Annotated in this window: 52 protein-coding genes (2 of these 52 only partly in view); 36 read left to right on the plus strand and 16 right to left on the minus strand. The window is 69.0% G+C overall.

What is annotated here, in order from left to right:
* Window positions 1–88 carry the final stretch of a TetR/AcrR family transcriptional regulator gene (locus LTV02_RS06790; RefSeq protein WP_233039067.1) on the plus strand. 497 nt of this gene lie to the left of the window's left edge, so only the last 88 of its 585 coding nucleotides appear in the window; its start codon lies off the left edge, out of view; the stop codon is at window positions 86–88.
* A gap of 3 nt (window positions 89–91) precedes the next feature.
* Here LTV02_RS06790 and LTV02_RS06795 read toward each other — a convergent pair whose 3' ends face one another.
* A complete protein-coding gene (locus LTV02_RS06795) occupies window positions 92–892 on the minus strand; it encodes an ABC transporter ATP-binding protein (protein ID WP_233039069.1) in 801 nt (266 codons plus the stop codon).
* A gap of 89 nt (window positions 893–981) precedes the next feature.
* On the opposite strand from LTV02_RS06795, the gene LTV02_RS06800 reads away from it, so the two are divergent.
* From LTV02_RS06800 to LTV02_RS06825, 6 genes are all read left to right on the plus strand, one after another.
* Window positions 982–1,668: an HAD family hydrolase gene (locus LTV02_RS06800; protein ID WP_233039071.1), complete on the plus strand. Its 687-nt coding sequence runs from the start codon at window positions 982–984 to the stop codon at window positions 1,666–1,668.
* A 119-nt stretch (window positions 1,669–1,787) separates the two neighbouring features.
* Window positions 1,788–2,474 carry a PadR family transcriptional regulator gene (locus tag LTV02_RS06805; RefSeq protein WP_067713662.1) on the plus strand — a complete coding sequence of 229 codons (687 nt, stop codon included), beginning with the start codon at window positions 1,788–1,790 and terminating at the stop codon, window positions 2,472–2,474.
* A 160-nt stretch (window positions 2,475–2,634) separates the two neighbouring features.
* Window positions 2,635–3,600 (plus strand): esterase/lipase family protein, encoded by a 966-nt coding sequence (locus tag LTV02_RS06810; RefSeq protein ID WP_332909561.1) that lies wholly within the window; start codon window positions 2,635–2,637, stop codon window positions 3,598–3,600.
* Window positions 3,601–3,664: 64 nt separating this feature from the next.
* Window positions 3,665–4,231, plus strand: coding sequence for a peptide deformylase (gene def, locus LTV02_RS06815; RefSeq protein ID WP_067713321.1), 567 nt, complete (start codon window positions 3,665–3,667; stop codon window positions 4,229–4,231).
* The gene (fmt, locus tag LTV02_RS06820) at window positions 4,231–5,154 is read left to right on the plus strand and encodes a methionyl-tRNA formyltransferase (protein ID WP_233039076.1); all 924 of its coding nucleotides are present in this window, start codon (window positions 4,231–4,233) and stop codon (window positions 5,152–5,154) included. Before def ends, fmt begins: the two co-directional genes overlap by 1 nt.
* A gap of 1,062 nt (window positions 5,155–6,216) precedes the next feature.
* The gene (locus tag LTV02_RS06825) at window positions 6,217–7,701 is read left to right on the plus strand and encodes an RsmB/NOP family class I SAM-dependent RNA methyltransferase (protein ID WP_408639340.1); all 1,485 of its coding nucleotides are present in this window, start codon (window positions 6,217–6,219) and stop codon (window positions 7,699–7,701) included.
* A gap of 65 nt (window positions 7,702–7,766) precedes the next feature.
* Here the strand turns inward: LTV02_RS06825 and LTV02_RS06830 are convergent, their stop codons facing one another.
* From LTV02_RS06830 to LTV02_RS06850, 5 genes are all read right to left on the minus strand, one after another.
* Window positions 7,767–8,243, minus strand: coding sequence for a GNAT family N-acetyltransferase (locus LTV02_RS06830; protein WP_233039078.1), 477 nt, complete (start codon window positions 8,241–8,243; stop codon window positions 7,767–7,769).
* Between the two features lie 35 nt (window positions 8,244–8,278).
* A complete protein-coding gene (locus tag LTV02_RS06835) occupies window positions 8,279–9,697 on the minus strand; it encodes a TROVE domain-containing protein (RefSeq protein ID WP_233039080.1) in 1,419 nt (472 codons plus the stop codon).
* Window positions 9,698–9,875: 178 nt separating this feature from the next.
* Complete coding sequence (locus LTV02_RS06840; RefSeq protein WP_233039082.1) at window positions 9,876–11,954, minus strand: NAD(+) synthase; 2,079 nt, start codon at window positions 11,952–11,954, stop codon at window positions 9,876–9,878.
* Window positions 11,955–12,058: 104 nt separating this feature from the next.
* Window positions 12,059–12,850: a SigB/SigF/SigG family RNA polymerase sigma factor gene (locus tag LTV02_RS06845; protein WP_269821644.1), complete on the minus strand. Its 792-nt coding sequence runs from the start codon at window positions 12,848–12,850 to the stop codon at window positions 12,059–12,061.
* A gap of 203 nt (window positions 12,851–13,053) precedes the next feature.
* The gene (locus LTV02_RS06850; protein ID WP_067713305.1) at window positions 13,054–13,476 is read right to left on the minus strand and encodes an ATP-binding protein; all 423 of its coding nucleotides are present in this window, start codon (window positions 13,474–13,476) and stop codon (window positions 13,054–13,056) included.
* Between the two features lie 136 nt (window positions 13,477–13,612).
* Here LTV02_RS06850 and rpe point away from each other — a divergent pair, with 136 nt between their 5' ends.
* A complete protein-coding gene (rpe, locus tag LTV02_RS06855) occupies window positions 13,613–14,278 on the plus strand; it encodes a ribulose-phosphate 3-epimerase (RefSeq protein WP_067713655.1) in 666 nt (221 codons plus the stop codon).
* A gap of 13 nt (window positions 14,279–14,291) precedes the next feature.
* On the opposite strand, the gene LTV02_RS06860 is transcribed toward rpe, so the two are convergent.
* Complete coding sequence (locus tag LTV02_RS06860; RefSeq protein ID WP_233039084.1) at window positions 14,292–14,738, minus strand: hypothetical protein; 447 nt, start codon at window positions 14,736–14,738, stop codon at window positions 14,292–14,294.
* 461 nt (window positions 14,739–15,199) lie between these two features.
* Here LTV02_RS06860 and LTV02_RS06865 point away from each other — a divergent pair, with 461 nt between their 5' ends.
* From LTV02_RS06865 to LTV02_RS06885, 5 genes are all read left to right on the plus strand, one after another.
* Window positions 15,200–15,826 carry a riboflavin synthase gene (locus tag LTV02_RS06865; RefSeq protein WP_233039085.1) on the plus strand — a complete coding sequence of 209 codons (627 nt, stop codon included), beginning with the start codon at window positions 15,200–15,202 and terminating at the stop codon, window positions 15,824–15,826.
* 89 nt (window positions 15,827–15,915) lie between these two features.
* Window positions 15,916–17,175: a bifunctional 3,4-dihydroxy-2-butanone-4-phosphate synthase/GTP cyclohydrolase II gene (locus LTV02_RS06870; protein WP_233039086.1), complete on the plus strand. Its 1,260-nt coding sequence runs from the start codon at window positions 15,916–15,918 to the stop codon at window positions 17,173–17,175.
* 37 nt (window positions 17,176–17,212) lie between these two features.
* On the plus strand, window positions 17,213–17,692 hold the full coding sequence (gene ribH / locus LTV02_RS06875) for a 6,7-dimethyl-8-ribityllumazine synthase (RefSeq protein ID WP_067713295.1): 480 nt from the start codon (window positions 17,213–17,215) through the stop codon (window positions 17,690–17,692).
* 92 nt (window positions 17,693–17,784) lie between these two features.
* Window positions 17,785–18,267 (plus strand): PH domain-containing protein, encoded by a 483-nt coding sequence (locus tag LTV02_RS06880; protein ID WP_233039087.1) that lies wholly within the window; start codon window positions 17,785–17,787, stop codon window positions 18,265–18,267.
* A gap of 89 nt (window positions 18,268–18,356) precedes the next feature.
* Window positions 18,357–19,100 carry a class I SAM-dependent methyltransferase gene (locus LTV02_RS06885; RefSeq protein ID WP_233039088.1) on the plus strand — a complete coding sequence of 248 codons (744 nt, stop codon included), beginning with the start codon at window positions 18,357–18,359 and terminating at the stop codon, window positions 19,098–19,100.
* Window positions 19,101–19,106: 6 nt separating this feature from the next.
* Here the strand turns inward: LTV02_RS06885 and LTV02_RS06890 are convergent, their stop codons facing one another.
* Window positions 19,107–21,074 carry a gamma-glutamyltransferase family protein gene (locus tag LTV02_RS06890; protein ID WP_233039089.1) on the minus strand — a complete coding sequence of 656 codons (1,968 nt, stop codon included), beginning with the start codon at window positions 21,072–21,074 and terminating at the stop codon, window positions 19,107–19,109.
* A gap of 260 nt (window positions 21,075–21,334) precedes the next feature.
* On the opposite strand from LTV02_RS06890, the gene LTV02_RS06895 reads away from it, so the two are divergent.
* Together LTV02_RS06895 and LTV02_RS06900 are read left to right on the plus strand one after the other, a co-directional pair.
* Window positions 21,335–22,804, plus strand: coding sequence for an amino acid permease (locus LTV02_RS06895; RefSeq protein ID WP_233039091.1), 1,470 nt, complete (start codon window positions 21,335–21,337; stop codon window positions 22,802–22,804).
* A 299-nt stretch (window positions 22,805–23,103) separates the two neighbouring features.
* Window positions 23,104–23,472, plus strand: coding sequence for a hypothetical protein (locus LTV02_RS06900; protein WP_233039092.1), 369 nt, complete (start codon window positions 23,104–23,106; stop codon window positions 23,470–23,472).
* Window positions 23,473–23,520: 48 nt separating this feature from the next.
* On the opposite strand, the gene LTV02_RS06905 is transcribed toward LTV02_RS06900, so the two are convergent.
* A complete protein-coding gene (locus tag LTV02_RS06905; RefSeq protein ID WP_233039094.1) occupies window positions 23,521–25,185 on the minus strand; it encodes an FAD-binding dehydrogenase in 1,665 nt (554 codons plus the stop codon).
* Between the two features lie 104 nt (window positions 25,186–25,289).
* Here LTV02_RS06905 and LTV02_RS06910 point away from each other — a divergent pair, with 104 nt between their 5' ends.
* The gene (locus LTV02_RS06910) at window positions 25,290–26,516 is read left to right on the plus strand and encodes a winged helix-turn-helix domain-containing protein (protein WP_233041515.1); all 1,227 of its coding nucleotides are present in this window, start codon (window positions 25,290–25,292) and stop codon (window positions 26,514–26,516) included.
* Window positions 26,517–26,521: 5 nt separating this feature from the next.
* On the opposite strand, the gene LTV02_RS06915 is transcribed toward LTV02_RS06910, so the two are convergent.
* Window positions 26,522–26,872 (minus strand): hypothetical protein, encoded by a 351-nt coding sequence (locus tag LTV02_RS06915; protein WP_157762268.1) that lies wholly within the window; start codon window positions 26,870–26,872, stop codon window positions 26,522–26,524.
* A 239-nt stretch (window positions 26,873–27,111) separates the two neighbouring features.
* A complete protein-coding gene (locus LTV02_RS06920) occupies window positions 27,112–27,324 on the minus strand; it encodes a hypothetical protein (protein WP_233039095.1) in 213 nt (70 codons plus the stop codon).
* A gap of 180 nt (window positions 27,325–27,504) precedes the next feature.
* On the opposite strand from LTV02_RS06920, the gene uvrC reads away from it, so the two are divergent.
* The 9 genes from uvrC (at window position 27,505) to LTV02_RS06965 (ending at window position 38,649) form a co-directional block, all read left to right on the plus strand.
* Complete coding sequence (uvrC, locus tag LTV02_RS06925) at window positions 27,505–29,577, plus strand: excinuclease ABC subunit UvrC (protein WP_233039097.1); 2,073 nt, start codon at window positions 27,505–27,507, stop codon at window positions 29,575–29,577.
* Window positions 29,578–29,776: 199 nt separating this feature from the next.
* The gene (gene rapZ, locus LTV02_RS06930; protein WP_084535014.1) at window positions 29,777–30,721 is read left to right on the plus strand and encodes an RNase adapter RapZ; all 945 of its coding nucleotides are present in this window, start codon (window positions 29,777–29,779) and stop codon (window positions 30,719–30,721) included.
* Window positions 30,718–31,764: a gluconeogenesis factor YvcK family protein gene (locus LTV02_RS06935; protein ID WP_067713268.1), complete on the plus strand. Its 1,047-nt coding sequence runs from the start codon at window positions 30,718–30,720 to the stop codon at window positions 31,762–31,764. The genes rapZ and LTV02_RS06935 overlap by 4 nt, the downstream gene beginning before the upstream one ends.
* Window positions 31,755–32,738 (plus strand): DNA-binding protein WhiA, encoded by a 984-nt coding sequence (gene whiA, locus LTV02_RS06940; protein WP_067713266.1) that lies wholly within the window; start codon window positions 31,755–31,757, stop codon window positions 32,736–32,738. The genes LTV02_RS06935 and whiA overlap by 10 nt, the downstream gene beginning before the upstream one ends.
* Before the next feature lie 242 nt (window positions 32,739–32,980).
* Window positions 32,981–34,000: a type I glyceraldehyde-3-phosphate dehydrogenase gene (gene gap, locus LTV02_RS06945; RefSeq protein WP_067713264.1), complete on the plus strand. Its 1,020-nt coding sequence runs from the start codon at window positions 32,981–32,983 to the stop codon at window positions 33,998–34,000.
* Between the two features lie 4 nt (window positions 34,001–34,004).
* A complete protein-coding gene (locus LTV02_RS06950; protein ID WP_067713262.1) occupies window positions 34,005–35,216 on the plus strand; it encodes a phosphoglycerate kinase in 1,212 nt (403 codons plus the stop codon).
* Window positions 35,217–35,219: 3 nt separating this feature from the next.
* Window positions 35,220–36,005, plus strand: a complete 786-nt coding sequence (gene tpiA, locus LTV02_RS06955) for a triose-phosphate isomerase (RefSeq protein ID WP_067713261.1) — start codon at window positions 35,220–35,222, stop codon at window positions 36,003–36,005.
* Window positions 36,006–36,163: 158 nt separating this feature from the next.
* Window positions 36,164–37,408: an MFS transporter gene (locus tag LTV02_RS06960; RefSeq protein ID WP_233039099.1), complete on the plus strand. Its 1,245-nt coding sequence runs from the start codon at window positions 36,164–36,166 to the stop codon at window positions 37,406–37,408.
* 179 nt (window positions 37,409–37,587) lie between these two features.
* On the plus strand, window positions 37,588–38,649 hold the full coding sequence (locus LTV02_RS06965) for an LLM class flavin-dependent oxidoreductase (RefSeq protein WP_233039100.1): 1,062 nt from the start codon (window positions 37,588–37,590) through the stop codon (window positions 38,647–38,649).
* A gap of 9 nt (window positions 38,650–38,658) precedes the next feature.
* Here the strand turns inward: LTV02_RS06965 and LTV02_RS06970 are convergent, their stop codons facing one another.
* Complete coding sequence (locus LTV02_RS06970; protein ID WP_233039102.1) at window positions 38,659–39,690, minus strand: aldo/keto reductase; 1,032 nt, start codon at window positions 39,688–39,690, stop codon at window positions 38,659–38,661.
* 189 nt (window positions 39,691–39,879) lie between these two features.
* Between LTV02_RS06970 and LTV02_RS06975 the strand changes: the two genes are divergently transcribed.
* The 8 genes from LTV02_RS06975 (at window position 39,880) to LTV02_RS07010 (ending at window position 50,444) form a co-directional block, all read left to right on the plus strand.
* Window positions 39,880–40,389, plus strand: a complete 510-nt coding sequence (locus LTV02_RS06975; protein ID WP_233039105.1) for an NADPH-dependent FMN reductase — start codon at window positions 39,880–39,882, stop codon at window positions 40,387–40,389.
* 186 nt (window positions 40,390–40,575) lie between these two features.
* On the plus strand, window positions 40,576–41,736 hold the full coding sequence (locus LTV02_RS06980) for an ROK family transcriptional regulator (RefSeq protein ID WP_233039106.1): 1,161 nt from the start codon (window positions 40,576–40,578) through the stop codon (window positions 41,734–41,736).
* 165 nt (window positions 41,737–41,901) lie between these two features.
* On the plus strand, window positions 41,902–42,942 hold the full coding sequence (locus tag LTV02_RS06985) for an ABC transporter substrate-binding protein (RefSeq protein ID WP_233039112.1): 1,041 nt from the start codon (window positions 41,902–41,904) through the stop codon (window positions 42,940–42,942).
* Entirely contained in the window at window positions 42,939–43,793 is an 855-nt protein-coding gene (locus tag LTV02_RS06990) for an ABC transporter permease (RefSeq protein WP_233039116.1), read from the plus strand. The genes LTV02_RS06985 and LTV02_RS06990 overlap by 4 nt, the downstream gene beginning before the upstream one ends.
* The gene (locus LTV02_RS06995) at window positions 43,769–44,494 is read left to right on the plus strand and encodes an ABC transporter ATP-binding protein (protein WP_233039117.1); all 726 of its coding nucleotides are present in this window, start codon (window positions 43,769–43,771) and stop codon (window positions 44,492–44,494) included. Before LTV02_RS06990 ends, LTV02_RS06995 begins: the two co-directional genes overlap by 25 nt.
* Window positions 44,495–44,505: 11 nt before the next feature.
* Complete coding sequence (locus LTV02_RS07000; protein ID WP_233039118.1) at window positions 44,506–45,852, plus strand: LLM class flavin-dependent oxidoreductase; 1,347 nt, start codon at window positions 44,506–44,508, stop codon at window positions 45,850–45,852.
* Window positions 45,849–49,631, plus strand: coding sequence for an ABC transporter ATP-binding protein (locus LTV02_RS07005; RefSeq protein ID WP_233039119.1), 3,783 nt, complete (start codon window positions 45,849–45,851; stop codon window positions 49,629–49,631). Before LTV02_RS07000 ends, LTV02_RS07005 begins: the two co-directional genes overlap by 4 nt.
* 90 nt (window positions 49,632–49,721) lie before the next feature.
* Window positions 49,722–50,444, plus strand: a complete 723-nt coding sequence (locus LTV02_RS07010; RefSeq protein WP_233039120.1) for a peptidylprolyl isomerase — start codon at window positions 49,722–49,724, stop codon at window positions 50,442–50,444.
* A gap of 24 nt (window positions 50,445–50,468) precedes the next feature.
* Here LTV02_RS07010 and LTV02_RS07015 read toward each other — a convergent pair whose 3' ends face one another.
* The 4 genes from LTV02_RS07015 to LTV02_RS07030 all read right to left on the minus strand — a co-directional run bounded on the left by LTV02_RS07015 (window position 50,469) and on the right by LTV02_RS07030 (window position 54,602).
* Window positions 50,469–51,341, minus strand: coding sequence for an LLM class flavin-dependent oxidoreductase (locus LTV02_RS07015; protein WP_233039121.1), 873 nt, complete (start codon window positions 51,339–51,341; stop codon window positions 50,469–50,471).
* Window positions 51,338–51,763 (minus strand): nuclear transport factor 2 family protein, encoded by a 426-nt coding sequence (locus LTV02_RS07020; RefSeq protein WP_233039124.1) that lies wholly within the window; start codon window positions 51,761–51,763, stop codon window positions 51,338–51,340. Before LTV02_RS07020 ends, LTV02_RS07015 begins: the two co-directional genes overlap by 4 nt.
* A gap of 65 nt (window positions 51,764–51,828) precedes the next feature.
* Entirely contained in the window at window positions 51,829–53,067 is a 1,239-nt protein-coding gene (locus LTV02_RS07025; protein WP_233039126.1) for a serine hydrolase domain-containing protein, read from the minus strand.
* A 137-nt stretch (window positions 53,068–53,204) separates the two neighbouring features.
* A complete protein-coding gene (locus LTV02_RS07030; RefSeq protein ID WP_233039128.1) occupies window positions 53,205–54,602 on the minus strand; it encodes a right-handed parallel beta-helix repeat-containing protein in 1,398 nt (465 codons plus the stop codon).
* Window positions 54,603–54,778: 176 nt separating this feature from the next.
* Between LTV02_RS07030 and LTV02_RS07040 the strand changes: the two genes are divergently transcribed.
* From LTV02_RS07040 to LTV02_RS07050, 3 genes are all read left to right on the plus strand, one after another.
* Window positions 54,779–55,624 carry a helix-turn-helix transcriptional regulator gene (locus LTV02_RS07040; protein ID WP_269821611.1) on the plus strand — a complete coding sequence of 282 codons (846 nt, stop codon included), beginning with the start codon at window positions 54,779–54,781 and terminating at the stop codon, window positions 55,622–55,624.
* Window positions 55,625–55,702: 78 nt separating this feature from the next.
* On the plus strand, window positions 55,703–56,467 hold the full coding sequence (locus tag LTV02_RS07045; RefSeq protein WP_233039129.1) for a glucose 1-dehydrogenase: 765 nt from the start codon (window positions 55,703–55,705) through the stop codon (window positions 56,465–56,467).
* Window positions 56,468–56,503: 36 nt separating this feature from the next.
* Window positions 56,504–57,138, plus strand: the 5' portion of a protein-coding gene (locus LTV02_RS07050; protein WP_233039131.1) for a hypothetical protein. Its footprint extends 127 nt past the window's final position; only the first 635 of its 762 coding nucleotides appear in the window; its start codon is at window positions 56,504–56,506; its stop codon lies off the right edge, out of view.

Here is a 57,138-nt window from a genome sequence, read left to right on the forward strand (position 1 = left end):
CTCCCTGCTCACCAACACCTTTCGCGATCCGGACATGATGGCCGCCGAAGGCCGCCGCCTCGAAGCCTGGATCGATACCCTGTCCTGAACCTCAGAGCTGCACGGCCCGTGCGGCATTCGCGCTCCAGCGCCCATCCGTCCGGGTGATCCGCACCGGATGATCGAAGGTGGCGCTGATGTGCTCGGTGGTCACCACCTCCTGCACCGGCCCGGAAACCACCGCCTGCCCATCACGCAGCAGCAGTGCGTGCGTGGTCCCCGGCGGCAGCTCCTCCAGATGATGCGTCACCAGCACCGACGCCAATTCCGGATGCGCGTGCTGCAACCGGTCCACCCGCTCCAGCAGCTGTTCGCGCCCGGCCAGATCCAGCCCCGTCGCGGGCTCGTCGAGCAGCAGCAACCGCGGGCTCGGCATGAGCGCCCGCGCGATCAGCGCCCGCCCGCGCTGCCCCTGGGAAAGGATGGGCCACTGCGCGTTTCGCCGATGCGCCAGCCCCATCAGCTCGATGAGCCGATCCGCCTCGGCCAATTGCGCGGCGCTCGGCTCCCAGCGCGGCACCAGCTCGGCCGTATTCGTCAGCCCGGTCAGCACCACCTCGTGCACGGTGAGCGGACTGCGCGGCGCGTGCCGCGGATCCACATGCCCGATGGCCGTGCGCAACTCCCGCATATCGACCCGCCCCAGTCGCTTGCCGAGCACCTCGACACTGCCGCTGGTCGGATGCTCGAACGCGCCCAGCATGCGCAGCAGCGTGGTCTTGCCCGCCCCGTTCGGGCCCAGCAGCGCCCAGTGCTCGCCCGGGTGCACCCGCAGCGAAACATCCTGCAGGATGGGCTTTCCGTCGCGCACGACGGTGACCGAGCCGACCTGGAGCACGGGGGAGTTCGTCATCGCTCCACCGTAGCAAACTCCTCAGACAAGTTGAGGAGTGCAGGTATTTTCACCGGATCGCCGGACGACCGCTGTGTAGGGTGGCCGGTATGGCGATCGAGGCGGTGCTCTTCGACTACTCCGGCACGTTGTTCCGCTTGGAGGAAGCGGAATTCCACAATGCCGCGCTCACCGACAACGACGGCCGGCCCCTGGACACCCACGAGGTCACCGAGATCATGCAGGCCATGACCGCTCCGGTCGGGCAGCTGGTCCAGCTCGACGCGGACGGCCAATACGCCTGGGAGCGCAGGGATCTCAGCCCCGAACTGCATCGCACCGCGTACCTGCAGGTGCTCGAGCGCTCCGGCGTCCCCGCCACCGCGGCGCGGCAACTCTACGAGCGCCTGCTCGACCCGCTGGCCTGGACCCCCTACCCCGACACCGGCGATGTGCTGCGCGCCCTGCACGAGGGCGGCCGCGCGGTCGCGGTGGTCAGCAATATCGCCTTCGATCTGCGCCCGGCCTTCGCCAGCCGCGGCTGGGACCGCTATGTCGACTACTTCGCACTGTCCTTCGAAGTCGGTGCGATGAAGCCGGACCCGCGCATCTTCCAGGCCGCGCTCGACAAGCTCGGCATCGCGCCCGCAAAAGCGCTCATGGTCGGCGACAGCATGGAGGCCGATGGCGGCGCGACCGCGCTCGGCTGCGAGTTCGCCCTGGTCGAGCCGCTCGAAACGGCCGACCGCCCCAATGCCCTGCGTGACCTGCTGTTCGCGCGCGGCCTGCCCAACTAACAGTCCCGACTGATCGGTTCGTGTCCCAGTTCACTCTTGTCATGGATAGATTGCCGATATATCGTCGATAGCAGCAAATGCAACGACGAGCCTTCGAAGGAGGCATCACCATGGAACACATGGACAACATCGAACGGGGCCGCGGCCCCTGGCGGCGACCGCGTGCCGAAGAGTCGCAGGGCCCCGAACATCCGCGCTTCCGCCGTGGCCGTGGACCGCAGGGTCCGCGCGAACACGGCCGTCACGGTCACGGCCGTGGCTTCGGTCCGGACTTCGGACCCGGTTTCGGTCCCGGCGGATTCGGCGGCCCCGGCCAGCCGTTCGGCCGGGGACGCGGTCGCGGTGGCCGCGGCCGGCGTGGCGATGTGCGCGCGGCGATTCTGCTGCTCCTGCAGGAACGCCCCATGCACGGCTACGAACTGATCCAGCAGATTCGCGAGCGCAGCCAGGACGTCTGGCGGCCCAGCCCGGGGTCCATCTACCCCGCGCTGTCCCAGCTCGAGGACGAGGGCCTGGTCATCATCGAGAAGGTGGCCGGTCGCAAGACCGCCAAGCTCACCGAGGCGGGCACCACCTACCTCGAGGAGAACCGCACCGAACTCGGCGATCCCTGGCAGGACGTCAAGGACGGCGTCGGCGATCAGGCGCTCGACCTGCGCGGTCTGATCGGCCAGCTGATGGGCGCGGCCGCTCAGGTCGCCGCCGTCGGCAACAAGGAACAGGCCGAGAAGGCCGCCGAGGTACTCACCGAGGCGCGCCGGGCGCTCTACCGGATCCTGGCCGAAGACGACACACCCGAAAAGTAGTGGGACGCGAATACGCCACCCCGCCGGGCGATTCGGCAAACTTCCAGGGATGATTCATGACATGGGACAACAGGGCCCCGTGGCGAATTGTGACATGGGACAAGGGAGTCGGGCGAAACGGACGCGAGTGCGTCGGTTCGCACCGGCGGGGGTTATGGCAATGGCGGCCGTCATCGGGGCCGCCGCACTACCGAGCAGTTCGGGCCCGGCGGGCGCCGAACCGGGCGCGATCGCCGCAGCGTCGGTGGTCACCGTGCCACTGCATCAGGGCCCGGTGCAAACCGATCACCTGGGCGCCTCGAAATATCTGAAGGACCATCCGGACGCGGCGCCCCAGGGCGCCAACGACTTCGGCTGCAAGCCCAGCGCCGAACATCCGCGCCCGGTCGTGCTGGCGCACGGCACCGACTCCTCGGCCTATTCCGACTGGGCGGCACTCAGCCCGCAACTGAAGGACGCCGGCTTCTGCGTCTTCGCCCTGAACTACGGCGGCAAGGCCGGCAAGACCAGTTACGGCACCGAGGACATCTGGGCCAGTTCGGCTCAGGTCGGCGGGTTCGTCGACCAGGTGCTCGCCGCCACCGGCGCGGCGCAGGTCGATATCGTCGGTTTCTCCCAGGGCGCCAGCGTGACTCGCTACTGGATCAACAAACTGGGCGGCGCGCCCAAGGTCGGCCAATGGGTCGGCGTGGCCTCGCCCAGTTACGGCGGCGTCATGTACGGCCTGGTGCCGGTGGCCTATGCCGCGCCGTTCATCTTCACCGTCGTGGAGATCGCGACCTCGACCGCCGCCATCCAGCAGGCCGCCGATTCGCCCTACATCAAGGCGCTGAACGCCGGCGGCGACACCGTGCCGGGTGTGCGTTACACCACGCTCGGCAGCCGGGTGGACGAGATGATCCAGCCGTTCGACAACATCGCGCTCAAGGGCGCGGGGGCGACCAATCTGGTGCTGCAGAATCTCTGCCCGGACGATCTGACCGGTCATTTCCACATGGTCTACGACCCGTTCGTGCTGCGGACCGTCGTCAATACCCTCGATCCCGAGCACACGGTGGCCCCGGTCTGCACGCCCGTGCAGCTCGGCACCGGCATCAAAGAAGTGGTGGAAGCCGCGCACTCCTGATCGGCGCGGCCCGCGATGTCCGTAAAATGAGACGACCGTATTCGTTCATGACCGGGAGTCGCCCGTGACCATCCAGCCTGTCCGCCTGTTCGGCGATCCGATCCTGCGCGCTCGCGCGGCGGAGGTCGAGACCTTCGACAAGGAGGTGCGCCAGCTGGTAGCCGACCTCACCGACACCATGTACGAGACCGGTGGGGTCGGGATGGCGGCGCCGCAGATCGGGGTCGGGCTGCGGGTGTTCGTGTACGACACCGGGGACGCGGCCGGGCATCTGGTGAATCCGGTGTTCGAGGTGCTGGGCGAGGAGACCCAGACCGGGCCGGAGGGCTGCCTGTCGATTCCCGGTGTGCGCGAGGACGTTACGCGGCCGAACGCGGTGCTCGCGCGCGGCGTGGACGTGGACGGCAAGCCGGTCGAGTTCCGGGCCGAGGGACTGCTGGCGCGCTGCGTGCAGCACGAGACCGATCACCTGGACGGGATCCTGTTCCTGCAGCGGCTCGATCCGGCCACCCGCAAGGAGGCGATGCGGACGCTGCGTGAATCCTCCTGGTTCACTGCGGGAGTCACCACGCTGCCCGCCTCCGAGATCAGTGGCCGGCGCAAGGCCGCGGCGCAGGAACGGGGTCGCTGATGCGTCTGGTTTTCGCGGGCACGCCCGAACCGGCGGTGCCCTCGCTGCGGCGGCTCATCGAGTCCGCCAATCACGATGTGGTCGCCGTGGTGACCCGGCCGGATGCGGTCTCCGGGCGGGGGCGCAAGGTGACCCGGTCGCCGATCGGCCTGCTGGCGGACGAACACGGTATCCCCGTGCTCACCCCGCGCCGGCCGTCGGAGCCCGAATTCATCGCCCAGCTCACCGAATTGGCGCCCGACTGCTGTCCGGTCGTCGCCTACGGCGCGTTGCTGCCCGAATCGGTGCTGGCGATTCCGAAGCACGGCTGGATCAACCTGCATTTCTCGCTGCTGCCCGCCTGGCGCGGCGCGGCGCCGGTGCAGTCGGCCATCCTGGCCGGTGACGAGATCACCGGCGCGGCGACCTTCCTGATCGAGAAGGGCCTCGACACCGGCCCCGTCTACGGCACCATGACCGAGACCATCAAGGTCACCGACACCGCGGGCGTCCTGTTGGACCGCCTCGCCCACAGCGGCGCGGTCCTGCTCGAATCCACCCTCGACGGTATCGAAGCCGGTGCGCTGCAAGCGGTCCCGCAATCCACCGAAGGCATCTCCTACGCCCCCAAGGTGGAGGTCGAAGCCGCCCGCATCCGCTGGGACGAGCCCGCCCTCGCCATCTCCCGCCGCATCCGTGCTGTCACCCCCGCCCCCGGCGCCTGGACCGAATTCGACGGCAAACGCCTCAAACTCGCCCCCGTCGAAATGCTCGAGGAAACCCTCCCCACCGGCACCGTCGACGTCCGCAAAACCGGCGTCTACCTCGGCACCGCCACCACCGCGGTCCGCCTCACCGAAGTCCAGCCCCCCGGCAAACGCATGATGCCCGCCCTCGACTGGGCCCGCGGCGCCCGCCTGCAACCGGGCGCGGTGTTCGAGTGACCCGCCCCGACCGGGGGCATGGCGACGATTCGCGACGGATCGGCGGCCACCCCGCGCTCGGTGATGCCCGTGGCAGCGCGGGCGGAACCGCGCCGCACCACCTCCGGCGGACGCCGGAACTCGGAACCCACCGACGTTCAGTCGTGGTGTTCGAGTGAGCCGCCCCGACCGGGGGCAACCAATCGACCAGCGACGTATCGGCGGCCGCGCCGCGCTCGGTGATCTCACCGGGCGTACCCGCGGAGAACCGCGCCGCACCCCCTCCGGCGGTTCCCGCCGCGAGGACGAATCCCGTGATCGAGCGAGCCGCCCGGCGGCCGCCCCGAGTGGAAAGGCGCTGCGGTGACCCAAGATCGACGTGAGCCCACGGATCCGGCCGACCACCGGAACAACACCGGCGACACCCCGAACCCCCGCCCCCGCAAGGGCTTCGGCGGCGTCCGCCCCGCCGCCGCGACCAGCAAGGGCGACCCCATCGCCCGCGATACCGACCGCCGCGGCTCCGCAGCGCGTGGTGACGACCGCCGGGGTTTCGCGCCGCGTGGTGATGATCGGCGTGAGTCTGGTGCACGCAGCGACGATCGCCGTGGCTTCGCGGCAGGCGGTGATGATCGCCGAGGTTCCGCACCGCGTGGTGATGATCGCCGCGACTTCGGATCTCGTGGCGGCCGTGACTTCGCCGGCTCTGGTTCCGGTGAGCGAAACTCCGGGAATCGTGGAGGCTTCGGCGGCTCGGCCGACGATCGGCGCGGTGGTGGGGATCGCGGGGGATATGCGCCCCGCGAGGGCAATCGGTCCGGCGGCGGTTTCGGGCGGCCCGAAGCTCGGCGCGGTGGCGACCGGCCGGGTGCCGGTGGCGGCTCGGACCGTCGTGGGGACGGGAACTGGGGTCGTCGTGACCGGGACGAACAGGCCGGTGGGCGTGGGGGTTTCGACCGCGGCGATTCCGGTGTCGACCAGCGTGGCAGCCGCGGTGGCGACCGTGGAGCGAGCGGTAATGACCGCAATCCTGATGCCCGCAAGGGGTTCGGGGCGCGTGGCGGGGATCGGAAGGCCGGCGCCGTGGGTGCCGGACGGGGCGGCCGCGATCGTGATGACCGGCAGGGCTTCGTGTCGCGTGGGGATCGGCGGCGCGGCGATGAGCCTCGCGGCGCCGGAGGAAAGCAGGGCGGCCGCGGGACCGGCGGGGCTCGGCAGCAGGAACAGGGCGGCGATCCGGTGCGGACCGTCGCGCGGGATGTGCTGCGGGCGGTGCGGGAGCGGGACGCGTATGCGAATCTCGTGTTGCCGGGGTTGTTGCGGGAGCGGCGGATCAGTGGGCGGGATGCGGCGCTGGCCACCGAGTTGACGTATGGGGCTTGCCGGTCGCAGGGCCTGCTGGATGCGGTGATCGAGGCGGGGGCGGGACGGCCGGTCGCGGAGATCGACGGGAACCTCCTGGATGTGTTGCGGCTGGGCACGTACCAGCTGTTGCGGACGCGGATCGGAGCGCACGCGGCGGTCGACACCTCGGTGGCGTTGGTCCGGGCCGAAGCGGGCGTGGGCAAGGCCGGGTTCGTGAACGCGGTACTGCGGCGCGTCTCGGAGAAGACCGAGGCGGAATGGGTCGAACAGCTCGCGCCGCGGGATCCATTGGGGCACTTGGCGTTCGAGTACGCGCATCCGGAGTGGATCGCGCAGGCGTTCGCGGATGCGCTGGGGGAGCGGGCCGCGGAGTTGAAGGATGTGCTCGAGGCCGATGACGCGCGGCCCGCGGTGCATCTGGTGGCGCGGCCCGGTGAGATCAGCGCCGAGGAACTCGCTCTGGTGACCGGTGGCGAGGAAGGCCGCTGGTCGCCGTACGCGGTGTATCTCGACGGCGGCGATCCGGGCAAGCTGGAACCGGTGCGGGAAGGCATGGCGGCCGTGCAGGACGAGGGCAGTCAGCTTGTCGCACTGGCGGTTACGCGCGCACCCCTGCAAGGCGCGGACGGCGGCCGCTGGCTCGACCTGTGCGCCGGCCCCGGCGGCAAGACGGCCCTGCTGGGTTCGCTGGCCGATATCGACGGCTTCCACGTGGACGCCGTCGAACCGGCCGAGCACCGCGCGGACCTGGTGCGCCAGGCCACCAAGGGCATGCCGGTCGATGTGCACGTCACCGACGGCCGCGACAGCGGCCTGCCCCCCGGCTTCGACCGCATCCTGGTCGACGCCCCCTGCACCGGCCTGGGCGCCCTGCGCCGCCGCCCGGAAGCCCGCTGGCGCCGCCGCCCCTCCGACGTCCGCGACCTGGTCACCCTGCAGCGCGAATTGCTCGATGCCGCATGGGATCTGGTCCGCCCCGGCGGCGTGGTCGTCTACTCGACCTGCTCCCCGCACCTCCCGGAAACCGTCTCGGTGGTAGCCGACATGGTCCGCCGCACCGGCGCGGAACAACTCGACACCCGCGACCTGGTCCCCGGCGTCCCCGACCTCGGCGACGGCCCCGGCGCCCAGCTCTGGCCGCACCGCCACGGCACCGACGCCATGTTCCTGGCGGCCTTGCGCAAGCCCCTCGAAGCCGAATAACCAAGGCGGAGATACCGGCCCGTGCCCGGTCCCCTCGGGGGCCGGGCACGGTGCCGTTCGCGGCGCTATCGCAGATCGAGCCTCATGTTCACCGAGTCGAGTCCTGCCGCGAACCCGTCCGGTTCGACACTGGTCGCCTGAAATCCCATGCGCTCGAAAAACGGCCGGGAATGCTGGCTGGTCACGAGCAGGAGGTGCGAGGCGGTGCCGTCCGCGCGAATCCGGCGCAGCCGTTCCCGGAACAGGTACGACCCGATGCCCGAGCGATGGCGGGACCGGTCGACCATGCCCCAGCACAGCGAGGCGCTCCCGTCGGCCCGCACCACCCAGCCACCGCAGCTGACCACCTCTCCGCCGGCCTCGACGACGTAGTACGCGCACCGTGGATCTTCGAGAAAGGCGGCGAACTCCGCGATCTCGTCCGGCGCGAAGAACTCGGGCGTATTGCCTTCGATCAGTCGAAGGCAATACGCCTTGTCCGCGTCGCGATAGTCCCGGACCCGGAGGGCGGGCTCCTGCGATCCCTCGGCACGATCTGCCATGCACCCGAACCTACCCGGCCGCCTCGGCCGCCCGGCTAGAAGGGCCAGCCGGTATCGCGCCCGCGTTCGAGCAGCGCAATCAGGTCGAATCCCTTGTCGCTCAATCCACCGAAGGTGTGGCGGTTCGCCCCGCCGGCCCCGTGACCGTGCTGGTAGCCGGCCAGATTCCAGGTGTACAGCGGCACGGATGCCGGAATGGCCGAACCCGGGTCGCCGCCGACGGCCGTCTGCTCGTCGGTGAGAACGATGACTCGGTCGTGCCGGTCGAACGTATCCCGCACCGACCGCGCGGTCGAGGTCCCGCCGCCGATGAAGTAGCCGTCGCTCTGCCACCGGCCGACCGCCCGCAGCAGGGACTCGCCGGACTGCAGCGGAAAGCGCAGCGTGTGGTTGGAGTAGGAGATCAGATCGGCGTGCGCGCAGCGGCGTGCCAGCGCGAGCCCGAACACCACGGCCGCATCCCAGCGCTTCAGCGTGCCGTCCTTGGAGAACCCCGTGCGCATCGAACCGGAGGTGTCCACCAGGATCAGGGTGCGCCCGGCGAGTTCCGGGATGGCGGCGACCGCGGCGTCCAGAGCCTGCTCGAGCGGGTAGCTCCAGCGCAGTGACGGCGCCGCCCGGTAGGCCGACAGGAATCGCATCGGCAACTGCCGGGACGCGGCGACCTGCTCCGGATCCGCCAGGCGCGCCGCGACTTTCGCCGCGGCCTCGTCCCCGACGCCCGCCTGGTCGAAGTTGCGCAGATTCCGCAGCAGGGCGGCGTATCCCATGGACGGGATGATCGACTCCCAGAGTTCCTTGGTCCAGGGGCCGTTCACCAGCGACGGGATCGCCTCCCAGGTGACGCCCGCCGTCGACAGATGCGCGGCGAGCTCCTCGGAGCGAGCCATGCCACGGATCGTCTCCGCGTCGCGCGCCCGCAGAGATGCGTTGGCCCGCAGCACCTTCAGTGCCGCCGGGACGCCCTCGGCCACACCGATACGCTGCTCGATCGCATGCTTGAACAACACCGACTGCCGATCGCTCCGCGGCTGCGCATGCGTCAGCTGAATGACGTCGGCGAACCGCACACCACGAGAATCGCTGTCCCACTTGAGATACGACTTCTCGTTGTACAACCGCGCGGCCGCGTCGGCGACGCCGCGCTTCACCGGCTTCGGCAGCTGCTTGCCGTAGCGCCCGATCCAATAGGACAGGAACTCCCCGGGCTCGTCGGCACGCTGCAGCACCGCGTTCACGATGCCGCGACTCCCGGCCTGCCCGGCCTCGACACTCGCCTTCGCGGCCTCGGCGGCCAGTACCAGGGCCGCCGACCGCATGTTCGCCTCCAGCCGCAGCCAGCGCGCGAACCGGGTCAGCCACTCGAGATCGGTCGGCGCGACCTCGCGAACGAGCGCCACGAACCGCGAATCGCGCTGTCCCGCAGCCTCGTAGAAGGTGTTCTCGCCAACCATATTCGTGACGGCGAGCAGAAAGAGTTCGGACTTCGCGTCCCGTGCGTAACCGGCAGTTGTGCTCCCGAGAAATAGCCGTCCAGGGTACGGATCTCATCGCAAATGTGAAGTAACCCCGGACTTCCGCACCGGAAGTAGTGCCGACAGTATCGGACGACCGATCAGTCTCTCAAACGATTTACGGCCGCGATTCCGGCATCGCGACGTCCGGCACGTTCCGGGCCAGCTCGTCCAGCCAGGCGGCCGCCGAGGCGTCGCTGGGTGCGCGCCAGTCGCCGCGGGGGGAGAGGGAGCCGCCGGAGCCGACTTTGGGGGCGTTGGGGAGGGTGGAGCGTTTGAATTGGCTGGTTTGGATGAAGCGGCGGAGGAATTCGGCCAGCCAGTGTTTGATGGTGGGGAGGTCGTATTCGTGTTGCTGGTCGGGGGTGACCAGGTCGGGCCAGGAGCCGCGGGTGCGGTCGGACCAGGCGTGATGGGCCAGGTAGGCGATGCGGCTGGGGCGTTCGCCGAAGCGGAGCAGGTGGTAGAGGTGGAAGTCCTGGAGTTCGTAGGGGCCCACGGTGGCTTCGGAACTCTGGATGGGCGCGGTGCTGTCGCCGGGGATGAGTTCGGGGGAGATCTCGGTGGCGAGCACGGATTCCAGGACGCGGGAGGCTTTCTCGCCGAGGCCGTCGGTGTCGATGGTCCAGGCGACCAGGTATTTGATGAGGGTTTTGGGGACCGAGGCGTTCACGCTGTAGTGCGCCATATGGTCGCCGACGCCGAAAGTGCACCAGCCGAGCGCCAGTTCGCTCAGGTCGCCGGTGCCGATCACCAGGGCATTGTGCATATTGGCCAGGCGGAACAGGTGCGAGGTGCGTTCGCCGGCCTGGACGTTCTCGTAGGTGACGTCGTACTGCGGAATGCCTTCGGCGGCAGGGTGTTTCAGGTCCCGCAGCATTTGCGTGGATGACGGGCGGATATCGATTTCGTGCGGCGTGGCCCCCACCGCGACCATGAGTTCGCGCGCGTCGGCGAGGGTGCGTTCGCCGGTGCCGAAACCGGGCATGGTGTAGGCGAGCACATTCGCGCGCGGAAGCCCCAGGCGGTCCATGGTTTTGGCGGCGACGATGAGCGCGACGGTGGAATCGAGACCACCGGACACGCCGATGACGACATGCTTGGCCCCGGTGGCCTGCAACCGGGTGGCCAGCCCCTCGACCTGAATGCTGTGCACCTCGGCGCAGCGCTCGTTGCGGCTGATCGGATCGGCGGGAACGTAAGGGAAGCGCGGGATTTCGCGCTCCAGCGCCACCGGTCCGGAGGGAATCGGCAACTCCAGTTCGATGCGCCGGAATCGCGCCAGCCGCTCCCGGTGATCGTGCACATTGTCGGCGAAACTGGTCATCCGCAGCCGATCCGCCGCCAGCCGTTGCAGATCCAGATCGGCGGTCACCAGTTGCGGATGATCGGCGAACCGTTCCCCCTCGGCCAGCAGATTCCCGTTCTCACAGATCACCGCCTGCCCGTCCCACGCCATATCGGTGGTCGACTCGCCGTGTCCCGCAGCCGAATACAGGTAGGCGGCCATGTAGCGCGCGGAATGCCCCGTGCACAGCGTCCGCCGATAGTCCGCCTTGCCGACCACGATATTGCTGGCCGACAGATTCACCAGCACGTTCGCCCCGGCCAGCGCCGCGAATCCACTGGGCGGCAACGGCACCCACCCGTCCTCGCAGATCTCCAGATGCGCCACGAACCCTGGCAGATTGGCGGCGGTGAACAGCAGATCGTCCCCGAACGGCACCCGCTGCCCGGCGATCTCGATCCGATCGTCGAGGGCTTCGCGCGCCGCCGCGAACTGCCGCTTCTCGTAGAACTCGCGATAGTTCGGCAGATAGCTCTTGGGCGCCGCCCCGAGCACCCGCCCGCCCGCGATCACGATGCCGCAGTTGAACAACCGCCCCTGCGCGCGCACCGGCGCCCCCACCACCAGCACGGTGCCGATCTCCGCGCTCTCGGCCACGATCCGCCGCAAGCCGTCCTCGATCGCGGCGTCCAGGGCATCCTGCTGGAACAGATCGTCAGCCGTATAACTGGACAATCCGAGTTCGGGGAACACCGTGAACACCGACCCCGCCGCGGCCGCGCGCCGCGCCAGCTGGATGGTCTGCTCGGTATTGAACGCCGGATCGGCCACCCGCACCGGCGGCACCGCCACCGCGACCCGCGCGAACCCGTGGCGATAGAGCGACTCGAACGGTAGTTGCTGGGACAACACCGACCCCTTTGCGTTCCGGCGAGGTGATCATGGTTGTGCGCAATCTACGATACCGACCGCCCCGACCGCATCGTCGGCGCCGCCGGACCGTCCCGGCGGACTCACTCGCGCGCCGATTGCTCCCGCAGCCGCGCAAGGGTTTTCGCCAGAATCCGCGAGACGTGCATCTGCGAGATCCCCATCTGCTGCGCGATCTGGGTCTGGGTCATGGATTCGAAGAATCGCATGGTCAGAATCCGCCGCTCGCGTTCGGGCAGCCCGGCCAGCAGCGGCCGGATCGCCACGTACTCCTCGACCCGATCGAACTGCGACTCCTCCTCACCGAGCGTATCCAGCAGCGACGCCTCGGTATCCCGTCCCACCGACACCGCGTCGATGGAACTGGGCTGGTACGCATTCCCGGCGATGACCGCCTGCGTCACCTCGTCGGCGTCGATGCCGAGCTGGGCCGCGATCTCCTTGGCCGTCGGCGAGCGCCCCAGCTGCTGCGACAGCGCGTCGATGGCCGCGCCGATACGCAGATGAGTTTCCTTGACCCGGCGCGGGACTCGCATGGCCCAGGTGTTGTCCCGGAAATACCGCCGGACCTCGCCCATGATGGTCGGCACCGCGAACGACAGGAAGTTGGACCCGCGCCCGATATCGAACCGGTCCACCGCGTGCACCAGCCCGACCCGCGCCACCTGGGTGAGATCGTCGAACGGTTCACCGCGCCCGCTGAACTTGCGCGCGATGTGATCGGCCAGCGGAATGCAGCGATGGATCAGCTGCGAGCGCAGCGCCGCCCGCCGCGCCGAATTCGGTTCCGCCGCCGCCAGTTCCTCGAACAGCAGCGCCACATCGTCGTAGCCGGAGACGCTGCGCGCGACCTCCTCGGCTTCCTCGGAGTCGATGGTCTCCTCGGTGGCGTCCTCGTCGCCGTTCTCTTCGCCATTGCCGTTCCCGGCCTCGGCGGCCGGGCTCTCGCCGCCGGTCCGATCGGGCTGCGGCGCCGCGTCTTCCGCGCCGCCGTTCACGCGCGCGTCGGCCTCCCGATCCTCGGACGGGTCGGGCTGGGGGGTATCCGGTGAGGTGAACACGATGTCCTCGTCGGTCACTACGCCTTCCCCCGGCCCCGCCGGAATTCCACTGTCGTCGGATATCCGGCGCGCGCCGGATCGAACTCACCTTGGGTGGCGGTCACTTCGTCGGACAGCGTGCGCAGCACATGCCAGCCGAAACTGCGCTGATCCGGTAGGCCTTCGGCGCTCGCGATCCCGCTGACCTGGACCAGTAGTTCGGTATCGCCGACGGTGAACCGGCACTGCAGCGTGGAGCCCGGGACGGCCAGCGCGATGAGCGTGGAGGCCGCCTCGTCGACGGCGAGCCGGATATCGGCCACCTCGTCGAGGGTGAAATCGCTGAGCAGCACCAAGGTTTCGGCGAGTCCGCGCACGATGGGCAACTGGGAGACGGATGCGGCGACACCGATCTCGACCGGGGTGGCGCGCAATCCTTGTTCCGCCGAAATATTGATCACCCTGAGAAGGCTACCCATTCCACTGCCTGGCAATCAGCGCATTCGCGGTGTTCGCCTCCGTGCCGCGTGTGCTATCGGGGCCGATACACTTCGGCCTGTGTGCACCTCATCCTCCCCGTTCACCCGGCCCGCGCCGATGATCGCCCCGTCCATCCTGTCCGCGGATTTCGCGCACCTCGCCGATGAGGTGCGGGCCATCGCGGGGGCCGACTGGGTGCATGTCGATGTGATGGACAACCACTTCGTGCCGAACCTGACCCTGGGCCTGCCGGTGGTCGAAAGCCTGTTGAAGGTCACCGACATTCCCCTCGACTGCCATCTCATGATCGAGAACCCGGAGCGCTGGGCGCCGGCGTACGCGGAGGCGGGCGCCTACAACGTCACCTTCCACGCCGAGGCGACCGACAATCCGATCGCGGTGGCGCGCGATATCCGCGCCGCGGGCGGCAAGGCCGGGCTCTCGGTCAAGCCGGGCACCCCGATCGAGCCGTACCTGGAGATCCTGCGCGAGTTCGACACGCTGTTGGTGATGAGCGTCGAACCCGGTTTCGGCGGGCAGTCCTTCATTCCCGAGGTGCTGCAGAAGGCGCGCGTGGTCCGCAATCTGGTGGACTCCGGTGCGCTGCGCCTGGTGGTGGAGATCGACGGCGGCATCAAGATGGACACCATCGAGCAGGCGGCCGAGGCGGGCGTGGACTGCTTCGTCGCGGGCTCGGCCGTGTACGGCACCCCGGATCCGGCCGCGACGGTGGAAGCCTTGCGGCAGAAGGTGATCGCGGCCGAGGCCGCCACCGCCGAGTAAACCCGGCCCGCCGTCAGCGCCCGAGCAGGGCCTCGACCACCGATTCCAGCGGCGGCACCGCGGACACGGCCTCGGGCGACTGGATCCAGGTGCGGTATCCGGTCCGCTCGTCGTCGGCGGAGGGGAGCACGACCTGCGCGCCGGTGCAGGCGACGGTGGCGTATAGCCGGAACAGGGCGGCGGACACGGATGTGCTGAGCGTGTCCGCGCGGGCCGGGCCGGTGATGAAGGTCCAGCGACGGGCCCGGGGATGGTGTACGACGGGCCCGGCCAGTTCGGCTTGTGCCAGCCGCTGCTGGACGCGCTCGCCGAGATCGGCCGGCATGGTGATGGCGCCGTAACGGCTGCCTATGTCGAGCAGGATGTGGCGTGAGGCTGGATCTATCGATGCCGGCAGATGAAATTCGCGTCGATACTGGACACAGCGAACTTCGAGTGTCGAATCGAGAAGCGTGGTCACGCTGCACTCCCAATTGTGTTGTGGTCCACCTGGATCCGGCCCGATCGGGCCCAACCTTCCTGCGCGGAACGACTGGGGAAGTTGAACGGTAGGAATCAGCTGCATAACAATCTTGCGACCATTTTCGCCGATGCGCAAGATTTTGGTGTAGGCGAGTCGGAATTGGGTACAACTGCACGATTGCGCACCTGTCGGTCAATTCGCCGAGTCGAGAAATTCCGACATTTCAATCGGGCGATCCGAGTAATTCGGACAATCTTGCGTCCGCCGGTTCGGTTCTCGCATTATTGCGCTCCCAATGGTTCCGAACGCTCCAGTGAACAAGGCCGCATGTCGCCTACGACCGGGCGTCGTTAGGCTGGTGGGGACAGCCGCCGCGCCGGGGAATACCGCCGCCGGTACGCGCTGTTGGCGCAAGCGGCGGGCCCGGTGGTCGGGCCGTGACGACGGAGAGGTTGGGCATGTTCACTGGCATCGTGGAGGAGCTGGGCGAGATCGTCGCCTCCGAGCAGCTGGCCGACGCGGCGCGGCTCACCATTCGCGGGCCGATCGTCACCTCCGATGCCATTCACGGCGCCTCCATCGCGGTGAACGGCGTCTGCCTGACCGTGGTGGACGAAAAGGTCGAGGGCGACACCTTCACCGTCGACGTCATGGCCGAGACCCTGAACCGTTCCAGCATCGGCGGACTCGGCGTCGGCTCCCGGGTGAACCTGGAGCGCGCGGCCGCCGTCAACTCCCGTCTCGGCGGGCACATCGTGCAGGGCCACGTCGACGGCACCGGCACCATCCTGTCCCGCACCCCCTCGGAGAACTGGGAGGTCGTGCGAATCTCCCTGCCCGACAACCTCGCCCGCTATGTGGTCGAGAAGGGCTCCATCACCATCGACGGCATCTCGCTCACCGTGTCCGGCCTGGGCATCGCCGAGGAAGCGGCCGCCGACGGCAGCAAGGACTGGCTCGAGGTTTCCCTCATCCCCACCACCCGCGCGCTCACCACGCTGGGTACCGCGCCGGTCGGCACCACCGTGAACCTGGAGGTGGACGTCATCGCCAAGTACGTCGAACGGCTCACCCAGCGCGGCTGATCCGCGCTCGCGCCAGAGGCGGCGCAAAACGGGCACGGCCACTGCCTTACTGTAAGTGGGCACCTAATTCGAGATGGAGCACAACAGACGTGACCAGGTTCGACACCATCGAGCGCGCAGTCGCCGACATCGCGGCCGGTAAGGCCGTCGTCGTTGTCGACGACGAGGGCCGGGAGAACGAGGGCGACCTCATCTTCGCGGCGGAGAAGGCGACTCCCGAGCTCGTGGCCTTCATGATCCGCTACACCTCCGGTTACATCTGTGTGCCGCTCACCGGCGCCGACTGCGACCGCCTGGGCCTGCCGCCCATGTACGCGGTCAACCAGGACCGGCACGGCACCGCCTACACCGTCGCCGTCGATGCCCGCGAGGGCATCAGCACCGGCATCTCGGCCGCCGACCGCGCCACCACCATGCGCGTGCTGGCCGACCCGAACGCCAAGTCCGACGATCTGACCCGCCCGGGCCACGTGGTTCCCTTGCGCGCCAAGGACGGTGGCGTGCTGCGCCGCCCCGGCCACACCGAGGCCGCGGTCGACCTATCCCGGATGGCCGGGCTCAGCCCCGCCGGCGTCATCTGCGAGATCGTGTCGCAGAAGAACGAGGGCGATATGGCGCGCACCGAGGAGCTGCGCGTCTTCGCCGACGAGCACGACCTCGCGCTCATCTCCATCGCCGACATCATCAAGTGGCGGCGCCGCCACGAGAAGCACGTCGAGCGCGTCGCCGAGGCCAAGATCCCGACCGAGTACGGCGACTTCCGGGCCATCGGCTACAAGTCCGAGTACGACGACTCCGAGCATGTCGCCCTCGTCATGGGCGATCTCGCCGGCCCGACCGGCAAGGGCGAGAACGTGCTGGTGCGCGTGCATTCCGAATGCCTCACCGGTGACGTGTTCGGTTCGCTGCGCTGCGATTGCGGCCCGCAGCTGAACGCCGCGCTCAAGCTGGTGGCCGACGAGGGCCGCGGCGTGGCGCTCTACATGCGCGGGCACGAGGGCCGCGGCATCGGCCTCATGCACAAGCTGCAGGCCTACCAGCTCCAGGACGTCGAGAACCTGGACACCGTGGACGCCAATACCGCCCAGAACCTGCCCGCCGACGCCCGCGACTACGGCACCGGCGCACAGATTCTCGCGGACCTGGGCATCACCTCGATGCGCCTGCTGACCAACAATCCCGACAAGCGCGCGGGCATCGAGGGTTACGGGCTGAGCATCAGCGAGCGGGTGCCGATGCCGGTACACGCCAATCACCACAATCTGAACTACCTGCGCACCAAGCGGGATCGCATGGGCCACGACCTGGTCGGCCTCGACGATCTCGACCTGGGCGAGACCGCGCACTGACACGCACACCGACGATTACCGGGAAGGGCGGAAACCGATGAGCGGTACCGGCGTACCGACATTCGAGCTCGCCGATGCCAAGGACCTGAAACTGGCCCTTGTCTCCTCGCGCTGGCACACCGAGATCTGCGACGCGCTGCTGGCCAACGCGGAGAAGACCGCGCGCGAGGCGGGCGTCGCCGATATCACCGTGGTCCGCGTCGCGGGCGCCATGGAGCTGCCGGTGGTGGCCCAGGCGCTGGCTCGCACCCATGACGCCGTGGTCGCCATGGGCGTCGTGATCCGCGGGGAGACACCGCATTTCGAGTACGTGTGCGATTCGGTGACCGCCGGCCTGACCCGGGTCTCGCTCGACGAGGGCACCCCCGTCACCAATGCCGTGCTCACCGTCAACACCGAACAGCAGGCTCTCGACCGCGCCGGCCTGCCCGGTTCGGTGGAGAACAAGGGCGAGCAGGCCGCCGCGGCCGCACTGGACGCCGCCCTGACCCTGCGCGAGCTGCGTCAGCTCGCCTGACCATGCCAGTCGTCCGGATCTGGAAGCGGGGCGGCGGTTCCGAGGAACCGCCCCGCGACCCTGCCGCCGAACCGAAGGCCGGTAACCCCGAAATGCCAACCGCCAAGCCGGAATCCGCCGCTCCCGCCGCCGGTGACCAGTGGGATCTGGAAATCCGCCCCCACTTCATCGTCACCATCCTGCGCTGTGTGGCCGCCTTCTTCGCGATCGCCTTCACCCTGGCCGGCATCTTCCTCCGCACCGGCTCCACCGGCGTCAATTTCCGGGTGTCCGACCAGATAGCGGTCGCCGCCTTCGGGTTCATCCTCGGCGGCGCGGTCCTCATGCTCACCCGCCCCCGAGTCCGCGTCGGCCCCGCCGGCGTCCAGGTCCGCAATATCCTGGGCGACAACCTGTTCCGCTGGGACGACATCCGCGGCATCTCCTTCCCCGACAAGAAATACTGGGCCCGCCTCGAACTCGTCCACGAGGAATACGTCCCCATGCTGGCCATCCGCCGCGACGACCAGCTCCGCGCCGCCGAAGCCATGGACCGCTTCCGCGAACTCGGCGCCAAGTACACCGGCCGCGAGTAGGGCCGTCTTCCAGCGGGGATGAATCGATCGGCCCGTAATCGGGGCTGATCGAGCGTGATCAGCCGGGCCCGATCCAGCATGATCGGTTCATGCTCGACTACGACGCCGAAGCCGCGAACTACGACCGCACCCGAGGCGGCGAGGAACGCGCCGAAGCCGCGGCCGCGGCGGTGCGCACCCTCCTGCCCCGCAACACGCGGACGGTGGTGGACGTGGCGTGCGGAACCGGAATCGTCAGCGCCCGGCTGCGCGCACCGAACCGCACCGTGCTCGGGGTGGATCTCTCGGCGGGCATGCTGACCTACGCGCGTCCGCGTCTGCGGGGCGCCGTGGCCCGCGCGGACGCGACGCGATTACCGCTGGCCGACAGCACGATCGATGTGGTGATCTTCATGTGGCTGCTGCATCTGGTGGATGCCGAGACCGCCGACCGGGCGATGGCCGAGGCGGCGCGGGTATTGCGACCCGGCGGCGTGGTGGTGGCGACCGTCGACAAGAACCTCGCCATGTACGCGGTCCCGAGCGACCTGTCCGCCGTGCTCGAACCGGCACAGCGCGCCGCGCTGCCCGAGAACACCGACGCCTGGGCCGCGTTCACCGCTTCCGGCCGTCGCAACGGCCTCGACAGCGATGGTGAAACCAGCTACGTCGGGTACGGCCAAGGCTGGTCGCCGCGGCAACTGTTGCGGAAGATCCCGCAGTTCGACTGGTACCGGGGTTTGGATAACGCTGCCGCCGAGGACCTTTCGGCCAGGGTCGCGGCGTTGCCCGAACCGGATCGGGCTCGTCCCGATCCGGTGTACCGCATCGCCCGCCTGCGCAAGGCGGACTGAACGGAACTAGTGGTTGTCGCCGAGTACCGCGCCTTCGCGGCGTGGGTCCGCGCCGCCCACCCAGCCGTTGGGTTCGCGGGCCAGGGCGGACAGGCCACTGGATTGCGGTGTGACGGAGACGGTGTGGCCTAGTTTTCGCAGGGCTTGGACCAAGGCGTCGTGGTCGCCGTTGTCGGTGGGGTCGATGGCGGGGTGCTCGCCGCCGACATTGGTGGTGGGGGAGTTGCCGGCGCCGAAGGAGACCATCGATACCGCCTGCTGGGGGTTGAGGCCCCAATCGAGCATGGCCACCAGGGTTTTGACGACGAACTGGATGATCACCGCGCCGCCGGGGGAGCCGGTGACGTAGGCGAGCTGGCCGCGGGCGCCGTCGCCGGAACGGTCGAAGACCATGGTGGGGGCCATGGAGCTGCGGGGGCGTTTACCGGCGTCGATGCGGTTGGCCACCGGTAGGCCGTCCTTGCCGAGGGGTTCGGCGGCGAAGTCGGTGAGCTGGTTGTTGAGGACGAAGCCGTCGACGACGTGGAAGGAGCCGAAGGCGGATTCGACCGTCGTGGTCATGGACGCGGCATTGCCGTAGCTGTCGACGACGGAGATGTGGCTGGTGCCGTGCTCGGGCGGTTGCGGGCCGGTGCCGAGCGGGACCGGGCCGAAGTCGCCGGGCTGGGCGGTGCCCATACTGCGATTGGGGTCGATCAGGGCCGAACGGGTTTTGAGATAGTTCGGATCCAGCAGCGTCTGGGGTGAATTGCCCGGCAACGGAATGAAATCCGAATCGGCGACGTACTTGTCGCGGTCGGCGTAGGCGAGGCGCTCGGCCTCCGAGATCAGGTGCACCGCTTGGGCTTTGGGCTTACCGCCATTGCGCGCGGTGTTCGAGTCGCCGGACACGTCGTCCGGCGGCAGCGCGGACAGGTCGAAATTGGCGAGAATGCCCAGGGTCGCCGCGACCGCGATACCGCCCGAGGACGGATTGGGCATACCGCAGATCTCGTGGGTGCGATACGGCGCGCACACCGCGGTGCGCTTCTTCGCCTGATAGTTCGACAGATCCGCGAGCGACACCAGACCGGGGGTGCGCCCGCCCGCGCTGGTGGCGACGGCGTCGACGATATCGGCGGCGATGGCCCCGGTATAGAAAGCGTTCGCCCCGTCGGTCGCGATGGCCCCGAGCGTCTTGGCCATGGCCGGATTGCTCAGCGTCGTCCCCGCCGTCTTCGCGGTCCCGTCCGCCTGCAGGAAATACGCCTTCGCGTTCTCGTCCCGCGCCAGGTCGGCGGCGGACTCGGCGATCTGCCCGGCCAGGCGCGGACTGATCTGGAATCCCTGATCCGCGAGGGAGATCGCGGGCCCGAACAGATCCTTCCACGCCTGCCTACCGTGTTCACGATGCGCGAGCTCGAGCAGCCGCAGCGCCCCCGGCACCCCGATGGACCGCCCGCTGGCGCGCGCATTCGGTTGCGGCGCAGTGCGATCGGCGTCGCTGACCCAGCGCAGGTAGTCGTTGTTCGCCGCCGCCGGCGCGGTCTCGCGGCCGTCATAGGCGTCCAGGGTCTTGGAATTCGCGTCGTAGTACAGCAGGAACGCCCCGCCCCCGATCCCCGACGCCTGCGGCTCCACCAACCCCAGCACCGTCTGCGCCACGATCAGCGCGTCCGCCGCCGTCCCGCCGTCGCGCAGCACCCGGCAGGCCGCTTCGGTGGCGAGCGGATTGGCCGTGGACACCGCGAAATTGGCGGTGTGCACCGGTTTCATCCCGGTGCGATAGCCCGAGGCGATCTCGGGCCGCTGACTCAGGTTCGTGGTGGTGGGACCGCCGCCGGTGGCCCGGGCCGAGATGGGCGTGCCGTTCGGGGAGGTCACGCAGGAACCCTGCGCGGTATCCGAACCCGACGAGCACGCCGTGGCCAATCCGAGCAGGAGCAGCAGGGCAGCGGCAGCGCCGCCCCAGGTCCGCGGTCGCGAGCGCCTCATGATCGGACTCTAGCCCCGTCGCGACGCGCGGGCGGGAGTTTGTCACCCCCGAGCGGGGTGATGTCCGGATTCCGCCGGTCCGGAACCGGTTCGCATGTCCGGGCTTCGAGACAGCTATCTCGCACCGTGGAATTCCAAGCACGCTTGATGTGCATCTTCGTCGCGAATGTGGTTCTTACGGAGCGCCGATGTGATCCACAGCAAACGGCAAGGTAGTGTCGAATCGCCTCAAAACACGATTGCGGAGGAATAACCGGCGTATGACCGAGACCCGGACAACTGCCACCAGCCTCAATGCCGAGGATGCTGGCTACCACAAGGCCCTCAAGCCGCGGCAGCTCCAGATGATCGCCATCGGCGGCGCCATCGGCACCGGCCTTTTCCTGGGCGCGGGTGGCCGCCTCGCCAGCGCCGGACCGTCGTTGTTCCTGGTCTACCTGATCTGCGGCATCTTCGTCTTCTTCATCCTGCGCGCGCTCGGCGAACTGGTGCTGCACCGCCGGTCCTCGGGTTCCTTCGTCTCCTACGCGCGCGAATTCTTCGGTGAGAAGGCCGCATTCGTGGCCGGCTGGATGTACTTCCTGAACTGGTCCATGACCGGCATCGTCGACACCACCGCCGTCGCCACCTACCTGCACTACTGGGGCCCGTTCCAGCCGGTGGCGCAATGGATCCTGGCGCTGGGCGCGCTGGTCATCGTGCTCGGCATCAACCTGGCCTCGGTGAAATGGTTCGGCGAGATGGAATTCTGGGCCGCCATGATCAAGGTCCTCGCCTTGCTCACCTTCCTGGTGGTCGGCACCGTGTTCTTCGCGGGCCGCTTCACCGTGGACGGCCAGGAAACCGGCTTCCGGATGGTCAGCGACGCGGGCGGCTGGTTCCCGACCGGCGTCCTGCCGCTCATCACCGTCACCTCGGGCGTCGTGTTCGCCTATGCCGCAGTCGAAATGGTCGGCATCGCGGCCGGCGAGACCGAGAACCCCGCCAAGATCATGCCGCGCGCCATCAACTCGGTCATCGTGCGGATCGCGGTCTTCTACTGCGGTTCGGTGATCCTGCTGGCGCTGCTGCTGCCCTACACCGCCTACAAGGCCGGGGAGAGCCCGTTCGTCACCTTCTTCTCCAAACTCGGTGTGGCGCACATGGGTTCGATCATGAACTTCGTGGTGCTGACCGCGGCGCTGTCCAGCTTGAACGCCGGCCTGTACTCCACCGGCCGCATCCTGCGCTCGATGGCCATGAACGGCAGCGCCCCCAAATTCACCGCGCGCATGTCCAGGGCCGGTGTGCCCTACGGCGGCATCCTGCTCACCAGCGGTATCGCCCTGTTCGGCATCTGGCTCAACTACATCGTGCCGGAGCAGGCGTTCGAGATCGTGCTGAACGTGGCGTCGCTGGGCATCCTGGCGTCCTGGGCGACCATCGTGCTGTGCCAGCTCAAGCTCTGGTACTGGTGGAAGCAGGGGCAGGCGCAGCGTCCGGCGTTCCGCATGTGGGGCGCGCCCTACACCGGAATCGCCACCCTGGTCTTTCTTTTCGCGGTGCTGATCCTGATGGCGTTCGACAAGCCGGTCGGCACCTGGACCGTGGGCAGTCTGGTGATCATCGTGCCCGCCTTGGCGATCGGCTGGCTGGTGGCCCGCAAGCGGGTGCTGGCCATAGCCAAGATGCGTGAGGGCTACACCGGAGAGTTCCCGGTGATCCCGCCGATCCCCATGGACGACAAGTAGATTTCTGCGGTCGCAGAGTGAGGGGTTTCACTGTTTGCGGCCCCGGCTATGGACTGTGGTCATGGCCATAACTTGGCCGCGGAGATTGTTCGCACTCCATTCATCTGGTTAGCGTCAGGGCGATGCGTTCGCAGGGGGCGCATCGCATTTGACGCTCGATGAGGAGTGCTGTGAGTTCGCACGCGGCTGTGGTCGACGAGATCGATATCTCGCCGGCCGATGCGGGAAACGGTGTTCCTGCTTCGATTTCCGAGCGAATTTCCGGCCTGGTCCGGATGCTTCGCCGTGATAGTGCCGAGATGGGGTTGCCCGCACAGGTGCGGGAAACTCGGTACGCGGCTTTGGCCGCAATGGGATTCGCGATGCTGCACGGCCTGCTGGCCGTGACCGACGGCCTGGGCGAAATGGCGGGGAGCCTGGGACATTTCGCGGCCGCGCTGGTGACCGGCGGGGTGGCACTGCTTTTCGGGGTGCGCTCGCGCTGGGTGTGGGTGGCGGCGCTGGGATTGGCCAGCCTGCAAGCGTTTCTGGGGGTGTTCACGCTGGTGTCGGCCGAAATGCCTTCGGGGGTCGGACCTTTCACCGTGCTGATCGGCGTGATGGCTTCGGGCACCGTGCTGGCGTTGCTGCTGCGCAAGGATTGCTACCGCTGGTTTGTGGCGGCGTGACGCGGTTGCCGCCTGAGCTCTGAAAAGCCTGGGCGGCAACCGTTTCCGTCACTTCAGGCTGCGGCCGAGGGCCTTGCCGGCGGCACGGCCGGAGAAGATGCAGCCGCCCAGGAAGGTGCCCTCCAGGGCGTTGTAGCCGTGTACGCCGCCGCCGCCGAAACCGGCCACCTCGCCGGCGGCGTACAGGCCGGGGAACGGGGTGCCGTCGGGGCGCATGACCTGCGAATCCAGGTTGGTCTGCAAGCCGCCCAGGGTCTTCCGGGTCAGGATGTTCAACCGCACCGCGATCAGCGGGCCGTGCGCGGGATCGAGAATCTGGTGCGGGGTGGCGACCCGGCCCAGCTTGTCGCCGAGGTAGCGGCGCGCGTTGCCGATCGCCATGAGCTGCGCGTCCTTGCTGAATTTGTGCTCGGCATCGCGATCGCGCGCCACGATCTGGCGTTCGATCTCGGCCGGGTCCAGATGCGGCCCGCGCGCGATCTTGTTCATGCCCGCCACCAGTTCGGCGAGATTGTCGGCGACCACGAAATCCACGCCGTGCTTCTTGAACGCCTCCACCGGGCCGGGCGCGCCCTTGGCCACGCGGCTGCGCAGGGTGAGTTTCAGGTCCTTGCCGGTGATATCGGGATTCTGCTCCGAACCCGAGAGCGCGAATTCCTTCTCGATGATCGACTGGGTGAGAATGAACCACGAGTAGTCGTAGCCGGTCGACAGGATCGCCTTCATGGTCGAATTGGTGTCGAAGCCGGGGAAATTCGGCGCTTGCAGCCGTTTGCCATTGGCATCGAACCACAGCGACGACGGACCCGGAATGATGCGGATGGCATGGTCGGGCCAGACCGGATCCCAGTTGTGGATGCCTTCGGTGTAGTGCCACATGCGATCCCGGTTCACGATGCGCCCGCCGGCCGCCTCGGTGATGCCCAGCATGCGCCCGTCCACGTGCGCGGGCACGCCCGAGATCATGTGCTCGGGGCAGGGGCCGAGCCGGTCCACCGGCCAGTTGCGGCGAATCAGTTCGTGATTGTGGCCGATGCCGCCGGAGGTCACGATGACGGCCCGGGCGCCGAACTCGAACTCGCCCACCACCTCTCGTGACGAGGCCACGCCGCGCTCGGCATCGCTGGCTTCGAGGATGCTGCCGCGCACGCCGGTGACGGCGTCGTCGGTGACGACCAGTTCGTCCACCCGATGCCGGAACGTGAATCCGACCTGCCCGCGCTGCTCGGCCTCGAGCACCGGCTCCAGGAAGACCCGTACCACCTCCGGCCCGGTGCCCCAGGTCAAGTGGAAGCGCGGCACCGAATTGCCGTGCCCGTCCGCGCTCGCCCCGCCGCGTTCGGCCCAGCCCACCAGCGGCGTCACCCGCAGGCCGAGGTCGTAGAGGTACTGCCGCTTCTCGGTGGCCGCGAATTCGACGTAGGCGCGCGCCCACTGCCGGGCCCAGTGATCCTCGTCCTCGCGGTCGAAGCCGGCCGAGCCGTACCAATCCTGCAGCGCCAGCTCGAGGGAGTCCTTCACACCGAGCCGCCGCTGTTCCGGACTGTCCACGAAGAACAGCCCGCCCAGCGACCAGAACGCCTGGCCGCCCAGGTTCGCGCGGTTCTCCTGATCCAGCACCAGTACCCGGCGACCCGCCTTGACCAGCTCGTGAGTGGCGACGAGACCGGCCAGACCGGCGCCGACGACGATGACATCCGGATTCTCGATCATGCCCATTTCCTAGGTGTGTAGTGGTTCGATACACGACTGTATCGAACTTTTCTGTCGGTGGGACATGGCATGGTGCCAGTGTGTCGATTTCTCGCACCGCGACCATGACGGTCGCCGCGGCGCGCCGCACCGCGCTCGCCGCCCAGGGGTTCGCCGCCGCCCGCCCCAGCGCGCCGCCGAACCGGCGCACGGTGCTCAAGGTCCTCGACAGCACCCGGCTGCTCCAGCTGGATTCGGTGTCGGCGGTGGTGCGCGCGCACTACGCGCCGGTCTTCAGCCGCATCGGGGCCTACGATCGGGCGCTGCTGGACGAGGCGGCCTGGAGCGACAGCGCGCGCCGCCCGCGCAAGCTCATCGAGTACTGGGCGCACGAGGCCGCGCTGCTGCCGGTCGAGGACTGGCCGCTCATGCGCTGGCGGATGGCGGAGTACCGGCACGGGCGCTGGAACGGGATGCGGCAAGTGCTGGAACGCAATCCGAGCCTGAGCGACGAGGTGAAGGGCGTACTGGCCGAGTTCGGACCCAGTACCGCCGGCGAGGTGGAGAAGCACCTGGAGCTGGATCGGCCGCGCGCCAAGGACCATTGGGGCTGGAACTACAGCGACACCAAGGTGGTGTGCGAGGCCCTGTTCGCCGCCGGTGAGGTGACCGTGCCCAAACGGGTTGGTTTCCAACGGCATTACGCCCTGACCGAGCACGTCATCCCCGCCGAGGTGCGCGCCCGCGAGCTGGACGAGGCCGACGCGATCCGCGAGCTGGTGCGCCGGGCCGCCGCCGCGCACGGCATCGGCACCGAGACCGACCTGCGCGACTACTACCGCCTCAAGGGCAAGCAGACCGAACCCGCCATCGCCGAGCTGCTGGATTCCGGTGAGCTGGAACAGGTCCGGGTGGACGGCTGGGACAAACCCGCCTACCTGCACGCCACCGCCCGCACCCCGCGCCGGGTGAGCGGCGCCGCCCTGCTCTGCCCCTTCGACCCGCTCATCTTCTTCCGGGCCCGCACCGAGCGGCTGTTCGACTTCCACTACCGCATCGAGATCTACACGCCGGAACACAAACGGGTACACGGCTATTACGTCTTCCCGTTCCTGCTGGACGGTGAACTCGTCGCCCGCGTGGACCTGCGGGCCGAGCGGGGGACCGGACGGCTGCTGGTGCCGGGCGCGTTCGCCGAGCCCGGCCGCGACACCACCCGCGTCGCGGCCGAACTCGCTCGAGCCCTGCGCGAGATGGCCGACTGGCTGGAACTCGACACCGTCGAGGCAGGCGAACGCGGCGATCTCGCGGCGGCGCTGGGGCGCGAGCTGGACTCACGCCTGAGCGCCTGAAGCGACTAGAACGGCCCTTCGGTCCAGGAATTGAACACGACGCCCTGCTTACCGTCGCCGGTGCATTCGATGGTCATCGGCATCATCGGCCGCGGTGAGTCGCCCACGATGTAGAACGGCGTCTGCTGTCCGTTGCCGACCTTGCGGGTGCCCAGGCACTGCACCACCGCCGCGTACCAGTGCCCGTCGTCCGGGCAGGTGTAGGTGACGGTGTCCAGGGTGCGGTCCATCCGGCAGGCCGCGCCCGCCGCGGCCTGCGCGGACGGCGCCGCGACGGCGACCAGCGCGGCCGCGCCGATACCGAAGGCGGATCCGAGCGCGACCGATCGGCGGCGCAAATGAAGAGGGGTTATCAATGGTGCTCCGTTCGTATGCGGACGGGTGGTCCAAAGACAGTTCGTCCATATAGTGACCGCGCCCGGCGCCGTGACGCGGTAATTACGCGCCGACCGGTCCCGTGGCGTGGCGTGTCGCGACCGGCCACGCGCCCAACGACTCCCGAGCCCGGCGCATCGTGCATGGTTGCGCGCAATGCAATTTCGCGTTGCGCGCGGAAATCGGCGTGTGCGCGGTCCGTCGTCGTGGGACTCGGCGCTCAGGCCAGGACGGGGGCGCTCACGGCTTCGCGGGCGTGGCCGGCGCACACCACCGTGGTCGTGTCGTGCACGAGGTAATCGCCGTACACGAAGAAGGTCCCGTTCTCCGAGGCGGCGGACGCGGGCATGGTCACCCCCACGAGCGCGGCGGCGGCCATCATCAAGGCGGACCAGATCGCGAGCGACCGGCGGCGGCGACGAAGGCGGATCATGGGGCTCCCATCTCTGTTCACTGATCTTGTGGATACGTTCGTCGCCGCAGGCCCCGCGGATGCGAAGTGACGGCGTGGCGCGTGCGCCCGGACGTGTCGCGCCGACCGGCCGGGGTGGTCCGGCGGCCGAGAGCGAACCGGCCCGACGGTCCTGTCGGACCGGGTCGTTAACCTGTTCGAGTGGCAGATCCCGCGACGTACCGGCCCGCGCCGGGCACCATTCCCGTCGAACCCGGTGTGTACAAGTTCCGGGACAAGCACGGCCGGGTCATCTACGTCGGTAAGGCGAAAAGCCTGCGGAGCCGGTTGAACTCGTACTTCGCGGATGTAGCGGGGCTGCATCCGCGGACGCGGCAGATGGTGACCACGGCCGCGAGCGTGGAGTGGACCGTGGTGTCCACGGAAGTCGAAGCGCTGCAGCTGGAATACAACTGGATCAAGGAATTCGATCCGCGCTTCAATGTGCGCTACCGCGACGACAAGTCGTATCCGGTGCTGGCGGTGAGCCTCAACGAGGAATACCCGCGCGTCTTCGTCTACCGCGGCGCACGCAAGAAGGGCGTCCGGTACTTCGGGCCCTACGCGCACGCCTGGGCGATCCGCGAGACCCTGGATCTGCTGCTGCGCGTGTTCCCGGTGCGCACCTGTTCGGCGGGAGTCTTCAAGCGGCACAACCAGATCGGGCGGCCGTGCCTGCTCGGCTACATCGACAAGTGCTCCGCGCCGTGCGTGGGCCGGGTGAACGCGGCCGAGCACCGGCAGATCGTGGACGACTTCTGCGACTTCCTCTCCGGCAAGACCGACCGGCTGGTCAAACAGCTCGAGAAGCGCATGCTCGAGGCCTCCGACGAACTCAACTTCGAACTGGCCGCCCGCCTGCGCGACGATGTGCAGGCGCTCAAGCGGGCGCTGGAGAAGCAGGCCGTGGTGCTGGGCACCGGGACCGACGCCGACGTCATCGCCTTCGCCCTCGACGACCTCGAAGTGGCGGTGCAGGTCTTCCACGTGCGCGACGGCCGGGTGCGCGGTCAGCGCGGCTGGGTGGTCGACAAATCCGGCGACGCCTTGGACGTGAGTCGGTCAGGCCCGGAGGCGGCAGCCCGCGTAACCACGGAGGGCCCCGACTCAGGTCCGATCGAACCCGACACCCTGGAGTCCGGCGGCGAACTGCCCGCGCTGGTCGAGCAGTTCCTCACCCAGTTCTACGGCGAGCAGACCACGGTCGCCGCCCAGTCCGGCGACGAACAGCCCGGCGCCGTGGTGCCGCGCGAGGTGCTGGTCCCGGCCCTGCCCGCCGCCGCCGAACAGGTCCAGGACTGGCTGTCGAACCTGCGCGGCTCGGCCGTGCAGTTGCGGGTTCCGCAGCGCGGCGACAAGAAGGCCCTGGCCGAAACCGTGCAGCGCAATGCCCTCGAAGCGCTCCAGCAGCACAAGCTCAAGCGCGCCGGCGACCTGACCGCGCGCTCGGCCGCGCTGCAGGAACTCCAGGACGCCCTCGATCTGGACAGCGCCCCGCTGCGCATCGAGTGCGTGGACATCAGTCACGTGCAGGGCACCGACGTGGTGGCCTCGCTGGTGGTGTTCGAGGACGGCCTGGCCCGCAAGTCCGAATACCGGCACTACGCCATCAAGGAGGCCGCGGGCGAGGGCCGCTCCGATGACGTCGCCAGCATCGCCGAGGTCACCCGCCGCCGTTTCGCCAAGCTCCGCCGCGACCTGGACGCCGCCGAGGCCGCCGACCTCGAATCCGATTCGGCGGCAACCGAATCCGGCCTCCCCGGCATCGACCCCAAGACCGGCAAGCCGCGCCGTTTCGCCTACCCGCCCAACCTGTACGTGGTCGACGGCGGCGCCCCGCAGGTCAATGCCGCCGCCGAGGTCCTCGACGAACTCGGCATCACCGACGTCGCCGTCATCGGCCTGGCCAAGCGCCTGGAAGAGGTCTGGGTCCCGGGCGAAGCCGATCCGGTCATCATGCCGCGCACCAGCGAGGCGCTGTACCTGCTGCAGCGCGTGCGTGACGAGGCGCACCGCTTCGCCATCACCTTCCATCGCAGCAAGCGCTCGCGGCGGATGACCGAATCGGCCCTGGATGCCGTCCCGGGTCTGGGCCAGGCCCGGAAAACCGCTCTGGTCACGCATTTCGGGTCCGTGGCCAAGCTCAAGCAGGCTACGGTGGAGCAGATCACCGAGGTCCCCGGTATCGGCGTGGCGACGGCCAACGCGGTGCTCGCGGCACTACGCGGCGAGTAGCCGGCGCTTCGAAACCGAGCAGTTCCGTCCACGCCCGGTAGAGTGCGACACGCCGAGCAAACATTTCGCGACACGCCGTGTGTGCAGGTGAAGCGCAACAATCACATCTGTATCACTGATAACTCGTGAGCCTGCCGGGTAAACCGGCATCGGTGCAGGATGATCGAGGAAAGCCCCAGACACGAACCCCCGGTAGGACATGACGCGCGTCGAAGCCAGCAGCAGTGCGGTCGAGAACTCCAATGCGACCGATATCGGTGATCCCCAGCAGGTCGTCATCGTGACCGGATTGTCCGGCGCCGGTCGTGGCACCGCCGCCAAGGTGCTCGAGGACCTCGGGTACTACGTGGCCGACAATCTGCCCCCCGAACTCATCGGCCGCATGGTCGAGCTGGGGGAGAGCGCCGACCCGCCCATTCGCAAACTGGCCCTGGTGATGGATGTGCGCAGCCGCTTCTTCACCGGCAATCTCTCCGCGGTCACCGCACAACTGCGCAACTCGGGTGTGAGCACCCGGATCCTGTTCCTGGAAGCCAGCGATGACGTCCTGATCCGCCGCTTCGGTTTCGCGCGGCGACGGCATCCGCTACAGAGCGAGAGCGCCGACGGCACCCTCACCGCGGGCATCGCCGCGGAACGCGAGCGGCTGTCCTCGGTGAAGACGGCCGCCGATCTCGTGATCGACACGACGGCGCTGTCCATTCATCAGTTACACCGCAAGTTGGAGGAGGCATACGGGGGCGCCGCGCCGACCGCGCTCCAATTAACGATCCAGTCGTTCGGTTTCAAGTACGGAGTACCACTCGACGCCGACATGGTGTTGGATTTGCGTTTTCTGCCCAATCCGCATTGGGTGCCCGAACTCCGCGAACAGACCGGACAGGATGCCCCGGTGAGCGAGTACGTGCTGTCGCGGCCGGGTGCGCAGGATTACCTGGGCACCGCGCGGCACCTCGTCGATCTCACCACCGAGGGCTACCGCCAAGAGGGGAAGCGATACATGACCGTGGCAGTGGGTTGCACGGGTGGCAAACACCGCAGCGTGGCCATAGCGGAAGCATTGGGTGAGGAACTAGGCACCGGAGCGGACAACGGTTCGCGCGATGTGGTGCGCGTGGTACACCGGGATCTGGGGCGAGAATGAGCGGGCGCGAAACCAACCCGGCGATCGTCGCGCTGGGCGGCGGGCACGGCCTGTACGCCACGCTGACCGCCATCCGGCGGCTGACCCGCAAGATCACGGCGGTGGTGACGGTCGCCGACGACGGCGGCTCCTCCGGACGGCTACGCGCCGAACTGGGCATCCTGCCGCCCGGTGACCTACGGATGGCCCTGGCCGCGCTGGCCGAGGAATCCGACGGCATCTGGGCGCGCACGCTGCAGCACCGTTTCGGCGGCACCGGCGCGCTCGCGGGTCATTCCGTCGGCAATCTGATCCTGGCCGGTCTGACCGAGGAACTCGGCGATCCGGTGGCCGCGCTCGACGAGGCCGGCAAGATCCTGCGCATCACCGGACGGGTGCTGCCCATGTCGCCCATCGCCCTCACCATCGAGGCGGATGTGGCTGGGCTGGAAGGGGATCCGCGCGTCAGCCGCTGCATACGCGGTCAGGTCGCGGTCGCTACCACGCCCGGAAAAGTACGTCGCGTGCGATTGATTCCCTCGGACCCGCCCGCGAGCCCGGAGGCCACCTCGGCCATCGAGCACGCGGACGTGGTGGTGCTGGGTCCGGGGAGCTGGTTCACCAGCGTCATCCCGCACGTGCTCGTGCCCGAATTGCACGAAGCTCTGCTTCACACTCGGGCGCGGAAAGTGCTGGTGCTCAACCTCGCTGCGGAACCGGGCGAAACGGCCGGATTCTCCGCCGAACGGCACCTGCATGTATTGTCCCAGCACGCACCGGATTTCACGGTGGATCATGTTTTGGTCGATTCCGGTTCCGTACCCGAGGGTAGGGAACGCGAACATGTGGCAAGAGCTGCCGAACAGCTGCGAGCACGAGTAACCTTCGCTGATGTCGCCGAGGCGGGGACGGACCGGCACCACCCCGGAAAGCTTGCCGCCGCACTGGATCAGGTGATCCGGCAACCTCGGCCGGAATTGGCAGGGCTTCGAGTCGAAGGACGGCATATGGGCCAGAGTGTGCGGTCCGGGTTGGGTGGAAAGGAGCGCGTCTCGTGGCGATGACAGCGGAAGTGAAGGACGAGCTGAGCCGGCTCACCGTGTCTCAGGTGAGCTCGCGCAAGGCCGAATTGTCCGCGCTACTGCGGTTCGCCGGTGGATTGCACATCGTCGGCGGTCGCGTGATCGTCGAGGCCGAGGTGGACATGGGTTCCATCGCGCGCCGGCTGCGCCGCGAGATTTTCGAGCTGTACGGCTACGGCTCGGACGTGCATGTACTAGGCGCGGGCGGACTCCGGAAAACCTCCCGGTACGTAGTAAGGGTTTCCAAGGAAGGCGAGGCGCTGGCGCGCCAGACCGGGTTGCTCGATGTGCGCGGTCGTCCCGTGCGCGGTCTACCCGCGCAGGTGGTCGGCGGCAGCATCGGGGATGCGGAAGCGGCTTGGCGCGGAGCGTTTCTCGCGCACGGCTCGCTCACCGAACCCGGCCGCTCGTCGGCGCTCGAGGTGAGCTGCCCCGGTCCCGAGGCGGCGCTCGCGCTCGTCGGCGCGGCCCGGCGCATGGGCATTTCGGCCAAAGCGCGCGAAGTACGCGGCACCGACCGCGTGGTCGTGCGCGACGGTGAGGCCATCGGCGCCCTGCTCACCCGCATGGGTGCGCAGGACACCCGCCTGACGTGGGAGGAACGGCGCATGCGCCGCGAAGTCCGCGCCACGGCGAACCGCCTGGCCAATTTCGACGATGCGAACCTGCGTCGTTCGGCCCGGGCCGCGGTCGCCGCCGCCGCCCGCGTGGAACGCGCGCTGGAGATCCTCGCCGACGATGTACCCGACCATTTGGCCGCGGCCGGCAAGCTGCGCGTCCTGCACCGGCAGGCGTCACTGGAGGAACTCGGCCAGCTGGCCGACCCGCCGATGACCAAAGACGCTGTGGCAGGGCGTATTCGACGCTTGCTGTCGATGGCCGACCGGCGGGCCAAGGAATTGGGCATCCCCGACACCGAATCCGCCGTGACAGCGGAGTTGCTGGAAGAAGCCTGAACCGCCGCGAACCCCCGCGCATTCGATGCCGGGGGTTCGCTGCTGTCAGTAATAAATCGGTCCGGTCGGTTTGTGCTGCGGGCGATTTCGACATGCCGGACGAACCCGGCCGATAACCGCCGAGACCATTTCGTGACATACCTAGCACACTGGTGACACCTGCGTGTCGGTGATGTTTCCAGGCAGCGCTAGGGTAGTTGGAGCAACGGAAACGATCCGCTTGAAAGCTGAGGAGCGATAACGTGACTGTCCGGGTAGGCATCAACGGCTTCGGTCGTATCGGACGTAACTTCTTCAGGGCGGTCGAAGCGCAGAAAGCGCTCGGCCAGACTGACATCGAAATCGTCGCGGTCAACGACCTCACCGACAACCAGACCCTCGCCACCCTGCTCAAGTACGACTCGATCCTCGGCCGCCTGCCGCAGGACGTCTCGCTCGACGGCGACGACACCATCGTGGTCGGCGACCAGCGGATCAAGGCGCTCTCCATCAAGGAGGGCCCGGCGGCCCTGCCGTGGGGCGACCTGGGCGTCGACGTCGTCGTCGAATCCACCGGCATCTTCACCGACTCGTCGAAGGCCAAGGGCCACCTGGCCGCAGGCGCCAAGAAGGTCATCATCTCCGCGCCGGCCTCCGGCGAGGACATCACCATCGTGATGGGCGTCAACGACGACAAGTACGACGGTTCGCAGAACATCATCTCGAACGCGTCCTGCACCACCAACTGCCTCGGCCCGATCGCCAAGGTGCTCAACGACTCCTTCGGCATCGAGCGTGGTCTGATGACCACCGTGCACGCGTACACCCAGGACCAGAACCTGCAGGACGCCCCGCACAAGGATCTGCGCCGCGCCCGCGCCGCCGCCCTGAACATCGTGCCCACCGGCACCGGCGCCGCCAAGGCCATCGGCCTGGTGCTGCCCGAACTGCTCGGCAAGCTCAACGGCTACGCGCTGCGCGTGCCGGTCCCGACCGGTTCGCTCACCGACCTCACCGTGGACCTGGCCAAGGCCGCCACCGTGGACGAGATCAACGCCGCCATGAAGGCCGCCGCCGAGGGCCCGATGAAGGGCATCCTGAAGTACAACGTCGATCCGATCGTCTCCTCCGACATCGTGACCGACCCGCACTCCTCCATCTACGACGCGCCGCTGACCCAGGTCATCGACAACCAGGTGAAGGTCGCCTCGTGGTACGACAACGAGTGGGGCTACTCCAACCGCCTGGTCGACCTCACCGGTCTCGTCGGTAAGTCGCTGTAAACCTATGGCGATCAAGACTCTCCAGGATCTGCTGAACGAGGGCGTCGAAGGCCGGGGCGTGCTGGTGCGCTCCGACCTGAACGTGCCGCTCGATAACGGCGTCATCACCGACCCGGGCCGCATCATCGCGTCCGCGCCGACCATCAAGGCCCTCGCCGAGGCGGGCGCCAAGGTCGTCGTGACCGCGCACCTGGGCCGCCCCAAGGGTGAGCCGGACCCGAAGTTCTCCCTCGCGCCCGTCGCGCAGCGCCTCGCCGACGAACTGGGCCGCAATGTCCAGCTCGCCGGTGACGTGGTCGGCCAGGACGCCCTGGCCCGCTCCGAAGGTCTCACCGACGGCGATGTGCTGCTGCTCGAGAACATCCGCTTCGATCCGCGCGAGACCTCCAAGGACGAGGCCGACCGCAAGAAGCTGGCCGCCGCCCTGGTCGAACTGGTCGGCGACGACGGCGCTTTCGTGTCCGACGGCTTCGGCGTCGTGCACCGCAAGCAGGCGTCGGTCTACGACGTCGCCAAGCTGCTGCCGCATTACGCGGGCGGCCTGGTCGCGGCCGAGACCGAGGTGCTGAAGAAGCTCACCGAGGACACCGACCGCCCGTACGCGGTCGTGCTCGGCGGCTCCAAGGTGTCGGACAAGCTGGCCGTCATCGAAGCGCTCGCCCCCAAGGTCGACACCCTGGTGATCGGCGGCGGCATGTGCTTCACCTTCCTTGCCGCACAGGGCCTTTCGGTGGGCACCTCGCTGCTGCAGGAAGAGATGATCGACACCTGCAAGAAGCTCCTGGACACCTACGCCGACGTCATCCACCTGCCGCGCGATATCGTCGTCGCGGACAAGTTCGCGGCCGACGCGGACTCGAAGGTGGTGGACGCCAACGAGATTCCGGACGGCTGGATGGGCCTGGACATCGGCCCCGAATCCACCGACCGCTTCGCGGCGCTGCTGACCGAGGCCAAGACCGTGTTCTGGAACGGCCCCATGGGCGTGTTCGAGTTCGAGAAGTTCTCCGCGGGCACCCGCGGCGTCGCCGAGGCCATCGCCACGGCCACTTCGAAGGGCGCGTTCACCGTGGTCGGCGGCGGCGATTCCGCTGCGGCCGTGCGCATTCTGGGTCTCCCGGACGAGGGTTTCTCGCACATCTCCACCGGCGGCGGCGCGTCGCTGGAATACCTGGAGGGCAAGGAACTCCCGGGCATCGCGGTGCTGGAGGACTGAACCATGGCGCGTAAACCCCTCATCGCCGGCAACTGGAAGATGAACCTCAACCACCTCGAGGCCATCGCCCTGGTGCAGAAGATCGCCTTCGCACTGCCGGAGAAGTACTTCGACAAGGTCGACGTGACGGTCATCCCGCCGTTCACCGATCTGCGCAGCGTGCAGACCCTCGTCGAAGGTGATCGCCTGCTGATCACCTATGGCGCGCAGGACGTCTCGACCCACAAGGAAGGCGCGTACACCGGCGAGATCAGCGGTTCCATGCTGGCCAAGCTGGGTTGCTCCTTCGTCGTGGTCGGCCACTCGGAGCGGCGGCAGTACCACAACGAGACCGATTCCATCGTGCTGGAGAAGGCCAAGCGGGCGCTCGAGTACGGCATCACGCCGATCGTGTGCATCGGCGAGGGCCTGGGCATCCGCGAATCCAAGACCCACGTGGAATACAACCTGGAGCAGCTGCGCGGTTCGCTCAAGGGCCTGACGGCGGAGGAAATCTCCAAGATCGTCATCGCCTACGAGCCGGTCTGGGCCATCGGCACCGGCAAGGTCGCCACCCCGGCCGACGCGCAGGAAGTCTGCGGCGCCATCCGCAAGGAGCTCGCCGAACTGGCGAATCCCGAAGTGGCGGCGGGCGTCCGGGTGCTCTACGGCGGTTCCGTGAACGCCAAGAACGTCGGCGAGCTGGTCGGTCAGACCGATATCGACGGCGCTCTGGTCGGCGGCGCGTCGCTCAAGGGCGACGAATTCGCCACCCTGTCGGCGATCGCCGCGGGCGGTCCGCTGCCGTAAGGCAGTACGGGTTTCGAGGGCCGGGCATCACGCGATGCCCGGCCCTCGTTCGTTTCCGGCGCCGCTTCCCCTATGTTCGCGCTGATTGCAATCACGCTGATTTCCACGCTGCGGGAACGCGTTTGCCCCGGGGGCGCTCGCCTCCGCACAGTCACCGGATGACCACCCGCCGCCTCGCGCCCGTCCCGGCCGCGCCGATCTCGCTTCGGCCCCTGCTCTTCACCGTCTACGTCCCGGCCACCGCCTACGGAGTGGGGATGGGGGCCGCCGCACCGGTCATGACCTTGACGGCCCTGGACCTGGGCGCCTCCCCGGCGGTCGCCGGATTCACCGTCGCACTGGTCGGTCTCGGGCAGGTGCTCGGCGATATCCCGGCTGGGCAGGTGGTGGCCCGCCTCGGCGAACGTCTTTCGATCATCGCGGCCAGCACCGCGGGCGTGCTCGGCGTGCTGCTGTGCCTGCTCGCGCCGAATGTGCCGGTGCTGTGCGCGGGCCTGGTGATCGCCGGATTGTCCAATGCCATCTGGGGATTGGCGCGCATGAGCTACCTGGCGGAGGTGGTGCCGTTCGAACAGCGCGCTCGGGCCATGGCACTGTTCGGCGGGGCCATGCGGCTGGGCTTCTTCCTCGGCCCGTTCCTCGGGGCCGCCGCCATCCTCGGGGCCGGGCCGCGCGGCGGCTTCCTGGTGCAGGCGGTGGCCATCGCGCTCGCCGGTTACCTGATGGCGCGGTTGCCCGACCCGGAGACCGCTGCGAGCCAAGGCGATCGGGCCCCGGCGGCCTCCCTGCTCGCCATCGGCCGAACCCACTACGGCCTGCTGTTCACCCTCGGCGCGGGTTCGCTGCTGATGGGCGCGGCCCGCTCGTCGCGGGAAGTGGTGCTGCCGCTGTGGGCCGATCACCTCGGTGCGAGCGCCGCCACCGCCAGCCTGGTCTACGGCATCGGCGCCGGCCTGGACGTGCTGTGCGCCTACCCCGCCGGCCTGCTGATGGACCGCTACGGCCGCCGCTTCATCGCGGTCCCCTCGCTGGCCATCCTGGCCGTCGGCTTCTGGCTGGTCCCGCTCACCCATGCACCGCTCACCCTCACTTTCGCCGCGGTGATCCTGGGTATCGGCAACGGCATCGGCAACGGTGTCATCATGACCATCGGAGCCGACGTCGCCCCGGCCGCCACCCGGGCCGAGTTCCTCGCTGCCTGGCGCCTGACCCACGACGGCGGCTCCTTCGCGGGCCCCTTACTGATCAGCGGCCTGGCTCTGGCCGCCCCGCTGACCCTGGCCGTCGCGGTCGTCGGCGGCCTCGCGGCCCTCGGTGCGACCGCGATGGCCCGCTACATCCCCGTCTACATTCCGTGGCCCGTCGCCACCGAGCCGAAAACCCCGGTGGCCGAAGCGGCCTGAACCGCGGCCCGTAGGTGCAACTGGAATCGGGCGGAATTTATCTCCGGACCGGTGCGAAGCCGCAGGTGAGAACCCGTGCGGGAGGGCGCGAGCCGAGCCGGGAACCCGTGGGCGGCGGGTGCGGCTGCCGATAATCCGGTGGCACGCCGCCGTTCGACGATCGAAGAGGACCGACTGCCGTGAGTCTCGAATTCCTTTGGTACATACCCAATCAGGTCGAAGCGGGCCATCGGGGCGATACCGTCGCCGCCGACCACAACAGCCTCGATACGCTGACGGCGCAGGCGCTGGCGCTCGAGGAGTACGGGTGGAAAGGCGCGCTGCTCGGCGCCGGCTGGGGCCGGCCGGACACGTTCACGGTCGCCACCGCGCTGGCCGCCCGCACCACCGGGTTCGAACCGCTCATCGCCATCCGGCCGGGCTACTGGCGGCCGGCGAACTTCGCGAGCGCGGCGGCCACCCTGGATCAGCTGTCGGGCGGGCGGGTGCGGATCAATATCGTGTCGGGGAAGGACGATCTCGCGGCGTACGGGGAGAGCGAGGAGGATCAGGCGCGGCGCTACGGCCGCACGAAGGAGTTCCTCCAGATCGTGCGCCGGCTGTGGACGCGCGAGCGCGTCACCTATCGCGGCGAGCACTACCGGGTCACCGATTCCACTGTGGCGCCGCGGATTACGCCGCGCGAAGGACGCCCGCATCCGCCGCTGTACTTCGGCGGCGCGTCCGAGGCCGCCGAACGAGTGGCTGCGACCGAGGCCGATGTGCAGCTGTTCTGGGGCGAGCCCCTGGACGGTGTCCGGGAGCGGATCGAGCGGCTGCGCGCGCTCGGCGCGGAACTGGGCCGCGAGCACCCGCCGCTCGAATTCGGTTTGCGCATCACCACTCTGGTGCGCGACACCACCGAGCAGGCGTGGGCCGACGCCGAGGCCAAGGTGGCGTCGATGGCGGAAAGCGCGGGGGCACGGCGGAATTCGCACGGCGCGTCAGGCGTCGGCCAGCAGCGGCTGCTGGATCTGGCCGCGCGCGGCGAAGTGCTCGACGACAATCTCTACACCACCCCGGGCCGGTTCGGCGGCGGCGGAGCGGGCACCACCTGGCTGGTCGGCTCGGCCGAGGACGTCGCCAAATCCCTGCGCAAGTACCGGGATCTGGGCATCACCCACTTCGTGCTCTCGGATACGCCGTACCTGCCGGAGATCCAGCGGCAGGGCTCCCAGCTCCTGCCGCTGCTCGTCGACTGACCGCCCGAATCAGCGGGCCGAGCCGGTGCCGTGCACCCCGTGCTCGTCGATGAGCGCCAGCTCGGCCGCGCTGAACTCCGGGAAATCCAGTGCCGCCAGATTGTGATCGAGCTGGGCGGTGGAACTCGCGCCGATCAGCGCCGAGGTGACCTCGGGCCGGCGCAGCACCCATTGCAATGCCAGCTGGGCCAGCGACTGACCACGTGCTTCGGCGATCTTGTTCAGCGCGGCGGTGCGTTCCCGATAGGTCGCGTCGATGACGTCGGGGGACAGGAACGCGCTGTTCTCGGCACGAGCGCCCGCCGGAATGGTCTCGAGATACTTGTCGGTCAGAAGTCCTTGCGCCAGTGGGGAATACACGATGACCCCGAACCCGTCCGTGCGCGCCGTATCGAGCAGGCCCTCGCGCTCGGGACCGCGGTCGTAGATCGAATACCGGTTCTGGTGGATGAGCAGCGGCACGCCCGCCTCGCGCAGCAGTTCCGCGATGGAACGGGTGCGATCGGGCGCGTAGTTGGAGATGCCCACATAGAGCGCCTTGCCCTGCCGCACCGCACTGATCAAAGCGCCGGCGGTCTCCTCGAGCGGCGTATCCGCGTCGGGGCGATGGTGATAGAAGATGTCGACGTAATCGGTGCCCAGATCGCGCAGACTCGATTCCAGTGAGCCGAGCAGCGCTTTGCGCGATCCGCCGCGCTGATACGGGCTGGGCCCGATCGGATTTCCCGCCTTGGTCGACAGGATCAGCTCGTCGCGATGCGCGGCCAGATCCCTGGCCAGCACCCGGCCGAAGGTCTGCTGCGCGGCCCGGCGCGGCGGCCCGTACCGGTCGGCATTGTCGAAATGCGTGATGCCCAGGTCGAACGCGTGCAGCAGGATCTCGCGTTGCGTCGCATAGGAATAGTCGGTGCCGAACTTCTGCCACAGGCCGAAGGAGAACGCGGGCAGGTCCAGACCGGAACGGCCGCTGCGCCGGTAGGGCACGCGATCGTAGCGGCCGGGCGCGGCGGTGTAGGTCGGTTCGGCGGGGCTGGGGGTCATGGGTGTGATCGTTCCGTTCGGAGTCGGGACGGCAGGGATACCGCTCCATGCTCGCGGTCCGCGGCGGCCCGGTCAGTGGTTCGGCTCAGGCTGCGGGCAATACCTGACCTATCGCAGCGGGACGGCGACGATACAGGGCAGAGCGCGCACGAATATCCGGCCGACCGAGCCGGGGAGATGGAGACACGCATGACAGTGACCGTCGTCGTCGGCAATCCCAAGCCGGCCTCCCGCACCCTCGCGGCCGCGCGACTGCTGGCCGCGGGGCTGCGGCCGGACGCCGAGCCCGAGGTGATCGACCTGGTCGCCTTCGGCCCCGCCCTGCTGTCCTGGGGCGATGCGGCAGTAGCGGAAGCTGTTCGCACCGTGGCGGATTCGGAACTGGTGGTCTTCGCCAGCCCCACCTTCAAGGCCACCTACACCGGTCTGCTGAAACTGTTCCTGGAGCAGTTCGACGGCGGCACCGGCCTGGCCGGCGTGCTCGCGGTGCCGCTCATGCTCGGCGCCGGACCCGCCCACGCCCTCGCCCCGGACCTGCTGCTCAAGCCGGTGCTCGTCGAACTCGGCGCGACCGCTGCCCTGCCGGGCCTCTACCTGTCGGACCGCACCTACGAGACCGACGGCGTCATCGACGCCTACACCGCCCGCTGGCGTCCCGTGGCCGCCGCGCTCGCCGCCGCGCCGAATCCGGCGCACTGAGCCACGACGGTGACTGCTGGTCCGCGGTGATACGGCGCGTGCCGGTGCGGTCGGTCGCCGGATGCGACGGCGGGCCGGAACGAGCGGGTGCGTCGGGGTGCGGTCACCGGATACGACGTGGGTCGCCGGCACGAGGCCCGCACGTATAGGCCACGCGGAGAACGGTGTTCGGGAAGGCGGGTGGACATGACGGTGGCCGATACCAGCGCCGGTGCGGTGCTGCGGGCGGTGCTCGAACAGGGGACCGCGCCGCGCAGCGCCATCGCCAGGCAGGCCGGATTGTCTCCGGCCACGGTGACCGCGCAGGTGCGGGCGCTGGTCGCGGCCGGACTGCTGGTCGAACTCCCGGAGACGGCGGGACCGGCCGGGATGGGCCGCCCGCATTCGCCTTTGGTGCTCGACCTCGCGGGCAATGCCGTGATCGGCGTGCACATCGCCGCCGAGCATTGCACCGTCGCGGTGCTGGATATCGCCGGGGCGGTACGGCTTTCGCGCCGGGTGCCGCACGCGAGCCTCGATCCGGAGGTGATCCTCGCCGAGGCGGCCGCGCAGGTGTGCCGGGTGCGCGACGAACTGACCGAACGGGTGCTCGGGCTCGGGGTGGCGATCGGCGGCTGGGTGGACAGCTCCGCCGGGTCGGTCATCGATCACACCACGCTGCGCTGGCGCAATGTGCCAGTGCGCCGGCATTTCTCGGAAGCCACCGGGCTGCCGGTGACCCTGGACGGGCACACCAGGGCGCTGGTGCACGCCGAGCAATTGTTCGGGCACGCGCGCGATACCGCCGCGACGGTGGTGCTGTTCGCGGGCAATGTGATCGACGTGGCGTTCGCCGTGCACGGGCGCGTGCACTACGGCCCGCGCTCGGCGGCCGGCGCGATCACCCGCCTGGTGGGCGGCGAGACCGCCGAATCCGCCTTGGCCGCCTGCGCCGATCGGGTGCTGGTCGCCCGCGCCCAGCGCGCGGGCCTGCCGGTGCGCGGCATTGCCGAGCTGATCAACCTCGCGGTCGGGAACGCCTCGGCGCGAGCGCTTTTCGTCGCACGCGCCGAGGTGCTGGGGCGGGTGCTGGCGGTGGTGATCGACCTGCTCGACCCGGACACCGCCGTGATCGTGGATCCGGCCCTGGTCCGGGTGCCGGGCGTGCGAGCCGCCTATCTCGAGATGGTGCGCAGGTATTCGGCCTGCGAACGGCCCGAGGAGATCGTCACCGGGTCCTCGTTCTTCGGCCGGGTGCTCGAGACCGCCGCCGGCGCCGCCGTGCTGCATCGGCTCTACACCCGGCCGCTGTCGGTGATCGCCGAAATTCCCGGACCGGTGTCGGCCGCCACCCGGGCCGGACTTTGATTCGGAGTTATTTTAAGTCGAACGAATGTTGCCCCCGGACAGTGGTTTCCGCGAAAGTCTTGACATGAGAAATAGTGAAATCACCGTTCGCTCCGGCAATACCGCCTGTCCACGCTCCCGCGATTCCGCTATGGCATTCCAGCCCATTCCGATCAGGAGCGACCGATGCGATCCACCATTCACAAACTAGGCTTCGCGGTCGCCGCCGCGCTGCTGGCCGGAGGTTGTGCCACGAGCGGCGGCGGCGATACCGACCTGTCCGCGGCCCTGCCGACCGCCGTGCCGCCCGGCACCGAACTGTCCATTTCGGTGAACACCACCCGGGTCGCCCTGGAGGCGTCCGGACAGTCGAACTCGCTGCCGTTCACCGTCTCCGAATGGCCGGTCGTACAGGCCGGTCCGGACGTGATCCAGGCCTTCCGCGGCGGCGCCCTGGACGTCGCGAGCAATGCCGGGATCCCGCCCATCCACGCGCACGCCACCGGCGTGGACGCCAAGATCGTCGGGGTCAAGGTGCGCTCCACGCCGCTGTATCAGCTGGCCACCGCACCCGGCTCCAGCATCACCGGCCTGAACGACCTGCGCGGCAAGCGCATCGGCTTCTCACCCGGACAGGCGCAGGGCGTGGTGATCCTGCGCACCCTGCAGGCCGCCGGCATCCGGCTGGACGAGGTGCAGCTGGTGGAATTGAACAGCCCGCAGTTCCTGACCGCGTTGCAGGGCAAGCAGATCGACGTCGCCCCGCTGGCCGAACCGCAGACCACCAAATACCTGGCCCAGTACGGCGCGCAAGGCGCTCGCGCGGTGCCCACGCCCGCGGTGGACGCGCTGACCATCCTGTGGGCGCCGACCGCCGTGCTGCGCGATTCCGCGAAACTCGCCGCCGTCACCGAATTCGTGAAGGTGTGGGCGCGCGCCGATATCTGGGCCTGGGAACACCAGGACCAATGGCTCGACGCCTATTACGTGAAGGATCAGAAGGTCTCGGCCGAGGACGGCCGTCGTATTCTGGCCGCCACCGAGAAGCCGTATTACCCGGTGAAATGGGACGACGCCATCAAGTGGGAACAGGAGACCATCGATCTGGTCACCGGCTCCGGCTATTTCGGTAAGAAATTCGACGCCGCCGAATTGTTCGACAAGCGGTTCGAGGCCATCGCCGCCGCGGCGGTACCCGAGAAGTACCGGACCAAGGAGGCGCAATGACCATCGCGCTGCCGCGTCCCGCGGTCACCGTTCCCCGGCTCGATGACGGCGACGGATTCGTAGACCGGCGTCGCCTGCGCCGCTTGGGTTTACGCAAACCGGTGCCCTTCGCCCGCCTGCTCGGCGTGCTGGTGGTGCTGGCCGCCTGGGCGGCCGGCATCCACTTCGGCCTGCTCGACGAACACAAACTGTCCGCGCCGTGGACCGTGGCCGGCACCGGCTGGGACCTGTTCCGGGACGGCACCCTGGGCGAGAACGTGGTGGCCTCGTTGCGGCGCGCCTCGATCGGCCTGGGCGTGGGCATCGTCGCCGGCACCGGGCTGGCGTTGCTGTCGGGCCTGTCGCGGCTGGGCGAATCGCTCATCGACGGACCGCTCCAGGTCAAGCGCGCCATTCCGAGCCTGGGCCTGATCCCGCTGCTGATCCTGTGGCTGGGTATCGGCGAAACGTTCAAGATCGTGCTCATCACCCTTGGCGTGCTCATCGCCATGTATCTACAGACCCACGCCTCGCTCACCACCATCGACAAGCGGTTCGTGGAACTGTCGGAGGTGCAAGGGGTTTCGCGCTGGGAGTTCATCCGGCGGGTGGTCGTCCCGGGCTCGCTGCCGGGCTTCTTCCTCGGGCTGCGGCTCTCGGTCACCGGCGCCTGGCTGTCGTTGATCGTCGTCGAATCGGTCAATGCCACCGACGGTCTGGGCAAGCTCATGAGCAGCGCCCAGAACTACGGGCAGGCCGATGTGATCCTGGTCTGCCTGGTCCTCTACGGCGTCTTCGGCCTGGCGTCCGATGCCCTCATCCGGCTGCTCGAACGCAAGGTGCTGTCATGGCGTCGCACGATAGCGACCTAGGCGTTCGCACCCGGGAGCTGGTGCGCTCCTTCGGGAATCGCACCATCCTGGACGACATTACGCTGACCATCCCGCCCGGCCAGTTCGTGGCGCTGCTGGGCCGCAGCGGTTCCGGCAAGAGCACCCTGCTGCGCGCCCTCGCCGGGCTCGACCACGATGTCGACGGCTCGGGACAGCTGCGGGTGCCCGCGAAAACCGCCGTGGTATTCCAGGATTCGCGCCTGCTGCCCTGGCAGCGGGTGCTGCCCAACGTGCTCTACGGGCAGCCGCGCTCCCGCCGCGCGGCGGGCCGGGAAATCCTCGCCGAGGTCGGGCTGGCGGGGCGGGAACGGGCCTGGCCGTCGGAGCTGTCCGGCGGCGAGCAGCAGCGCGTCGCGTTGGCCCGCGCCCTGGTCGGCGCGCCGGACCTGTTGCTGGCCGACGAACCCTTCGGCGCGCTGGATGCCTTGACCCGCATCAAGATGCACGAACTGCTGCGCGATCTGATCGCCCGGCACACCCCGACCGTCCTGCTCGTCACCCACGACGTGGACGAAGCCATCACCCTGGCCCAGCGCGTGCTGGTGCTGGACGCGGGCCGGCTCACCGTCGACCTGCCCATCGAACTGCCGGGCGAGCGCGATCCCGGCGATCCGGAATTCCGGCGCCTGCGCCACACCCTGCTGACCGCGCTGGGCGTCGTCCCGGCCGCAGCCCTCTGAAGGAAACCCTCATGTCACGTAAACAGTTGCACCTCAATGCGTTTCTCATGTCCACCGGGCATCACGAGGCCTCCTGGCGGCTCCCGGAATCGGATCCGCACGCCAATACCAAGATCGAGCACTATGTGCGGCTGGCGCAGATCGCCGAACGCGGCAAACTCGATTCCATCTTCTTCGCCGACAGCCCGGTGCTGTTCGGCGACACCGGCCGCCGCCCCGCCGGGAAGCTGGAGCCGACCGTGCTGCTGACCGCCATCGCGGTGCAGACCGAGCACATCGGGCTCATCGCCACCGCCTCCACCAGCTACAACTCGCCGTTCAATCTGGCGCGCCGGTTCGCCTCGGTGGACTGGGTGTCCGGCGGGCGGGTCGGCTGGAACATCGTCACCACCGCCGGGGCCGACGCCGCCCGCAACTTCGGGCTCGACGATGTCCCGGACCATAAGCTGCGCTACGAGAAGGCCGCCGAATTCGTCGACGTGACAACGAAACTGTGGGACAGCTGGGAGGACGACGCCGTGCTGGCGGACAAGGAATCCGGCATCCACACCGATCCGGACAAGGTCCGCAAGATCGAGCACGAGGGCCGGTTCTTCAAGGTCGCGGGACCGTTGAACGTGCCGCGCACACCGCAGGGTTATCCGGTGCTGGTGCAGGCCGGATCATCGGAGGACGGTAAGGAATTCGCCGCGCGCTACGCCGAGGCGGTGTTCACCGCGCAGCAGACCATCGAGGACGGGCTCGAGTTCTACACCGATCTCAAACGGCGGGCGATCGCCATCGGCCGCGACCCGGACACCATCAAGATCCTGCCCGGCATCGTGCCCGTCATCGGCGACACCCCCGAGCACGCCCGGGAACTGGACGCCGAACTGGAACGGCTCATCTCGCCCGAATACGCCAAACAGCAACTGGCCCGCACCTGGGGCATCCCGGTCGAGGATCTGGACCTGGACAGCGAACTGCCCGCCGATCTGCCCACCGAGGACGAGATCCAGGGCGCCAAGAGCCGGTTCACCCTCATCGTGAATCTGGCCCGGCGCGAACGGCTCACGCTGCGCCAGCTGATCGGGCGGCTCGGCGGCGGCCGCGGCCACCACACCTTCGCGGGCACCGCCGAACAGGTCGCCGACACCATCGAGGAATGGTTCACCCGCGGCGCGGCCGACGGCTTCAACATCATGCCCGCCGTGCTGCCGTCCGGACTGGACCGCTTCGTCGACGAGGTGGTGCCGATCCTGCAGCGGCGCGGCCTGTTCCGCACCGACTACACCGAGACCACCCTGCGCGGCCACTACGGGCTGGAGCGGCCGGTCAACCAGTTCACCGCCGCGGAATCGCTCGTGGTCGCCGGATGAGTCCGGGCTCCGACTGTTCCGGCGCGGCGGGCCCGGATCCGGTGGGCGAGGGCTGGATTCGCTACCTGCTGCGGCGCTGCGCCGACCACCGCCGGACCGTGCTGGTCGCGGTCACGGGGGCGGTGGTGTCGGCGGTGCTCACCGCGGTGCTGCCGCTGCTGGTCCGGCACGTGGTCGACCGCCTCACCGTCACCGCCGCGTCGGTGCTGCCGTGGGTGGCGCTGCTGCTGGTGATCGGCGTCGTCCGGTTCGTGGCCGCCTACGGGCGGCGCACCGGATCCTCGCGGCTGTCGCTGGACGTACAGCACGACCTGCGGCGGGACCTGTTCGCCGCGCTGCTGCGCCTGGACGGGCGGCAGCGCGCGAGCCTCTACACCGGGCAGGTGGTCAGCCGGGCCATCACCGATGTGACGCTGATTCAGATGTTCCTGCAACTGGTTCCGCTGGTCGGCGGGAGCGTGGTGCTGGTGGGAGCGTCGCTGGTGTTGATGGCGACCCTGTCGCCGCCGCTGTGCCTGATCGCCCTGCTGGTGGTGCCGGCGCTGTGGTTCGTCACCCGGCGCAGTCAGCGGGAACTGTTCCCCGCCAACTGGGATGCGCAGGCCCGCGCCGCCGAGGTCGCCATGCGGGTGGAGGCGGCGATCACCGGGGTGCGGGTGGTGAAGGGGTTCGGGCAGGAATCGCGGGAACTGGAACAGCTGGAGTCCACGGCGCGTGACCTGTATCGGTCGCGGCTGCGCATCACCCGGATCACCAGCCGGTTCACCCCGGTCATGCAGGCGATTCCGGCGGCCGGGCAAGCGTTGATCCTGGTGGTCGGCGGACTGCTGGCCCTGCGGCAATCCATCACGCTCGGAACGTTTTTGGCGTTCATGACCTATCTGGGGTCGTTCGTGACGCCGGTGCGGATGTTCACCATGTTGCTGACGGTGAGCCAGCAGGGCAAGGCCTCCCTGGAACGGGTGCGCGAGGTGATCGAGGCCGCGCCGGCGGTGGCGCCGGCCGGCGCCGCTGCGACGACGGCCGTTGGGGACGCGCCGCGGATCGAATTTCAGGGCGTGGGTTTCGCTTTCGAGGGACGGCCGCCGGTGCTGGACGGTCTCGATCTGGTGATCGAGCCGGGCGAGACGGTCGCGGTGGCGGGCGCGGCGGGCTCGGGCAAATCCGTGCTGGTGCAGCTGCTGCCCCGGCTGTTCGATCCCGACGCCGGGCGAATCCTGGTGGACGGCAACGATATTCGCGAGCTGCCCGGCCTGCGCGCCGGCATCGCCATGGTGTTCGAGGACACCGCGCTCATGGCGGACACGGTGCGCGCCAATGTGGCCTACGGGTGCCCGGACGCCACCGACGAACAGGTCCGGCACGCCCTGTATCTGGCCGCGGCCGACGAATTCGTGCTCGCGCTGCCCGACGGGCTCGACACCGTGATCGGCGAGCGCGGGCAGCGGCTGTCCGGCGGGCAACGCCAGCGGCTCGCCCTGGCCCGCGCCCTCATCACCGACGCGCCGATCCTGGTGCTCGACGACGCCACCTCCGCCATCGACGCGCAGGTGGAGGCGGAGATCTTCGCCCGGATCGGCGCGCAGGTGCGCCGCCGCACCACTCTCGTGGTGGCACACCGCATCTCGACGCTCGCCCTGGCCGACCGGGTGGCGGTGCTCGACGGCGGCCGCATCGCCGAACTCGGCACCCTGCCCGAACTGCGGGCCACGGGGGAGCTGTTCCACGCCCTGTTCACCCCGCCCGATCCGGCGAGCATCGTCGCCGACCCGAGCGCCGATCGCGCCGCCGGGCCCACCGCCGCGCTGTGGGTGCACGCCGACACCGACGGCGACGAATCCCGGACCCTGGAACAGATGGCCAAGGCGTTCTCCCAGCGCGCCGCCGGAGCGCCCGGCGCCATGGGCGGGCATGGGGGCGGCGGCATGATGTCCAGCGCGCCGCCCAGCGGTGACGTGCGGGCGCTCATCGACCGGCTGCCCGCCGCGACCGGCGAACCCGAAGTGCCCGAGCGGTTCTCGCGCACTCCCGATCCGGCGTTCGATCTGCGGCGGCTGCTGCGCCCGTTCGCGGCCCCGCTGCTGGCGGGACTGGCGCTGGTGGGATTGGACGCGCTCGCGCAGATCCTGATCCCGTTCCTGGTGCGCTTCGGCATCGATCACGGGGTGCTGGCCGGGGCGCGCGAGGTGCTGCTGCTGGCCGCGGCCGCCGCGCTGGCGGTGGTCGCCGTGGACTGGGCCATCACCGTCGCGCAGGTGCGGGTCACCGGCAAGGCGGGGGAGCGGCTGCTCTACGGGCTGCGGGTGAAGGTCTTCGCCCAGCTGCAACGCCTCGGATTGCGTTTCTACGAACGCGAATCGGCCGGGCGCATCATGACCCGCATGATCACCGACGTGGACGGGCTGTCCACGTTCCTGCAGACCGGGCTGGCGGTCGCGCTCACCAGCACGCTCACCATCGCGGGGGTGGTGGTGGCGCTCATCGTGATCGACGCCGGACTCGCGTCGGTGGTGCTGGCGCTGCTGCCGATCCTGGTGCTGGCCACCGTCGCCTTCCGGCGCGCTTCGGTGCCCGCCTACAACCTGGCGCGCGAACAGGTCAGCGCCGCCAACGCCTACCTGCAGGAGAACGTCGACACCATCGCGGTGACCCAGGCGTATCGCCGCGAAGCGCGCAACCAGCGCGAATTCGAGCGCCGCTCCTGGGCTTACCGCGATGCGCGGCTGCGCAGCCAGACCCTGATGGCGTTGTTCTTCCCGTTCGTGGAGATCATGTCCCTGATCGCCACCGCCGCCGTGCTGGCCACCGGCGTGCACCAGGTGCGCGAGAACGCGCTCACCGCGGGCACGCTGATCGCCTTCCTGCTCTACATCGATCTGCTGTTCGCGCCCATCCAGCAGCTGTCGCAGGTCTTCGACAGCTATCAGCAGGCGGTGGTCGGCGTGGAACGGCTCGGCGTGCTGATGCGCGAACCGGCGGGCACCCCCGATGCCCCCGACGCCCGGCCGGTGGCCCGGCTGGCGGGCGAAATCGAGTTCCGCGGTGTGGGTTTCGCCTACGACGCGGCGGGGGCGCGGGTGCTCTCGGACATCGATCTGCGCATCGCGCCCGGCCGGCAGGTGGCCGTGGTCGGGGAAACCGGCGCGGGCAAATCCACGCTGGTGAAACTTCTTGCCCGCCTGTACGACACCTCGGACGGTGCGGTGCTGGTCGACGGGGTGGACGTGCGCGAGTTCCGGCTGCGCGACTATCGCCGCCGCCTGGGCGTGGTGCCGCAGGAGCCGTTCCTGTTCGGCGACACCGTGCACGAGGCCATCGCCTACGGCCGTCCCGCCGCCACCCCCGCCGAGATCGAATGGGCGGCCCGCGCGGTGGGCGCGCACGAGATGATCGCCGCGCTCGAACACGGCTACCGGCAGCCGATCGGTGCGCACGGCGCGGCGCTGTCCGCGGGCCAGCGCCAATTGCTGGCCCTGGCCCGCGCCCAACTGGTCGATCCGGACATTCTGATTCTCGACGAGGCCACCGCCTCACTGGATCTGGCCACCGATGCCCGGGTCCGCGCGGCCATCGAAGTGCTCACCTCCGGCCGCACCACCATCGTGGTCGCACACCGCCTGGCCACCGCCGCCGCGGCCGATCTCATCGTGGTGGTCGGCGACGGCCGCCTGCTGCAAACCGGCGGACACGACGAACTGCTCGCCGTGGACGGTCCCTACCGCCGTCTCTGGTCGGCCTACGTCGGCGATGCGGTCGGTCTCCCGAATCCGATCCGCTGACCCGGTTCTGACCGTCTGCCCACGCGGCGCGCGGGGCGCGTGGCAGTATGTCGGGCGTTATCGTCCCGGATCATCGATGAAGGAGACAGTATGGCGCGGCGCGACTCGCAGCACGAGGGTGACCACACGGAGCAGCGAAGCGAATTGCGTAACAGCAAGCTTCGATGGGCCGGACTGGTGGTGGCCGGCGTGGCGATCGCGGTCCTGGTGAGCGGCCGCGCCGTCGCGGCCCCGGGTCTGGCGCCGCAGCGCGCGGCCGGCTGCTCGGCCGCGGGGGAGGTGCAGCCCAACGGCAAGCAGTGGCTGCTCGAACCCGGCATGACCATCGACACCAATGCGAATTACCGTGCGGCGCTGGAGTCGAACTGCGGCACCATCTCCATCGACCTCGACGCGGCCCGGGCGCCCCGCACCGTGAACTCGTTCGTAATGCTGGCGGGCGAGCGGTATTTCGATCACACCCGCTGCCACCGCCTCACCACCGAGGGCATCTACGTCCTGCAGTGCGGCGACCCGACCGGCACCGGCACCGGCGGTCCCGGGTACAAGTTCGCCGACGAGAACCTCTCCGGCGCAACGTATCCCGCCGGCACCGTCGCCATGGCCAACGCCGGGCCGAACACCAACGGCAGCCAGTTCTTCCTGGTGTACAAGGACTCCCAGCTCCCGCCCAACTACACCCCGTTCGGCAAGATCAGCGGCGGCCTCGACGTCGTGCGCAATATCGCCTCCGCCGGCGTCAAGGGCGGTGGCGGCGACGGCTCCCCGGCCGACGACATCGTGCTCGACGCGGTGACCACCGCCCAGAACTGACCGGGCCCGCGCCCGCGCGTGCGATCACGGCACGCGCGGGCGGACCTGTTCGGCGACGAACCGGACGAAACCCACCGGGTCGGGTTCGTCGGCGGTGGGTTGCAGGATGACGCTGGTGGCCCCGGCTTCGCTCCAGCGGGCCACCACCTCGGCGATGGCTCCCGCATCGCCCGCCGCGCCGATGATTCCGGTGGTGTCGCGTTCGTTGGCGTTCAGTTCGGCGGTGACTCGCGCGGCGGCATCCGGGCCGGTGGCGGCCAGCAGATAGACCACGACCGGAATCGGCTGGGCCGCAGCCGTTTCCGCGCGCGCTGCCTGCACGATGCCGACCGCGTCGCGGACGCCCGCGAGCGTGGTCGAACTGGTGAGGATCACCCCGTCGGCGGCGGCTCCCGCCAGTTCCAGGGTGCGCGGCCCGGTAGCGGCGGCGTAGACAGCCGGCGCGGCGGCCGGCGGCCAATCCAAGGCGACATCGTCGAGCTGGACGTAGCGGCCCTTCACGGTTTGCCGCTCACCGGCGAGCAATCCGCGCAGCGCGTCGAGGTATTCGCGCAGCAGGGTCAACGGCGACCCGGCGCGCGCGCCGACCTGCCCCATCCAATCCTGCACCCCGTGCCCCACACCCCAGACGCCCCGGCCCGGGAACATGCGCTCCAGCGTCGCGATCTCCATGGCGGTGATGGCCACGTTCCGCAACGGCACCGGCAGCACGCCGACGCCGATCCGGACCCGCTCGCTCCACGCGAGTGCGGCTGCGGCGGTGGAGATTCCACCTTCGAGGAAACAGTCCTCCCACAACCAGAGTTCTTCGAGCCCGGCCGCGTCGGCCACGCGCACGGTCTCGCGCAGGCGTTCGGGCGGATTCTGCGGACGGAATACGGCACCCAGCGTCGTCATGGGTTCATGTCTACCGGAATTCGTTCGTAGCAGTCGTAATTGCGCTGAGCCAGGATCAATCCGTCCCGGAATTCCAGGAACGCCGCGATGTGCGCGCGCAGGGTGGCGCCGGGCGGAATGTCGCCGAGCGCGATGGCGGTGACGCCGGTCCACACCACTTCCAGCGCGACCTGATCACCCATGGCGACCGCGTTGCGCACCTGGAAACTCTGCTCGCGCAGCGTGCGGCGGCCCGCCTCGGCGGCCGCGCAGATCTCCTTCACGTTCCGGATGTTGCCGTCGGGGAACAGCGCATTCGGATACTCGTGATGGGTGGCGTCGGGATGGAAGAAGGCGGCCAGCTCGTCGCCGGCGGCGAAGGCGGCAACGGCCTGGTGATAGCGGATCGCGGTCTCGATATCGGGATGCCGGGCTGCGGTCATGCCTCCACGGTAGTGGCGTTCGCCGCCGCGGTATCGACGTTCGCACAGCCCGGCGGCCCGCCGGTTCAGGCCGCGCCCGCCGTGCGCCGTTCGCTTTCGGCCGCGGGCAGCCGGGCGGCCTGCACCGCTTGATACGCCAGCGCCACCATCAAGGTCATGTCGACGGCGCTCCAGCCCAGCGACATTCGATTGTGCACGAACCCGATCGACACCCCCGAATGCGGATCGGCCCAGCCCATCGACCCGAAGGCGCCCATATGCCCGTATCCGCGCGGCGCCCTGGGGGACGGGAAGCTGTGGTAGCCCAGATGCCAGAACGGCACCACCAGACTGCGATCGAGCTGATAGGTGCGAATGCGCTCGAGCTCCCGCACCGTCCTTGCCGACAGATACAGCTTGCCGTCCACGATGCCGTCGCACGCCAGCGCGCCGTACATCTTGGCCAGCGCGGGCGCGGTGCACACCGCATTGCCCGCGGGCAGCGCCGTATTCAGGATGGACGGCTGATCACCCCGGAAGATGCCCTCCAGGCCCGGCAGATAGATCGAGGCCAGCGGTGTGCGCACCGCGCGCGGCAACCGTGGCACCAGGCCCGCCACCGGCGCCGGAATACTGCGCTCCGCAAGGGTTTTCACCGACCCGACCAGATCCGCCGCGCGCGTGCGCGCCCCGGCCGGCGGCCGCCCCAGATGAATCCCGTCGATCCCCAGCGGCTCGGCCACCTCGGTCCGATACAGCTCCGCCATATCCTTGCCGGTGATCGCCCGCGCCAGCCCCGCCATCAGCCATCCGATGGTGAGCGCGTGATAGATCGGCTTCCCCAGCAGGTGATCGGGTTTCGCCGCCGCCAGCCGCTCCTCCATCAGCCGATGATCGAGAATCTCGTCCGGCGTCGTACCGGGCAGCGCCGACAGCCCGGCCCGGTGACTGAGCAGCTGCGTCACCGTGATGCCCTGTTTCCCATTGGCCCCGAACTCCGGCCAGTACTCCGCCACCGGCGCGGCGTAGTCGAGCAGCCCGCGATCCGCCAGCCGATGCAGCACGGTGGCCGAGACACCCTTGGATGCCGAGTAGATCATCGCCCCCGTATCGGCGGTCCACGGCGTCCCGACCGCGTCGGCCGACCCGGCCCACACGTCCACTACCGGCTCCCCGTGCACGTAAACCGCGAGGGCCCCGCCGTTTCCGCTGCGCCCGGCGAACAGGCGCGCGAAAGTCCGCACGGTGGAATCGAATCGAGGGTCGGCGTTGCCGCTCACCCCGGCGGGAAGCTCGCCCACGCTGGCGGCTGCGAATGCGTTCATCGATCCACGGTAACCGTGACGGCACGCCCCGGACAATAGGTGTCTGAGACAGATTTCCCGGCCGCTTCCTGGTCCGGTGAACGATGAATCGCCTGTGGGCCCGCGGAGTCGGCTGGTGCCGGCCCGGGCGGACCGGGTCAGCTCTGCCCGGTCGCCGCGATCCAGTCCGCGGTGGTGGTGAACCGGCGGTCGCTCCAATCGATGACCGGGCGACGGGAATGGAAGGTGTTCGCCCACAGGGCGATACCGTCCACGGTGAAGTCCTGCGCTAGCAGCAGGGGTGCGTCGTCCCTCGCGGTGAGCACATTGTCGTGCACCACCACTCCGCCGAGCGTGCCCGCGATCCGCAGGGCGGGCGGCGTGTGCGCCGCGGACCCGCCCATGGTCACCGTATTGCCGTGCACTTCGGCATCGAACACCCCGGTCGCCGACGCCGGCCCGGCCAGGCCGCCCAGAATCGTGATGCCGCCGTAGCGGCCGCCGCGACGGCCGTCGTCGACCGAGGCATTGAACCGCACCACATTGCCGAAGTTGGCCCGGTTCGCGGCGGCGCTGAACAGCAGAAAGCCCGGACCGTCGTTGCTGTAGGAAAGATTGTGCTGCAGAACGCAATACGAGGTGTTCTGGTCCAGATCGAACCCGCCGCCGGCGACGCCGCCGGTGCGATTGTGATGGGACACATTGTGTTCGATCACCACCTGGGTCGAATCGTAGGTCCAGATGCCGTACTGCCCCGCCACCGCCCGCGCCCCGTTGCCGTAAGCCACCGAGCCGCTGATCCGGCCGCTGGACACGCTGCCCAGCACGATGCCGCTGCCGGTGTTCACCGTCGCCGCCGGATCCCCGGTATTGCCGAACGCGGCCACCTGCGAGACGGTGACGTCGGTATTGGCGTAGACCGGTGCGGCCGCGTCGAATTCGGGTCCGTAGGTGGTCACGCCGGCGGCTGTATTGCCGTGCGCCGTCACCCTCCGCACCGTCACCGCGTGATAGCCCGCGTCGTGACGGGTGGTGCCGATCGACACCCCGTTGCGGAAGCCGCTGACCTCGAGATCCTCGATCACGATGCCGGACGGGCGGGTTCCGGGCCGGTCGGTGTACACCGCCACCCCGTCGGCCGCGCCGCCCGCCCCGACGACGGTCAGATCGCCGATGCGCACCCCGCCCGTGTCCTGCACCAGCACACCGGCCTCGGTGCTGCCGTCGATGGTGGCGCGTCCCGAACCGTACGAGCCGATCCACACCGGCCGCCGCTCGTCCCCGGCATCGGCCGCGCCGAGCCGCAGCGTTCCGGTGAACACGTCACCGCCGCGCAGCAGCACCCGCTCGCCCGGCGCGAGCGGCCGCCGGGTCACCCGATCCAGCGTCCGCCACGCGGTAGCGGGCGTGCGGCCGTCGGCGGCGTCGTCACCGTCGGCGCCGAGGTAATAGGTGAGCCGAGGATCGCCGCTCTCGATCGGCGGGTCGAAACCCTTCAGTGTCACGATCGCCAGCACAACAGCGGCGACGAGCGGCAGGCGCCGCGACTCGATCACTGTCCCATCACAGACCGGCTAATTTTCGGCAATGGGAGACGCGGTAGCCGCCGGTGCCGCGGGTTCGACCATCGCCGGCACGCGATCGGAAGTCTCCGGAGCATGCCCGAACAGCCGGGCCGCCACCGGGCGCGGCCGGAGCGGAAACTACCCCCACGGCACTGTTACCGTTGCTCATGACCAGCGACAGCCTGTCCCGCCGCCGGGAGGAGCTCAAGGATTTCCTGCGCACGCGCCGGGCGCGAATCACGCCGGAAGCGGCCGGAATTCCGGTGTCGGGGCGGCGGCGCACGCCCGGGCTGCGGCGCGAGGAAGTGGCGGTACTGGCCGGGGTGGGCGTGTCCTGGTACACCTGGCTGGAGCAGGGGCGGGATATCACGGTGTCGGCGGAGGTGCTCGACGCGGTGGCGCGGGCGCTGCGGCTGACGGAGGCGGAGCGGGCGCACCTGTATGTGCTGGCGGGAATGAATCCACCGGTGGTGGAGAGGCCGGCGCGCGCGGAGGTGACGCCGGAGATCCGGTCGCTCATCGATGGCTGGGGGCAGCGGCCCGCGGTGCTGCGGGATCGGTATTGGAATGTGCTGGCCTACAACGACATCGCGCGGTCGGTGTTCGGGTATGACAATTCGCCGCAGAACTGCCTGATCAACTTCTTCACCAATCCGCGCTATCGGGCGATGGACGAGGTGTGGTCGGCGGCCGCGCCCGCGGTGGTCGCCGCGTATCGCGCGGATTCGGGGCGGGCGCCCGATGACGCCGAATTCGGCAGGGTGACAGCGGATCTCGCGGCCGAGTGCGCCGATTTCGCCGCGTTGTGGGCGCGGCACGAAGTCGGGGTGCCGGTCAGTGACGTGAATGCGCTGCGGCATCCGGAGGTGGGTGAATTGACCTTCGTGGCAACGACTCTCACCCTCGCCGATCATCCGGCCTGGCATCTGGTGCTGTACGCCCCGAAGCCAGGGACCGGTACGGAGGCGCGGCTGGAGGGGTTGCGGCGCCTCCGTCTGGCGCCGCCGGCCTGACAGGGCTCAGGGTGGTGGTGCCACACCCACCATAAACACGCACTGTTTGCCGCCTCGGCGTCTCGGCAAGCTGAAGCCATGACGCACAACAGCACTCGATTCGACGGCAAGATCGCACTCGTCGCCGGCGGCACCAGCGGGATGGGCCTGGCCACCGCGCACCGGTTGCGGGCGGAAGGCGCGACGGTGATCATCACCGGTCGTGACAAGACCCGCCTGGACGCGGCGGTGGAGCAGCTGGGGGAGGGGGCCGTCGGAATCGCCGGCGACGCTGCCGATCTCGACGACCTCGACGATCTGGTGAACGCGATCCGCGAGCGTTTCGGCCGCCTCGATGTCGTCTTCGCCAATGCCGGCATCGGCGCCTTCCAGCGCTTCGACACCGTGACCGCCGCCGAATTCGATCGGGTGGTGGACAGCAATTTCAGATCGGTGTTCTTCACCATCCAGAAGACCCTCCCGCTGCTGCCCGATGCGGCCGCCATCGTCATCAACGCCTCGTTCGCCCTGCACCGCGGCGTCCCGGCCGCCGCGCTCTACTCGGCCACCAAGGCGGCCGTGCACAATCTGACCCGCACGCTCGCGGCGGAATTGGCTCCCCGGCGGATTCGCGTGAACTCGGTCAGCCCCGGCTACACCGACACCCCGGCCTTCCGCGCCGAAACCACCGCGGCGGCCCAGGCCGCGATCGCCACCACCGTGCCCGCGGCCCGCATCGGCCGATCCGAGGACGTCGCCGCGGCGGTCGCGTTCCTCGCCTCCGCCGAAGCGTCCTACATCAACGGCTCGGACCTGCTCGTCGACGGCGGCCTGATCGCCGCGATCCCGGACGAAATGCTCTGATCCGGTAGCGTCGCGACCGCGAGACGGGAGAGCGGCATGTCGATGCATCTGATCGAGGATCTGGTGGAGGGATCGATCCGGGTCCTGCACGCGGCCGCGCCCGCCCGCGATCGGGGCGTGCGGGACCGGATCGCCGAGCTGTACCGCTTCCAGGGCGAATTCGATTGCTCGCTCACGTATTTCCGGGTGATGGACATCCTGGTGGAGCGCGGATTCAGCCACCGCCTGCCCCTGGACGCGCACCCGGAGTACGCGCAGCGCCGCGATTTCTTCGATGGGCTGCGCGAATTCACCGCCCTGTCCGAGTTCGGCAACGCGGCCGGTGAGGCGTCCGGCGAACATTCCGACGAAGCGTACGACGAAGACTCCGACGACGAGTACGACGAACAGTACGACGAATCGCGCTGGCTGGATGAGGGTTACGTGGAGCCGCCCCACCTGTACTGCGATACCGGCACCGGCCTGTGGAAACAGCTCGTCGCGACCGGGAAACTGGTGGGCGACAGCGCCGAACCCCTGCGCTCGGTCCCGCTGCCGGAGGTGGTGCTCGAGGTGGCCCGCGCCGCGGAGCGCGCCGGGGATATCGAGCTGATCGCCCTCTGGCATGCGCTGGGCTGGCACGCCCTGCTGGGCCCGGCGACCTTCGACGACCCGCGCGATATTCCGGCCCT

The organism is Nocardia yamanashiensis, from assembly GCF_021183565.1.
In the GTDB taxonomy this organism is placed as follows: domain Bacteria; phylum Actinomycetota; class Actinomycetes; order Mycobacteriales; family Mycobacteriaceae; genus Nocardia; species Nocardia yamanashiensis.

Bases quoted from the DNA above. Each gene is read 5' to 3' on its own strand.
- LTV02_RS06795 (WP_233039069.1), bottom strand. From the start codon at position 892: ATGACGAACTCCCCCGTGCTCCAGGTCGGCTCGGTCACCGTCGTGCGC.
- LTV02_RS06800 (WP_233039071.1), top strand. From the start codon at position 982: ATGGCGATCGAGGCGGTGCTCTTCGACTACTCCGGCACGTTGTTCCGC.
- LTV02_RS06805 (WP_067713662.1), top strand. From the start codon at position 1,788: ATGGACAACATCGAACGGGGCCGCGGCCCCTGGCGGCGACCGCGTGCC.
- LTV02_RS06810 (WP_332909561.1), top strand. From the start codon at position 2,635: ATGGCGGCCGTCATCGGGGCCGCCGCACTACCGAGCAGTTCGGGCCCG.
- fmt (WP_233039076.1), top strand. From the start codon at position 4,231: ATGCGTCTGGTTTTCGCGGGCACGCCCGAACCGGCGGTGCCCTCGCTG.
- LTV02_RS06830 (WP_233039078.1), bottom strand. From the start codon at position 8,243: ATGGCAGATCGTGCCGAGGGATCGCAGGAGCCCGCCCTCCGGGTCCGG.
- LTV02_RS06835 (WP_233039080.1), bottom strand. From the start codon at position 9,697: ATGGTTGGCGAGAACACCTTCTACGAGGCTGCGGGACAGCGCGATTCG.
- rpe (WP_067713655.1), top strand. From the start codon at position 13,613: ATGATCGCCCCGTCCATCCTGTCCGCGGATTTCGCGCACCTCGCCGAT.
- LTV02_RS06865 (WP_233039085.1), top strand. From the start codon at position 15,200: ATGTTCACTGGCATCGTGGAGGAGCTGGGCGAGATCGTCGCCTCCGAG.
- ribH (WP_067713295.1), top strand. From the start codon at position 17,213: ATGAGCGGTACCGGCGTACCGACATTCGAGCTCGCCGATGCCAAGGAC.
- LTV02_RS06880 (WP_233039087.1), top strand. From the start codon at position 17,785: ATGCCAACCGCCAAGCCGGAATCCGCCGCTCCCGCCGCCGGTGACCAG.
- LTV02_RS06885 (WP_233039088.1), top strand. From the start codon at position 18,357: ATGCTCGACTACGACGCCGAAGCCGCGAACTACGACCGCACCCGAGGC.
- LTV02_RS06890 (WP_233039089.1), bottom strand. From the start codon at position 21,074: ATGAGGCGCTCGCGACCGCGGACCTGGGGCGGCGCTGCCGCTGCCCTG.
- LTV02_RS06895 (WP_233039091.1), top strand. From the start codon at position 21,335: ATGACCGAGACCCGGACAACTGCCACCAGCCTCAATGCCGAGGATGCT.
- LTV02_RS06900 (WP_233039092.1), top strand. From the start codon at position 23,104: ATGGGGTTGCCCGCACAGGTGCGGGAAACTCGGTACGCGGCTTTGGCC.
- LTV02_RS06905 (WP_233039094.1), bottom strand. From the start codon at position 25,185: ATGATCGAGAATCCGGATGTCATCGTCGTCGGCGCCGGTCTGGCCGGT.
- LTV02_RS06910 (WP_233041515.1), top strand. From the start codon at position 25,290: ATGACGGTCGCCGCGGCGCGCCGCACCGCGCTCGCCGCCCAGGGGTTC.
- LTV02_RS06920 (WP_233039095.1), bottom strand. From the start codon at position 27,324: ATGATCCGCCTTCGTCGCCGCCGCCGGTCGCTCGCGATCTGGTCCGCC.
- rapZ (WP_084535014.1), top strand. From the start codon at position 29,777: ATGACGCGCGTCGAAGCCAGCAGCAGTGCGGTCGAGAACTCCAATGCG.
- LTV02_RS06935 (WP_067713268.1), top strand. From the start codon at position 30,718: ATGAGCGGGCGCGAAACCAACCCGGCGATCGTCGCGCTGGGCGGCGGG.
- LTV02_RS06950 (WP_067713262.1), top strand. From the start codon at position 34,005: ATGGCGATCAAGACTCTCCAGGATCTGCTGAACGAGGGCGTCGAAGGC.
- tpiA (WP_067713261.1), top strand. From the start codon at position 35,220: ATGGCGCGTAAACCCCTCATCGCCGGCAACTGGAAGATGAACCTCAAC.
- LTV02_RS06960 (WP_233039099.1), top strand. From the start codon at position 36,164: ATGACCACCCGCCGCCTCGCGCCCGTCCCGGCCGCGCCGATCTCGCTT.
- LTV02_RS06970 (WP_233039102.1), bottom strand. From the start codon at position 39,690: ATGACCCCCAGCCCCGCCGAACCGACCTACACCGCCGCGCCCGGCCGC.
- LTV02_RS06975 (WP_233039105.1), top strand. From the start codon at position 39,880: ATGACAGTGACCGTCGTCGTCGGCAATCCCAAGCCGGCCTCCCGCACC.
- LTV02_RS06980 (WP_233039106.1), top strand. From the start codon at position 40,576: ATGACGGTGGCCGATACCAGCGCCGGTGCGGTGCTGCGGGCGGTGCTC.
- LTV02_RS06985 (WP_233039112.1), top strand. From the start codon at position 41,902: ATGCGATCCACCATTCACAAACTAGGCTTCGCGGTCGCCGCCGCGCTG.
- LTV02_RS06990 (WP_233039116.1), top strand. From the start codon at position 42,939: ATGACCATCGCGCTGCCGCGTCCCGCGGTCACCGTTCCCCGGCTCGAT.
- LTV02_RS06995 (WP_233039117.1), top strand. From the start codon at position 43,769: ATGGCGTCGCACGATAGCGACCTAGGCGTTCGCACCCGGGAGCTGGTG.
- LTV02_RS07000 (WP_233039118.1), top strand. From the start codon at position 44,506: ATGTCACGTAAACAGTTGCACCTCAATGCGTTTCTCATGTCCACCGGG.
- LTV02_RS07005 (WP_233039119.1), top strand. From the start codon at position 45,849: ATGAGTCCGGGCTCCGACTGTTCCGGCGCGGCGGGCCCGGATCCGGTG.
- LTV02_RS07010 (WP_233039120.1), top strand. From the start codon at position 49,722: ATGGCGCGGCGCGACTCGCAGCACGAGGGTGACCACACGGAGCAGCGA.
- LTV02_RS07015 (WP_233039121.1), bottom strand. From the start codon at position 51,341: ATGACGACGCTGGGTGCCGTATTCCGTCCGCAGAATCCGCCCGAACGC.
- LTV02_RS07020 (WP_233039124.1), bottom strand. From the start codon at position 51,763: ATGACCGCAGCCCGGCATCCCGATATCGAGACCGCGATCCGCTATCAC.
- LTV02_RS07025 (WP_233039126.1), bottom strand. From the start codon at position 53,067: ATGAACGCATTCGCAGCCGCCAGCGTGGGCGAGCTTCCCGCCGGGGTG.
- LTV02_RS07040 (WP_269821611.1), top strand. From the start codon at position 54,779: ATGACCAGCGACAGCCTGTCCCGCCGCCGGGAGGAGCTCAAGGATTTC.
- LTV02_RS07045 (WP_233039129.1), top strand. From the start codon at position 55,703: ATGACGCACAACAGCACTCGATTCGACGGCAAGATCGCACTCGTCGCC.